Consider the following 54,291-nt stretch of genomic DNA (forward strand, 5'->3'; position numbering starts at 1 on the left):
CTGACGCTGCCGATGTAGGTCGGCGATCCGAAGACGATGGCATCGGCCGAGGCCAGCTGCTCCCAGCCGCCGGCCGGGAGGTTGCCCGCCTCGTCGACCCGCAGGAGCTGTGCTCCGGCCGAGGATGCGATCGCCTCGGCGACCTTCTGGGTGTGGCCGAAGCCGCTGTAGTAAACGACGACGATATTCTTCGACATGCTGATTCCTTGCTGGGTTGGTGGGTGTTGAAGGGACGGAGAGATAGGGAGCGTCAGCGCGCCGGGCTGGCCGATGACTCGGCCGAGGCGACGTTGACGAAGGTCTTGCTGGCGATCAGCCACTGGCCGTCGCGGCGCACCAGCGTGAGGTAGTCGCGGTAGTCGAAGCCGAGCATCAGCTGGCGCGTGCGAACCAATGCGATGGCCCCGAGCACCTCCACGCCGATGGCCTGCATCCGGAACGGCTCGCCCAGGCCGCGAGGCGATTTGCGGTTCGCAACGCCCTGCACGTACTCGTCGACCGATTTTTCGTAGCGGCTTCCGTCGACGTCCGCGAAGAGCCGGCATTTCGGATCGAAAGTCGATCGAAGCGCCTCGGCATTGCCTGTGTAGATGCTTTGAAAGTACACGTCGACCAGCGCGAAGACGCCTTCGTAGGCATCGCGGCTGCAGGCCATGTCGGATGTTTGCTGTTCCATGTTCGGTTCTCCAAGAAGTGGGACAAGTCTTGGAGATCGCGCCGCTGCCGAAAACCCGAATCCGGCACTGAAGGGCCTAGGTCTTCGGACCGATCCTTCGCTAGCGCCATGGCGTGATGGAGACGCTGCAGACGACACCTACGCTCGATCGAATCGCAGAACACATCCCGTGCTGCGAATCAACCGAAAGGATCAGTCAAATGGAAGACGACAACACGCTCGTGCAATCGAGCTTTTCAGCCATCATCAACGCGCCGATCGAGAAGGTGGACATCACCGACTGGTGCTTCTCGCTCCCCGAGTTCGAGTATCAGAAGGCCTCGCCAGCGCACAACGCCTGCGGCACGACCACGACCGAGGACGGCCGCCGGATGTCGATCAATGTCGAGATCCTGGGGGGCAGCGTGATGGTGCAGCACTACGTCGAGGAGATCGGGCGGCCCGACCACCTTCGGCTCGTGTCGAACTCGGACATCTTCACGCCCACGGGCCGCACCAAGGTGGGCGTGATCTGGGACCTGAGCGTCAAGAAGATCGATGCCAGGACCTGCGAATTCACCAACACGGTCCACAGTTCGTTCACCCCCGAGCTGCTGACCATGATCGCGCAGCAGGGGATTCCACGCGATGTCTTCAAGGCCAATCGCCGGCCCATCTCGGAAGCGCACAACCGCCAGGAAACGCCTTGCTTCGCCGCGAGCATCGAGCGTCACGCGCTCAGCCGCGCGACCTGAGCAATACCGGAAAGAAGCAAGCGACCATGGAAACGCTCACCTACGAAAAGGAGATCACGGGCTTGCTCATGATCGATCCTTACAACGACTTCATCTCCGAAGGCGGCAAGATCTGGGACCGCGTCAAGGGCGTTGCGGAGGCCAACGGCTGCATCCCGCACATGCTGCAGGTGCTGGAGGCGGCCCGAAAGGCGCAGCTTCGCGTCTTCTACGCGATGCACCATCGGTACCGCCCCGGCGACTACGAGACCTGGAAGTACGTCGCGCCGATCCAGCGTGCCGCCTGGCGGCGCAGGAGCTTCGAATTCGGCACATGGGGCGGCGAGATCCGCAACGAGTTCGCGCCGCTGCCCGGCGAAATCGTGGCGCAGGAGCATTGGTGCTCGAGCGGCTTCGCCAACACCGACCTGGAGTTGCAGCTGAACAAGCACGGCATCCACAAGCTCATCGTCGTCGGCATGGTGGCCCACACCTGCGTGGAGGCGACGGTGCGCTACGCCGCGGAGAACGGCTACGAGGTGACGGTGGTGAGGGACGCGACCGCCAGCTACACCGACGAGCAGATGCACGCCGCGCTCGAGGTCAACATGCCCAACTACGCGAGCGCCATCGTGACCACCGAGCAGATCGTCGCGTCGATCTCTTCGCTGCAGTCGGCCTAGGCGGCCAGGCGCGCCCGTCGCTCACGGGCGCGCCTGACGCCTACCCAGGCCAGCCTCACGCGCCTTTCTGTTGGGCCGTGAGATGGCGCAGGATGAACCAGCTCTGCAGTTCGTTGCCCCGCACGACCTGGCCGACGATCAGGTCGTTGGTGCCTTCGTCGCCGGCCGCCGCGGCCTCGCGCGACAGCGGACGGGCTTCGAGCAGGATGAATTCATGCGCATCGACCAGCCGGCGCAACTGGTCGACGGTGCCCTCGATGCCGCTCGGCGCCCGCGCCAGGCGGGTCTCCTCGACGACGTCGTGCGCGAGCGCACGCGCCACGCCGCCCAGCGCCTGGATCCGTTCGGCAATGGCATCCATCGTCGCCTCCTGCTCGGCGCTGTGCTTGTCGTAGAGCAGGTGCAGTTCATAGAAGCTCGGGCCGGACGCCTGCCAATGCGCCTTCTTGTACAGGTCGCGCAGGGCGGTGGTGTGGGCGAGCAGGCGGTTCAGGGCGGCGACGCTGCGATGGCGCACCTCGTCGGCCAGTCCCAGGCGCACCGGGACGAGGGTTCCGAAGGCTTGCAGGGTCGGCGCGCGTTCGGGCTGGGACTGTGGGTTGTTTTGCATGGTGCGGCAGTGAGTGGAGGTAAAGGAAAGAGGGGGAAATCCATTGTTCGCAGCCGCAGCGAGCACGGCATCCGGCGTTCGGTGGAGGAGCCCCTGTCGCTTTCGGCGGATGTGTCGCGGGCTGGGCCGCCGGATGCTGGCGGCATGCACCGCAACCACCGTCCCGACCCATGCGCAGGCACGCCGTGAACTCCGACAACGTGGCACATGCCATCCAGCTGGCCCTCGCGCCGGTCTTTCTGCTGACCGGCATCGGCGCGATCCTCAACGTCATGGCGGCGCGCCTGGCCCGCATCATCGACCGGGGACGGCAGCTCACCGAAGGCCCGATTGCGCACCAGCCTCAATACGGCGACGCGGTGCATGCCGAGCTTCTGAGCCTGGAGTGCCGGCGGCACCTGGCCAGCTCGGCCATCACCGCCATCACGCTGGCCGCATTGCTCGTGTGCACGGTGATCGCGGCGCTGTTCCTCGAGGTGCTGCTGCAGATCGCGCTCAGCTGGGTGCTGAGCATCGTCTTCATGTCCGCCACGATGGCGCTGGTGGTAGGCCTTGCGCTCTTTCTTCGCGAGGTGCATCTGGCGACCCGCACGGTGCGCATCCCGGTCCCGCAGCGCGGGATGTAGGCGTTCGATGCCCGGGAGCGCTTCGTGCGGCGGCACGCCATCTTTCAAGCAGGTGCAGGTACGCGTGCACCGTGGAGCGCTTCCGCCCGAGGGCCGGAGCGATGTTGCAAATGCCGCCGCAGCCGGCGGCTCAAGGAGGCCATGAAGATGACCCGAGAATTCGATGTGGTGTGCCTGGGCGCCGGTGTCGCCGGCGAGGCGATCGCGGCCGGCCTTCGCGGCAGCGGCCTGACGCTCGCGGTGGTCGAGCGGGAGCTGGTCGGGGGCGAATGCCCGTATTGGGGATGCATTCCTTCCAAGACCTTTCTTCGTTCGGGCGAAACCCTGAGCGAGGCCGACCGGGCGCGCCGCCTCGCGGCCTCTCGCGTCGACTGGACCGTCGATGCGCACAAGGTCCGCGAGCGCGTGCTCTGGATGGCGCGCAATCTCGACGACACCCGGCCTGCCGCGGCGCTCGAGGCGACCGGTGCGACATTGCTGCGAGGGGAGGGGCGGCTCGCGGACCTGCGCACGGTAACGATCGGCGCGGAGCGCCTGGTCGCCAGGCGCGCGGTGGTCGTTGCCAACGGTGGCACCGCGGCCATCCCGTCGATACCAGGCCTGGACACGGTCGAATACTGGACCCATCGCCAGGCCGCGCTCTTGAACGAGCTGCCCGATTCGCTGGCCATCCTCGGCGGCGGACCCATCGGCATCGAGCTCGCCCAGGCCTACGCGCGCCTGGGCTGCAAGGTGACGGTGATCGAGGCCGGCGCCGCGTTCCTCGGCCACGAGGAACCGGAAGCCGGCCAGGCGCTGCGGCCGCACCTGGAGGCCGACGGAATACAGGTGATGGTCGGCGACCCCTGCGTGGCGGTCGAGGCGCAGTCGCGCGCGGCGTTCGGCCGGCCTCCCGGGCATGTCGCGGCTGCAGTCGTGCACCTGAAGTCGGGCGCGTCGGTGCTGGCCGATCGCCTGCTGGTGGCCACGGGACGAAGGGCCAACTCCGAGGCGTGGCGGCACGCGGGCCTGGCGCAGACGCAGCGAGGATGGCTGCAGGTGGACCCCGCGACGCTGGAGGCCCGGCCCGGTGTGTTCGGCGCGGGCGATGTCACGGGACTCGGCGGCTTCACCCATCTGGCCCACTACCACGGACAGATCGTGGCGCGCCGGCTGCTGGGCGTGGACGCCAGGGCGGACCACTCGGCAGTTCCCCGCGTGACGTTCACCGATCCCGAGGTCGCGTCGATCGGGCTTTCGGAAGCCGCGGCGCGTGCGCAGGGCATCGATGTGGTGACCGCGCACGCCGACCCGGGCGAGACCGCGCGAGGCTACATCCATGACTTTCGCGGCGGCATGCTCAAGCTGGTCGGCGATCGCTCGCGCGGCGTGCTCGTCGGCGCGACGTGGGTCAGCCCGCGTGCCGGCGAAGGCATCGGCGAACTGGTGCTCGCGATCAAGCTGGGCATTCCGCTGAAGGCGCTCGCCGACGTGATCCATCCCTTTCCGGCCTTCAACCGGGTGCTGGGCGAAAGCCTCGGCGAACTCGCCTCCAAGGTGATCTGAATGCCGCAGAACGCCCACATCGACCTGTCCGCCCACGCCGCCTTCGCCCGGTGCTTTGCGCCCGCGGCACTGACGGTCGGACTGATCCTTCCGCTGGAGACGCATCCCTTTCGCGCCGCACCGACGATGAAGGACCATCTGGCGATGGCGCAGACCGCGGAGGCCCTGGGCTTCGCGTCGCTATGGATGCGCGACATCCCGTTCTACGACCCGGACTACGGCGACGTCGGCCAGATCTTCGAGCCGCTCACGTACATCGCCTGGCTGGCAGCGCACACGACGTCGATCGCCCTCGGAACGGCCGGCATCGTGCTCCCGCTGCGAGAGCCGCTCTTGCTGGCCAAGCAGGTCACCACCATCGACCAGTTGAGCCGTGGCCGCATGCTGCTGGGCCTGTCGTCCGGGGACCGCCCCTCGGACTATCCGCTGTTCGGCATCGACATGAAGACGCGGGGAGAGCGATTGCGCGACGCCTTCTCGGTGTATCGCGCGGTCAGCGAGCAATGCTTTCCGGTGTTCGACTCGGCGCGCTTCGGCCATGCCGAGGGCGGACTGGACCTGGTGCCCAAGCCGCCCGCGGGCCGCACACCCGCCATCGCGGTCGGCAAGGCCCAGCAGAGCGTCGCGTGGATCGCGGCGAACATGGATGGCTTCATCTCGACGATTCCGCTGCGGCCGGACCTTCGGGCCGTGGTGGACGAATGGCATGCGCAGACAGCGGCCGCCGGGCAGGCCGCGTTCAAGCCCTTGGGCATCGGCGGTTTCGTGGACCTGGTGGAAGACCGCGCCCATCCGCTGGTGCGCATCCAGGGCGGCATTCGCGTGGGCAGCGGCGCACTGTCTGACTACCTGCAGGCGGCGAAAGAGGCGGGTATCTCGCACCTGGCCATGAACCCCAAGGTCAGCCGCAGGCCCTACATCGAGCTGATGCAGGAGCTGGCGTCGGAAGTGCTCCCCTTGTTTCCGACGCCGGGCGCGAGCGTTGCGGCAGACGTGCTGGCGGTGGCCGGCGATTGAGCCCGCCGGCCACTTCGCCTCACGCCAGGAGCTTGCGCAGCGCGTGTGCCGTCGGCGTCGAGGAGGCGGGGTTCTGTCCGGTGATCAGGTGGCCGTCGGTGATGGCGAACGGCTGCCAGTTGTCCAGCTTCTCGTAGCGCCCGCCCAGCCGCTTGAGCTCGTCCTCGACGAGAAAGGGCACCACCTTGGTGAGCTGCACTTCTTCTTCCTCGGTGTTGGTGAACCCCGTGACGCGCTTGCCCTTGACGAGCGGCTCGCCCTTGTACTTGACGTGGCGCAGCACGCCCGGTGCGTGGCACACGGCCGCCACCGGCTTGCCGGCGTTGTAGAAGGATTCGATGAGTGCGATCGACACCGGGTCTTCCGCCAGGTCCCACATCGGCCCGTGACCGCCCGAATAGAAGATGGCGTCGAAATCCTCGGCCTTCATGTCCGAGAGCTTGACCGTGGAGGCCAGCACGGCCTGGGTGGCCGCGTCGCCCTTGAAGCGCGTCATGGTGTCCGTCTGGCTCGCCGGCTCGTCGCTCTTGGGGTCAATCGGCGGCTGTCCGCCCTTCGGGGACGCCACGGTGATCGTCTCGCCCGCGTCGTGAAAGATGTAGTAGGGCGCCGTGAACTCCTCGAGCCAGAAGCCGGTCGGGCGCCCGGTGCTGCCAAGGATGTTGTGAGATGTCAGAACCAACAGAATCTTGCTCATGTGAATGGCCTCGGTAAGTGGCTGCAGGTGGAAGATGCCGGCGGTAGAAAAAGGCCGCGCAGATTGCGCCCGGCCGACCGCTCATCGAAGTCTATTTTTCGGGGGTGCGCGATGAATCAGGTTGAAGTCGCAGCCGGGCATCGGTCCGATGGCACAGCCTCGCGTCCTCACGCCCGGCGATGACACGCTTGCGATTTGCCCGAAGATCCCAATATCTTCGACTCACGCCGACCCAAGCGGTCCTTCACAGGAGAAAGCTGCATGCCCGACTACCGAAAGACACCCGAAGCCGTTGCCGCATTGACGAGAGAGCAATTCCTCGTGACGCAGCAAAGCGCAACCGAACGCCCCGGAACCGGCGAATACCTGGAGAACAAGGAGCCGGGCATCTACGTCGACATCGTCTCCGGCGAGCCGTTGTTCGCATCGTCCGACAAGTACGAGTCGGGCTGCGGATGGCCCAGCTTCACCAAGCCCATCGAGCCGGCCCACGTGAACGAACTGCGCGACACCACGCATGGCATGGTGCGCACCGAAGTGCGCTCCACGCATGGCGACAGCCACCTGGGCCACGTGTTTCCCGACGGCCCCGCGGACCGCGGGGGCCTGCGCTACTGCATCAACTCCGCCTCCTTGCGCTTCATCCATCGCGACGACATGGCCGCCGAGGGCTATGGCGCGTATCTTGACCAGGTGGAGGACGTTCGATGAATCACGAAAAAGCCATTCTTGCCGGCGGTTGCTTCTGGGGCATGCAAGACCTGATCCGTCGATTCGACGGCGTGGTTTCCACGCGCGTGGGTTACTCGGGCGGTGACGTCGCCAATGCCACCTACCGGCGGCACGGCACGCACGCCGAAGCCATCGAGATCGTGTTCGACCCCGAGCAGATCAGCTACCGCAAACTGCTGGAGTTCTTCTTCCAGATCCACGACCCCACGACGGCAAACCGCCAGGGCAACGACGTGGGGCTCAGCTACCGCTCGGCCATCTTCTACACGAGCGAGGCGCAAAAGCGCGTGGCCGAAGACACGATCGCCGACGTGAACGCTTCGGGCCTGTGGCCGGGCAAGGTCGTCACCGAGGTCGCTGCGGCAGGTCCCTTCTGGGAAGCCGAGCCCGAGCACCAGGACTACCTGGAGCGCATTCCGAACGGCTACACCTGCCACTTCGTGCGACCCGACTGGAAGCTCCCCGTGCGCGCGGGCTCGGCGCAATCGACGTAGAAGCCCGGGGGAGCGTCCGGCCGATCAGGCGAACTGGCGCCCCGCCTCGATCGCGCGCGGCCGCGACGCAAACGTCGCCATGTGAGCGGGCCTGAACTCGTCCACCAGGCCGCGGCTCAATGCAATACCGGCTGCCTGTGTGCGCGAGGTCGCACCGAGCTTGGTCATGATCGCGCGCATGTGCGACTTGACCGTCCCCAGCTCGATGGTGAGTTGCCTGGCGATGACCTTGTTGGACTGACCCGTGATGACCAACTGCAGGACCTCATGCTCGCGCGTCGTCAGCGCGTCGCCGGCAAGGCTTTCGGCAATGCGCTCGGCCACCACCGGGCACAGGCACCTGGCGCCGCGGCCCACCTTGCGCACGCCGTCGACGAACTCGTCCAGCGTGCCGCCCAGCAGGAGGTAGCCGTGGATGCCGGCCTGGATGGCGCGCCGGATGTCCGCCTCGCGATCGTTGGCGGTCACGGCCAGGATCCGCGCGTCGGCGAGGCCGCCCTGTGCCTTGCGCGTGCCGGGGTCGGACAGTTGCATCGCGTTGTCGTAGTCCGTGACCACCACGTCGATGGTCGGCTCGCCGTTCGGCGACCGGTCGCTCGCTTCGTGCACTGAAATATCCTGGCTCGCATTCGCGCGCAGCGCGGCCAGCAAGCCGGCACGCACGATGGGATCGGGATGCCTGACCAGAACGTTCAGACGAGGGGGCGGGCAGTGGTTCATGGACTTCTCCGGTTGTGGGTGTGTGGAGCGCCGGCCGGGCGGCGGGCATCGAGGAAGCGCCGCATGCGGACGGCAACCTCGTCGGCCGCCTCGTCCAGGACGAAGTGGCCGGCATCGAGCAGGTGGATTTCCGCGTCGGGCAACTGGCGGGCATAGGCCGTCGCGCCGTCCACGGCGAACGAGGGATCGAAGCGCCCCCAGAGGACCAGCGTCGGCGGCCGGTGTTCGCTCAGCCATGCCTGCCAGGTCGGATACGACGCGACGTTGGTGCGGTAGTCGTAGAACAGGTCGGACTGGATGCGTTCCTGGCCCGGGCGAGACAGCATGGCGAACTCGTCGAGCCAAGTGTCGGGGTTGTAGCGCTCGGGGTTGGGGCTGGAGCCCACATGGCGAAGCCTTGCACCCTCCAGCGAAGTGAATGCGGCCAGCACGGTGGCCTCGTGCGCCTGCCGATCGCGCCAGAAGGCTCGACGCGCCACCCACATCGGGCCCAGTCCCTCTTCATGCGCGACCGCGTTCTGGATGATCAGCCCGCGTATGCGCTCGGGCCGGCGCAGGGCATGGCGAAATCCGATCGGTCCGCCGTAGTCCTGCAGGCAGAGAAAGTAGCCGGTCAGCCCCAGGGCGTCGGTGAACCGGTCGACGATGTGGGCCAGATGGTCGAAGGTGTAGTCGAAGTCCGAGGCGGGCGGAGCGTCGCTCTGGCCGAAGCCCGGGTAGTCCGGCGCAACCAGGTGGTAGTCGCTCGCCAGCAGCGGAATCAACGCGTCGAACATTCGCGACGACGAAGGAAACCCGTGCAGCAGCAGGAGTGTGGGCGCATCCGCGGCGCCGGCCTCCCGATAGAAGATCTTCAGGCCCTCCACCTCCACGGTGCGATAGCGGGTGGTGGCATGGGTCGCGATGTTCGGGCCCCATGCCCGCGGTGATTCGGCGCTCATCGAGAAATCCTTTTCTCTGGACAGGAAAGGATCACACCAGACGCCCGGGCCCGGGTCGATTGGACGATGGTGTCGACTCCCATCCGCCGCAGGCGGCGTCCATACCATCGTGCAATGGCTGGGAGCCGAGCCCTCTGGTCTAGTCCTTCGCGAGCCTCGCATTTCGCATTTCGCATTTCGCAGTTCACGGACAGCGCCCCGGCATCGGGGAAGGAGACGGGACCTTGACCCAACCGACACAGCCCCGCGACATGCGCGGCGCATTGCCAGCCGCCGTTTTCTTGCTCTGCCTTGCAACCAGCGGCGCGCATGCCGACGAGACAGCGCCCAGCCCCTACTTGCTGGGTGACTGGGGCGGCCTTCGAACGCGGCTGGAAGAGCGCGGCCTGGCGTTCAACTTCGGCTACGGCAGCCAGGTGGCGCACAACTTCAGCGGCGGCACGGACAGGCTCACGCGCTACGCCGACCAGTGGCTGTTCCAGGCCACTGCCGACGCCCAGAAGCTCTGGGGGTGGAAGGGCGCAACCCTGCAAGCCACGGTCACCGACCGCAACGGCCGCAACCTCGGCGCCGACGCACGAATCGGCAACAGCATGCTGCTGCAGGAGATCTACGGTCGCGGCCAGACCTGGCACCTCACGCAGTTGTGGCTGAACCAGCAACTGCTCGACGGGCGCCTGCAGATCAAGCTCGGCCGGCTGACGGTGGGGGAGGACTTCGCCACCTTTTCGTGCGAGTTCCAGAACCTGAGCTTCTGCGGCTCGCAGCCAGGCAACCTGGTCGGCAGCTACTGGGTCAACTGGCCCACCAGCCAGTGGGCCGCGCGTGTGAAGTACCAGGCGACGCGGGAGGCCTATGTGCAGCTGGGCGTCTACCAGGTCAACCCGCGATACATCGACGACGCCTATGCGCGCCGCAGCGGCTGGAAGCTCGATAACCCGAGCGGCACCACCGGTGCGCTGGTGCCGGTGGAGTTCGGATGGCAGCCTGTGCTCGGCGGACGCCCCGGTTCCTACAAGGTGGGCGGGTGGTACGACAGCTCCAGGGGCGCGGACCTGTATGAGGACACCCATCGCAGGCCGCGCGGCATGACGGGCGGCGAGCCGCTGATGCACAGCGGCAGGTACGGGGCCTACCTGAGCTTTCAGCAGCAGGTCACGGGCACATCCGAGGGGCGTGGCGCCACGGTGTTCTTCAATGCCGCGATGGCCGATCGCAGGACATCGGCGCTCGACCGCCAGTTCACGCTCGGCGTGATCTACAAGGGGCCTTTCGGCCGCTCCGCCGATGCGATCGGCTTCGCCGTCGGCGCCACGCACAGCAACCGCCGGCGAGCAGATTTCGTGCGCGAGAACAACGCGCGCACGGGCCACAAGGAGATCGCGGGCGGCGGCAACGAATACGCGGCCGAGCTCTACTACAACTGGGCGCCGGTGCCGGGGCTGCAGGTTCGTCCCAACCTGCAATACGTCATGCATCCCGGCGGCACCTCCGCGAACAGGAATGCGTGGGTGGCCGGGCTGAAGACGACGATCGCGTTTTGAAGGGCGGGGCCGTGCCGGCCCCGCGGGCTCCAGAGGTCAGGGCCTCAGAGCCGGACCGAATCCATCACCGCCGTCGCGAAGGCTTCGGGTGCTTCCTGCGGCAGGTTGTGCCCGATGCCGCCCTTGAGCGTCCGGTGTGCGTAGGGCCCCGTGAACTTCCTGGCATAGGCGCTCGGCTCGGGGTGGGGCGCGCCATTGGCATCGCCTTCCAGCGTGATGGTGGGCACCGAGATGGCCGGTGCCCGCGCGAGCTGGGCCTCGAGCTCTGCGTACTTCGCTTCGCCCTCGGCCAGGCCGAGCCGCCAGCGGTAGTTGTGCACCACGATGCTCACGTGGTCGGGGTTGTCGAACGCCAGTGCGCTGCGCTCGAACGTCGGCGTGTCGAAAGCCCACTTGGGCGAAGCCAGCTCCCAGATCAGCCTGGCGAAGGCATTGCGGTTCTTGTCGTAGCCCGCGCGGCCGCGCTCCGTGGCGAAGTAGTACTGGTACCACCACTGGAGCTCGGCCTGCGGCGGCAGCGGGATCTTGCCGGACTCCTGGCTGCCGATGAGGTAGCCGCTGACCGACACCAGCGCGCTCACCCGCGCAGGCCAAAGCGCGGCCATGATGCAGGCCGTTCGCGCGCCCCAGTCGCATCCGCCGACGATGGCCTTGTCGATCTTGAGCGCGTCCATCAGGGCGACGATGTCCACGGCGATGGCCGCCTGCTGGCCGTTGCGCACGGCATCAGCGGAAAGGAATCGCGTGGTTCCGTAGCCGCGCAGGTGCGGAACGATCACGCGGTAGCCCGCCGCGCCCAGCAGCGGCGCCACGTCGGCGTACGTGTGAATGTCGTAGGGCCATCCGTGCAGCAGGATCACCGGTGTGCCCTGGGCGGGACCGGTCTCGAAGTAGCCGACGTTGAGCACGCCGGCGTCGATGCTCTTGAGCGGCTCCAGGCGCTTGGGGGATGCGGTACGGCGCGCGCTGGCCGCCTGGGCGAAGGCGGGCGTGGCCATGCCCAGTTGCGCGGCGGCCAGGCCGACCGCCGCGGTTTCGATGAACGATCGGCGAGGCAGGTTGAAGGGGACAGACATCGGGTGCTCCTTGAGATCAGGGGGTGGGTGTGGGGTTGGGTGGGGTGCGCTCGGCCGGCGCCACGTAGCCGGCCACGTGGTGCCCGAGCCGAAGTTCGGTGTCGGACATCGTCTGCAGGCCCTTGGCGGCCAGTGCGAGCGACCTGGCGCGGGTCTCGGGCCGCGCGACCGAGGCGTAGAAAGCCAGCAGCGCGGGGGGAAAGACATCGTCGGGCGGCAGGCTCGCCTGGTCGACGAAGGCCTTGGTCTCGGTGATCGCGGCCTTCTCGAAGCCCGCGAGCCGCCGCGCGAACGCATCCACGAAGGGCAGCAAATCGCCGTCCGGCAGGGCCCTGTTCACGTAGCCGTAGCGCTCGGCGAGTTCGCCCCCGAAATCGTCGGCACCCAGCAGGACCTCCAGCGCCCGGCCGCGGCCCATCAGCTGCGGCAGGCGGGCCATGGGGCCGCCGCCGGGAACTGCGCCGACGCCGACTTCGAACTGGCCGAGCACTGCCTTCTCGCGGCTCGCGAAGCGCATGTCGCAGGCCAGTGCAAATTCGCTTCCCGCACCGCGTGCGCGGCCCCGGATGCAGGCGATCGTGGCGACCGGGACGCGCGTCAGCCGGGTGAGCACGTCCAGCCAGGGGTGCATGCCGGAGCGGCCGGGCGTCATGGCGCTGGTGATCGCCTTGTCGACGAACATGTCGTAGTGCGCAATGAAGAACTCGGGGTTCGCGCTGTCGAAGACCACCACGCGGACGGAGGCATCGGTCTCCAATTGCGAGATCAGCGCGTCGAGCTCCAGGATGGTGGGCGGCCCGATCACATTGACGGGCGGATGGTCGAAGGTGGCCGTCCAGTACGCAGGCGTATGGCGGGTGACCCTGATCTGTGCAGCTTGTGTCATTGAAGAACCTCTTTCATGTGAAGCGCCGCGGCGCTCTTCGCTTCGTCCACCGTGCGCCCGTCTTGCCGGGCGGCGATGAAGGCGGCATACCAGTCGGACCAGTGATGGGCGGGTGCGGTCGCTTCGTAGAAGCCGTGGTGGTGCTCGGCCTCCTTGAGCAGTTGCGTGAGCGTCGCGACGTTCATGGCAGGAGCTCCCGATCGCGCTGCGGACGTCACACCCGACCCGGAAGCCGCGTCGTGATTTCCTGCAGCATCCAGCCGTTGCCGTCGGGGTCGCTGAACGAGGCCCACGAGCAGTAGGAGCGCCCCTGCGGGTCGCGGCCCGGCACGCGGCCGGCCGTTCCGGCGTGGTGGAAGACGCCGCCCGCGTCGTGGAACACCTCGCCGACGGCAGCGCCCCGGTCGATGAGCTGCGCGCGTGCCACCTCGATGTCGTGCACGACGAGCATCAGGTCGCGGACCGATCCGGGCACGGCCGAGGTGACGTTCTTGCCGAATATCACCGAGCACGGCGAGCCCGGCGGCGTGAACTGCACCACGCGCAGGTCGTCGCCGTTGGCGAAGTCGGCATCGAGGCGCCATCCGAGGTCTTCGTAGAAACGCCGGGCGCGATCGACATCGGTCACCGGCAGCACGACGACCTCGAGCTTCATCTCGACCATGCCGTTGTCCGCGGTGCGGATCGCTTGTGGACTGCTCTGGGCTCTGCTCATCTTGAACTCCGTGAAGTGGGGTTGAACGACGCGGCGGCTCTTGCGCCTGGCACGCCGCGCGTGGCGCTTGACGCCTTTGGCGCCGACGGGCAATGACAACAGAGCCGCCGGTGCGCAGCCATTGGACGAAGGTATGGGCAACACCAACGTATGGACGACACCAACGTGCAATGGAAGCGCCGTGGGCCTTCTGGTTTGATCGCTTCGCGCTGCCGGCCCCGCGTTGGCCGCCGAGCGCAAACCCGACCGAACACCCCCTCAAGGAAGGACAACGATCATGTCTTCAGCATCCGCGCGCCCGACCCGGCGCCACTTCGTCGCGGCCTCCGCCGCTGCTGCCGCCGCAGGCGTCGCCGGCCTCGGCGCGCTCTCCGGAACCGTGTTCGCGCAGGAGGCCGTCCCCGGGCCGGCACCGACAGGCAACGCCGCGATCCGGCCGTTCCGTATCGCCGTTCCCGAGGCAGTGCTGGTCGACCTGCGCCGCCGGGTGCAAGCCACGCGATGGCCCGAGCGCGAGACGGTGGACGATCTCTCGCAGGGCGTGCGGCTGGAAAAGATCAAGCCGCTCGTGCAGTACTGGGGCACCCGGTACGACTGGCGCACGGTGGAGAAGAAGCTCAATGCGCTGCCGCAGTTCATCACCGAGATCGACGGCCTGGACATCCAGTTCGTGCACGTGCGCTCGCGCCACGCCAATGCGTTGCCGCTGGTCATGACGCACGGCTGGCCCGGCTCGGTGATGGAGATGCTCAAGGTCATCGGCCCGCTCACCGACCCCACGGCTCATGGCGGGAGCGCCGAAGATGCCTTTCATCTCGTGGTGCCCTCGATGCCTGGCTACGGCTTTTCGGGCAAGCCCAGGAGCCCGGGCTGGGGACCGGAGCGCATCGGGCGCGCGTGGGACGTGCTGATGAAGCGGCTGGGCTACAAGCGCTACGTGTCGCAGGGCGGCGATTGGGGTTCGGTCGTGGCCGACAAGATGGCTCGGCAGGCGCCCGAGGGCCTGCTGGGCATCCACGTCAACATGCCTGCGACCGTGCCGCCCGACGTGGCCAAGGCCCTCAACAACGGAGATCCCGCGCCGCCCGGCCTCTCGGCCAAGGAGAAGGCCGCGTTCGACGCGATGGACCACCTGTACAAGAAGGGCGCCGGCTATGCGGCCATGATGGTGACGCGGCCGCAGACGCTGGGCTACGCCCTGGAGGATTCGCCCGCGGGCCTGGCGGCTTTCTTCTACGACAAGTTCGGCGAATGGAGCTATAGCGGCGGCGATGCCGACAAGGCCTTCACCCGCGACGAGATGCTCGACGACATCACGCTCTACTGGGTCACCAGGACCGCGACCTCGGCCGCCCAGCTCTATTGGGAAAACAACGCCAACAACTTCAACGCAGTGAGCATCTCGCTGCCGGCCGCGGTGACCGTGTTTCCGGGCGAGATCTATCGCGCGCCGCGCAGCTGGGTCGAGCGCAGCTATCACAACCTCATCTACTTCAACGAAGTCGACAAGGGCGGGCACTTCGCGGCATGGGAGCAGCCGGCGCTCTTCAGCGCGGAGATCCGCGCGGCGTTCAGGTCGCTGCGCTGACCGGTTGCCGCAGCGCGCACGCATCGGCGCGCTGCGGCAACTTGGTTGACTCAGCCGGCACCCACGACCCGGTCGCGATAGCCGAAGCTGATCTCAAGCTCGATGCTGAGGTTCTTGGGCAGTCGCTGCGCAGCGAAGGCCGCGCGCGTATGGACGCCTCGCTCGCCCAGGGCGAAGGTGAAGAGCTCCGATGCCCCGTCGAGCACTTCGGCCTGGTCCCAGAAGCCGTCGCTCGATGCGACGTGCCCCGAGACATGGAGCAGGCCTTCGAGTCGATCGAAGCCGCCGAGCGCCTCATGCAGCCGGCCCAGCGCGTTGAGCGCGGCCATGACCGCCGCCGTGCGCCCCTGGTCGAAGCTCAGCTCCTGGCCCACGCGCCCGGGCAGCGAACCCGGGCCGTAGCCGGGGACCTGGCCTGCGAGGAACCCCAGGCCGTCCCGAAGACGGAACGGCACGTAGTGCCCCAGCGGCATCGGCAGGTCGGTGGGCAATCGATGGCCGCGTTGCGCGAGCCGCGCAACGACTTCTTGAGTGAATGACATCCAAGTATCTCCAGTGATGCTCGACGTGAGCGGGCGCGTTCCAGGTGGAGCCGCAGTGGCCATCACATCGGAAAAACCAGATGCCAGCCATTGGACCAAGGTGTAGCCGCCGCGCTCGCGGTCGACACCATCGTCCAATGGATTTGCAGCCGGGCCGCTGCTTGAATCCTTGCGAGGCCGGCAGGTGCGCATCGCGTCGAGAGAACTCTTCGAATGCGCACGCGATGGCCCGAGGAGTTCATCTTGAAAAACCTGGATCTGTCTTTCGCACTGCTGCTGGCTGGCGTGGTCTGCACGTCGATGATTGCCGTTGCGGGTGGAAGCGCGGCGCCGCCGGCGATGACGCCGACGATGGTGTCGTTCGCTTCAGGCCTCCTCGCCCCCAGCCCCTTGCGGTCGCTGGAAGAAGCGAACGGATGGATCAACTCGCCGCCGCTCACGATGGAGAGCCTGCGCGGCAAGGTCGTCCTCATCGACTTCTGGACCTACTCGTGCATCAACTGGCGGCGCGAGCTTCCGTATGTGCGCGCCTGGTCCCGCAAGTACAAGGACAAGGGGCTGGTCGTCGTCGGCGTGCATTCGCCGGAGTTCGCGTTCGAGAAGGACGCCGACAACGTTCGCAGGGCCGCGAAGGACATCGGCGTGGACTATCCGATCGCCATCGACAGCGACCACCGCATCTGGAGCGCGTTCGGCAATGCGTACTGGCCGGCGCTGTATTTCATCGATGCAAAGGGGCGGGTGCGAAACCATCGGTTCGGCGAAGGCGGGTACGACGCGTCCGAGCGGTTCATCCAGCAATTGCTGGCCGAGGCCGGAGCGTCCGGTGCAGGCACCGATCTCGTCTCGGTCGACGCCCGGGGTGCCGAGGCCGACGCGGACTGGGCCAACCTGAAGTCGCCGGAGAACTACGTGGGCTACGGACGCACGCAGCGTTTCGAGTCTCCCGGCGGGCTCGCACCGGGCCGGCGCCAGGTCTATGGCACGCCGTCGCGCCTGGCCGCGAATCACTGGGCACTCGCCGGCGACTGGACGGTGAATCCGGAGTCCGCCGTCGCCCACACCGCCAAGGGCCGCATCGTCTACCGATTCCATGCGCGCGATCTGCACCTGGTCATGGGGCCGGCCGTTCGCGGAACCGCCATTCGGTTCCGCGTTCTCGTCGACGGCATGCCGCCGGGCGATGCGCACGGCGTCGATACCGACGCCGAGGGCTACGGAACCATCGACTACCAACGCATGTACCAGCTGGTCCGCCAGTCCGGCCCCGTCGGCGAGCGGCTGTTCGAGATCGAGTTTCTTGCGCCCGGCGCGGAGGCGTTTTCCTTCTCGTTCGGCTAGCCATCGATGCGGCACCGTTTCGTGCACCGCCGCATGTGGCGCGAGCCTGATCCCTCGCCGTGCGGATTCTCATACCCCCTCCAACGAAAGAACGAAATGATTTCACCCGTCACCAGGACCGTGATCGTCACCGGCGCTTCGAGCGGCCTTGGCTTCGCGATTGCACAGGGCTTTCTTCAGCGCGGCGACAACGTCGTGGGCAACGCCCGAACCATCGAACGGCTGCAGGCCGCGGCCGAACAACTGGATTGGCCCGAGAACTTTTTCGCGGTGCCCGGAGACATCGCCGAGCCCGCCACGGCCGAGCGGCTGTTCGCCCAGGCAATTGCGCGATTCGGCAGCGTCGATGTCCTCATCAACAACGCCGGTACCTTCCTGCCGAAACCCTTTACGGCCTATGGCACCGAGGACATCGACGCCCTGATCGCCACCAATCTCAAGGGCTTCCTCTACGTGACGCAGGAAGCGGCGCGCCACATGACGGCGCAGAAGCACGGGCGGATCGTGACCATCACGGCCAGCATCGCGCTGCAGTCGAATGCGGCGGCGCCCGCATTGCTGCCCATCCTGATCAAGGGCGGCCTGAACCAGGCGACCCGCGCACTGGCCCTGGAGCTTGCGCCGCACAACGTGCAGGTCAACGCGGTGGCGCCCGGGGTCATCGACACGCCACTGCACAACAGCGACGCGCACGGCTTTCTCTCGACGCTGCAACCCGCCGGCCGCCTTGGCCAGCCGCAGGACATCGTCGATGCGGTGCTCTACCTGAGCGACGCCGGCTACACCACCGGCGTCGTGCTCCCCGTCGACGGCGGCATGAGCACGGGCAAGTGGTGAAGCGGCGTGCATGGCCCGCAGGTTCCTTTCCTCGTTCGACCGCATCTCTCATTCATTCACAGGAGCGCTTCATGAATTTCAAACAATCGATGTCCCGAATGGTCGCCTTCGCCTTGGCCCTCGCTTCGCTGACGCTGGGCCCGACCGCTTTCGCGCAGGCGGCTCCCAGGTCCGCGGACGACCGGGCCATCGCCGCGCCCGCCGACAAGGCCAGGATCGTGCTGACCCGCAAGACCCCGGCCTACTGGAAGGTGACGCTATCGAATCCGCCGCTCAACATCATCGGTCCGGCGGAGGTTCGCGAACTGGTGAAGATCCTGGAGCAGATCGAGGCCGACCAACAGGTGAAGGTCGTCGTGTTCGACAGCGCGGTGCCTGGCTACTTCTCCGCGCACTACGACCTGCTGACGCCGCTTGAAGAATCGACCGGCATGAAGCCCGGGCCGACCGGCATGCACCCGGTGCCCGACTTCATGGTGCGACTGAGCCGCCTGCCCATCGTCACCATTTCTTCCATCCGCGGGCGCGCCACGGGCATCGGCAGCGAGCTGGTGCTGGCGACCGACATGCGCTTTGCGAGCCGCGAGAAAGCGGTGCTGTCGCAATGGGAAGTGGGTGCCGGACTGGTCGCAGGCGGCGGGCCACAGAGTCGGCTGCCGCGCCTGACCGGTCGCGGCCGTGCCATCGAGATCCTCATCGGCTCGGACGACATCTCGGGCGAGCTGGCGGAGCGCTACGGGTACGTCAACCGCGCCTTGCCGGACGCACAGCTGGATGGCTTCGTCGAAGCGCTGGCCATGCGCATCGCCTCCTTCGAGCGGCAAGCCATCGTCGACACCAAGCGGCTGGTCGATGTGGCGAGCTTGCCGCCCGAGGCCGAGATGCAGCCGATCTGGGATGCGTTCATCGCCTCGGTGGGCCGGCCCGCCACGCAGGCGCGCCTGAAAGCGTTGATCGACAAGGGCCTGCAGACGCCGGGCGATGTCGAGAAGCACCTGGGCCGTGCAACGGCCAACTATGGGAAGTGAGCGGAAGGTGTCAGCCGGCTCGCGGACGCTTTCCCGCAGGCCGCGGCGCGTGGTGGCGCCGCGTCGTCTCGAGAAAGGCGAGGAGGGCGCTCGACACGTAGCTGTCGCGGCGTCGCACGAAGAGGGTCTGGACCTTCGCCTCCGCACGCGGCAGGCCCAGCATCGTCACGCGGCCGGCTTTCGCAGCCGCCTGGACGACGCTCCGGGGCAGCAGCGTCACGCCGATGCCGGCCGCCACGCAGTTGACGATGGCGTCCAGCGAGCCGAACTCCAGGCGCCGCGCCACCACGATGCCGGCATCGGCCAGGAACGACTCGAGGCGCTGGCGGTACGAGCAGCCGAGCTGGAAGGTGATGGTCTTGAGGCCGGCGACTTCCTTGAGCGCCTTGAGCGAACCGATCGCGGGGCTGGTCACCAGCACCATGTCTTCGGTGAACATCGGCTCCTGGTGCAGATCGGGATGGCTGACGGGCCCTGCAACGAAGGCCCCTTCGAGCCGGCTCTCCAGCACCTCGCGCACGAGGTTCGAGGTGGTGCCCGGCGTCACGACCAGCTGCACCTCCGGGTACTTGCCGGAGAACATGGCCAGCAGCGGCGACAGGCGGATGGCCATCGTCGTCTCCAGGCTGCCCAGCGAAAGCGAACCGCTCGGCCGGCCGTCATCCAGCGCGGCCGATTTCACCTCGGCCATCAGCCTGGCGATCCTGCCGACGAAGGGCAGCACGCGCTGGCCCGCGGGAGTGGTGGTGACGCCGCGTGCGTGGCGCTGGAAAAGCGCCATGCCCAGCTCGTCTTCCAGCGCCCGGATGCGGGTGGTGACGTTGGACTGCACGGTGTTCAGCTCGGACGCGGCCTTGTTCATGCTGCCGTGCCGGGCGACGGCTTCGAAGGTCTGGAGATCCGCGACGTTCATGGTGTGCGCTCGCTGGTTGCCGGTTCATTGATATCGCAATTGCAGATAGCCGCTATCGAAAAGTTTCAGTTCTGCAGATTGCCTATTTTGCCTAAGCTTTCGTTCCTTCACCCACTTCCAGGACATTGAGATGAGCAAGCTCGCAGCCTCCAGCGTCCCCACGGGCAGCGCTGCGGTGAACACGTGGCGCGCCATCGCAGCAGGGTTTTGCGCGAGTCTCGTGGGTATCGGGCTGGCGCGTTTCGCCTACACGCCGCTGCTGCCCGCCATCGTGAGCGCGCACTGGTTCGACCCGTCGAACGCCGCATACCTGGGCGCGGCGAACCTTGCGGGCTATCTGGCCGGTGCGCTGGCGGCGCGCCCGGTGGCAGCAAGCATTCCTGCTGCGACCAAGCTCCGGGCGATGATGCTGCTGGCCACCGCGGCCTTCTTCGCCTGTGCCTGCCCGGTCTCGTTCGCCTGGTTCTTCGCGTGGCGATTTCTCTCGGGTCTTGCCGGCGGCGCGCTGATGGTGCTGGCGGCGCCGGCCGTGCTGCCGCATGTGCCGCCGTCGCGCCGGGGGCTGGCGGGCGGCGTCATCTTCATGGGCATCGGTGTCGGCATTGCGGCATCGGGAACGCTGGTTCCCTTGCTCTTGCAACTGGGCTTGCGCGAGGTGTGGATGGGGCTGGGCGTGCTCTCGCTGCTGCTGACGGCCATCGCGTGGGCCGGTTGGCCGCGCGAGGCCGCCCCCGCGAAGGCGCCGGTGTCCCACCGCGATGCGCCGCCCACGGGCACCCTGCGCGCGCTGTATGCCGAGTACGCGCTGAATGCAGCCGGCTGGGTGCCGCACATGATTTTCCTCGTGGACTACGTGGCGCGCGGGCAGGGCAGGGGGCTGGCGGTCGGCGGGCAGTACTGGGTGCTGTTCGGCATCGGCGCCACTGTCGGCCCCATCGTTGCCGGCGCGCTCGCGGACCGCGTGGGCAGCGCGCGGGCGCTTCGCATCGCGCTGGCGATCGAGACCATCGGCGTGGCGATTCCCGCGTTCGACCTCGGCCCCGTGTGGCTGGCCGCATCGAGCGTGATCGTCGGCGCGTTCGTCACCGGAACGGTGCCGCTGGTGCTGGGTCGCCTGCACGAGATCCTGGCGCATCACCCCGCGCAGCAGAGCGCGGCCTGGACCAAGGCGACGGTCGGCTTCGCGTTGTGCCAGGCGGTAGCGGCCTATGCGCTGTCTTTCATCTTCGATGTCAGCGGGCATGCCTACGCGCTGCTGTTCGCCATCGGCACCGTCGCGATCCTGGCCGCTCTGGCCGTCGATCTGGCGGCGAGCCGCCGGCGCAAGACGGCCATCGCGCCGTGACCCGGGCGCAAGCGCTGCACAGGTTGAAACGATGAGCGACTGCGCGCAGCGGTACACGATTCGGTGGCCGCGATGTGCTGCCTTGGCCCGCTGGGCAGAGAGCCGCCATGCCGAACAACATCACAACCTTCAAACGCCATGAACACAGAAAATCACTTCACCACCTTGCTCGGCCTTGCCAACCCGATCGTCCAGGCGCCGATGGCGGGCGTCTCGACGCCGCGGCTCGCTGCCGAAGTGTCGAACGCGGGAGGCCTCGGTTCCATCGGCATCGGTGCCAGCACACCCGCGCAGGCCCGCGCCGCCATTCAGGAAACACGGGCGCTCACGGCGCGCCCGTTCAACGTCAACGTGTTCTGCCATGCGCCCGCCGTGCGCGATGTCGCGCGCGAGCAGGCGTGGCTGCGTCACCTGGCGCCGTTGTTCGCAGAGACCGGTGGCGAGCCGCCTGCGGTGCTCGAGGAAATCTACAGGTCGTTCCTGGCGGACGACGAGATGCTCGCGGTGCTGGTTGCCGAGCGCCCGGCCGTGGTGAGCTTTCATTTCGGCCTGCCGACCGCCGCGCAACTGGACGCCCTGCGAGGGGCGGGCATTCTCACCATGGCCACGGCCACCAGCTTGCAGGAAGCCGTGGCGGTCGAGTCGGCAGGAGTGGACGTGATCGTGGCGCAAGGCGTCGAGGCGGGAGGGCATCGCGGCATGTTCGACCCGTCGGCGGCGGATGCGGGACTCAGCATGTCGGTGCTGGTGCGGCTCATCTCGCGCGAGTCTCGTCGGCCCGTCGTGGCGGCGGGCGGCATCATGGACGGCCAGGGCATCCAGGCCGCGATGGACGTGGGTGCCGCCGGCGTGCAGTTGGGCACGGCTTTCATCCTTTGCCCCGAGTCGGCCGCCAACGCGGCCTATCGTGCCAACCTCAAGAGCGAGCGGGCCGCGGTCACCGCGCTCACGGCCGTGCTTTCGGGACGACCCGCACGCGGGATCGTCAATCGTCTCTTCGAACACGGGGGAGCCCTCGGCAGTCCGTTACCGGCCGACTACCCCGTGGCATACGACGCGACCAAGCAGTTGAACGCATGGGCTTCGAAGCGCGGGATCGACGACTTCGCGGTGCACTGGGCCGGCCAGGCCGCGCCCCTCGCGCGAGAAATGCCTGCCGCACGCCTGATGCAGGCCCTGCTGGCGGAATGGCAGCAAGCCCGCGCCGCGCAAGGAACCCGAGCGACCTGATCGCTGCGGGCGGGGTCGCCTCTGATGCCTCGGAAGCCCCGGTCGCTACGGGGGCCGCCCAGCCCGCCAGCCTCCTCTGGCGCACAAGGGCATCCGATATGCCTCAGACAGGCGGCGAACCGCCGCCACCGGGTCCGGGCGTGCTGTCCGAGCCCGAGCCGTTCTGGATTTCCAGACGTTTCCATCCGAAAAGCCGCGCATCCGCCGACCACGCGCCGGGGCCGAGCAACACGAGCGCGATGCACAGCATGCCCAGGAGCGCATCGGCGCGCACATCCAGGGGGAGGGCGATGCCGTGCCACCCCGCCGCAATGGCCGCCAGCACGCCCGCCACGGGCGTCCACAGCCCGGCGAGCAGAAGCAAGGCCGCCGCGAGCGAGAGCAGGGCGAAACCCGTGGACGCGGTGGTTGCGTCCGAGAAAAGGGCTCCGGTGGCATAGAGGGTCAGGCACGTACTGGCTGTCACCCGCATCAGCAGCAGGCCTGCCCCGGGGGCGCCGTGGGCGAACGAGGAAAAGAGTCTTTGCACGCCCCGAATCTACGCAACCGGTGGCGACATCGCACCCCCTCGAATGAGCCGTTCGCATACCCCTTTTGAGGCGGCGACGAGACTGCCCCGGCGCCTGCGGCCCCTTTTCACGGATCGATGATTCCGCGCCTGAATCCGATCATTGCTGCGTGGGTGCGGTCCTTGGCGCCGAGCTTGGACAGGATGCTGCGCACCTGCTTCTTGACCGTTTCTTCCGAGAGCCGGAGCTGGTCCGCGATTTCCTTGTTGGCGTTGCCGGCCGAGATGAGGCGCAGCACGCGGATTTCCGCCGGCGTGATCGCGTCGTCGGTCGCATGCTCCGCCAGTTCGAACGAGATGTCGGGCGAAACCGCCTTCCTGCCGGTGTGGACTGCGCGGATGGCCTCCAGCAGTTCCTTGTGCAGCGCGTTCTTGAGCAGGTAGCCGCGCGCCCCGGCCTTGATGGCGCGCAGTGCCTGCACATCGCCCGCATACGTGGTCAGGACGATGATGCGGGCGTCCGGGAACTCGCCCCGAATGGCACCGATCGCGTCGAGCCCGCCCATCTCGGGCATCTGCAGGTCCATGAGCGTGATGTCCGGCAGGTGCTGGCGGAACTGCTCGATGGCTTCCCGCCCGTTGACCGCTTCGGCGACCACCTCCATGTCCGACTGCACGCTGACGAGGCCGGAGATGCCTTGGAGCACCACGGGATGGTCGTCCACGCAGAGGACGCGGATAAGCGAAGGTTCGTTGCTCATGAATGACTCGTTGTGTCTGCAGGGTGGTCGTTCGCTGTGCCGCCTTGTTCGGACCGCGCGCCGCCGGACTCGGTGGCATAGGCCCGCGCGGCAGGCACGGTCAGTTCGACCGCCGTGCCCGCGTCCAGCCGGGACCAGAAGGTCAGCGCGCCGCCGATCAGCTTGGCGCGCTCGCGCATGCCGTGCAGGCCGAAGTGGCCTTCGCGTCCGCGGCGCACCACGCGCGGGTCCATGCCCTTGCCGTCGTCCCGCACACGCACGCTCAGTTGGCGGTCGTCGTAGCGTATCTCTACCTCCACCCTTGTCGGGGCCGCGTGCCTGAAGGCATTGCGCAGGGCCTCGCCGACGATGCGGAAGGCATCGTCGCGCACGATGGGGTGGAGGCTTCGCGCGCGGCCATGCACTTCGACCCCTAGCCTGGCCGAGGGAGTGGCCGGATCGGCAGCGAGCACCTGGCCCAGGGCGCGCACGGCGTCCGCAAGATCGCTGGTTTCGGTGGCGGTCGCGCGCAGGCCCTGAACGGCGTCGCGGCCTTCGGTAATTGCGTCGGCGGCCTGGTCGATGCCTTCTTCGAGGATGCGGCGGCCCTCGCTCTCGGGCATCAACTGGTGCGCGGTCTGCAGGCGGAGCACCAGGCCCTGGAAGGTTTGCAGCAGGGTGTCGTGCAGCTCGCGCGCGATGCGAAGGCGCTCGTTCACGCGGGCTTCGAGCGACATGCTGAAGCGCCGCGAGAGCTGGGCGAGGCGAAGCCTGTGCAAGCCGTACAGGATCATCAAAACGGCCAGGACAAAGGTGGCACGAAACACGTTCGTCTGCCACCAGGCCGGTGCGATCGAGAAGTCGAGGGTGTCCCCCTTCTGGTTCCAGAGGCCGCTCTCATTCGCCGCCATCACTCGGAACCTGTAGTGGCCGGGAGGAAGGTCCGTGTAGAAGGCCTGCCGGCGCTGGCCAGGGTCGTGCCAGTCCGTATCTCGGCCTTCCAGCTTGTAGCGAAAGCGCACCTTTTCCGGCACCGCGAAGCTGAGTGCGGTGTAGTCGATCGCGAGGTTGTGCTGCAGCGCAGGCAATTGCAGGCCGGCACGCGGTTCGTACACCTTGTCGTCGCTGACCAGCTGCTCCACGCGCACAGGCGGCGGCACATCGTTGAGCGGAAGCCGCGCCGGATCGATACGCACGATGTCGTCGCCGGTGACGGCCCAGACAAGACCATCCGACGATCGGGCGAGCTTGGGTGTGAAGTTGTAGTTGATGAGGAACTGGCTGAGCGTGCTCAGCGACACCGCCTGGCGCACGCCGTCCCATTGGTCCAGGAGCTGGACTTTCACCTTGGCTTGAGCGCCGCGATCGGCCGCGGCCGACCAGGCATCCAATTCCTCGCGGCGGATTCGCATCAGTCCGCACGGCGCGGACAGCCAGAGCCCATGCGGGTCGACAAGCGTCCAGAACACGCGGTCGCAGGGCAGGCCCCCAGCTTCGTCCAGACGCGCAGCGCGCCCGTTCTTGATTCGCGTCAATCCGGTCATGTTGGTGACCCACAACGAGCCGTCGGGCTCGGGGCGAAGCTGGTTGATGCGCGTCCATTGGGTGGCGTTCTGGAGCGGCGCAAGGTTGCGCACCCGTCCCTCGCGCAGATTCACCATGTCACCCGACCACAGGCCCAGCCACAGCGAGTCGTCCGCGGAATCCACGGCCATCGTGGAGACGCGCGCGGAGACGCCGATGCTCGTCCACGGTGTCGGCTCGGGCTCGCGGCCAGGCGACAGGCGAAAGAGCCCCGCAGTCTGGTGGGCAACCCACAGGTTCCCCTTCGCATCCTCGGCCATGGCGTCCACAGGTCCTGCCGGGATACCGGCGGCAGCGACGTAACGCCCACCCTCGAAATGGCCGAGCCCGGCATTCGATGCCATCCAGATGGCGCCGCGGCGATCTTCCAGCAGGCTGGCCGGCGCTGAGTGGCGGGCCTCCCAATACTGGGGACGGGTCATCTGATATACGCCGCCCGTAGTCGTTGCCCACAGGCTTCCATCGCGTGCAGCCAGGATCGAGCGCGCGCGGCCTTTCAGTCCCTGTGCACGCGTCTGTGCCGCCGCGGCCATCGGCCGGAACTGGTCAAGCCCTTTCGATGTGGAAACCCAGAGGCTGCCTTCGCGGTCCTCGAATGTGGCAAGGACCTGTTCGCCGGACAACCCCTGCGCGGGGGTGTACGTGTCGACACGCCCCTTGTACAGGCGAAGCAAGCCATGGTCCGCCGCGCCGAGCCACAACGCACCGTCTCGATCGAGTCGGACCCGGTTGACCGACAGATCCTTGCCCCACTCGGGCAAGGGCAGCGTCTCGACCATTCCGTTGGCCAGTCTCAAAAGTCCGCCTCGCGTGCCGACGACGAGCGCCCCGTCCGGCGTCCCCGTCATGGACTCGAGCGTATAGAGAGGAACTGGCAATGCGTACGAAACCTCTGGCTGGCCTCCCCATTTCCAGATCCGATCCGTCCCCGCTACCCACAACGCGTTCGAAGTGTCCTGGTACAGACCCAGAACGGATCGACCCAGGCTGCCGTCGTCGCCATGGCACTCGCTGGCGCCTTCGCGTACCGCGCAGAGCACCCCCTTGTCGCCGCCCAGAACCGCGCCGGCGACCCAGATGGTTCCATCGGACGCTTCCACGATTGCATTGACTGCCTTTCCGGCCAACGCCGGAAACACGGTCAGCGCGCCGTTCTTGAGCCGGGCCAGCCCGCGCAGGGTGCCGATCCACAAGGCACCGTCGCGCGTGCCGAGAAGTGCGCGCGCGTTGGTGTCGGGCAAGGACGCGCCGGCCGGTGCGCGCCAGGGAACGCTGCGCACGCCGTCGAAGCGCAGCACGCCGTTGGGCGTGGCGAGCCACATGTAGCCGTCCGTGGTTTGCGCGATGGCAACCACTGTTCCAAGGCCGAATCCGTCGAGATCGCGCCAGGCCCTGTGGCCATGTTGAGATATATCGAGCGCCGGATTGAGCGCCCAGGCAACGCAAGCTCCAGTGAAGACCCAGATGGCCGTCACGAAAAGTGCGATACGTCGTGCAGTCCGTGCTCTGGCCACAAAGCTCCCTGCAGTCGGCGTCCGCCGATTCAATGATGTACTCCCCAGCTTGAAGGGCGCCATCGTAAAACCATCCGGCGACGGCGTCGAATAGTCCTTTGGTATTGGGTTCTCGCCTCCGCGCACATTGCCCGCTACCGTGGTCCTGTCGACGCGGCGGCATCGAGACGGCACCAAAAGGGGTATGCGAAGAGCCCGGGCGAGGGTGTCCGGGAGAGGCCGAATCTGCTCAGATCCAGCGTATGCAAAAAGCGTTCTTTTTCCGTCGCGCGGCTCCCCGCCGCGGCGCTGTTCCCGCTGAGATCGGCGGATGACAGGCGCCTGGTTCGAACCTCGCTCCACGCCGCTGAACCACGGCGAGGAGCGGACGTTCGCCTGGCAGACCCTCCACCAGGACATTCAGCAGCTTCGGCGCGCCGAGGCGTTGCTGGCTGGCGAGAAGCTGATTTTGGAGAAAGTGGCGCGGCGCGTTCCTCTTGCGCAGGTGCTCGATGCGATGTCGCTGCTCATTGAGGATCTGCTGCCTGGCTGCCGATGCGCCGTCCTGTTGGCCGCAGACAGCGGCATGAAGCTCCGGAAAGCTGCAGGGCCGAACTTGCCGGCAGGTTAAGAAGACTGTTTCGGCGGCGAGGGCCTCGCTCCTGCAGCCGATCCCTGTTCGCTCGCGGCGAGCATCAAGGCGCCGGTGCTCTCGGCCGATGTCCCGAACGACGCCCGGTGGCGCGGGTCGGCCTGGCATGCCTGCATGGCCGGGTGCGGGTTTGCGTCGTGCTGGGCGGTGCCGATCGTGCCGGGCGCCGGCGAGGTCTCCGGCGTGCTGGCCATCCACCGGCGCAGTGCCGGGGAACCGACGCCCTACGAGCAGGAACTGCTCGACCGTTCCGCCAGGATTGCCGGCATCGCGATCGAACGCGCCGAGGCGGATGCGGCCTTGATGGCACGCCAGGACGAACTGCGCCAGGCGCTCGCCCACCTCCAGCAGGCGCAACGGCTCAGCCAGACCGGGAGCTTCACGACCGATGTGGAGGCGGATGACCACGTCTGGTCCGACGAGCTTTACCGCGTGCTGGAGTTCGAGCCGGGCTCGAAGGTCAAATTCCAGTCGTTTCGCAGCCTTATTCATCCGGATGACCTGCCGGGCTTCGACGCCGGCTTTCGGCGTGCGCTCGCGGAAGGCACCGACTTCGACCAGATCTTCCGGATCGTCACGCCCAAGGGCATCGCCAAGCATCTGCATGCCGTCTCGCATTTCAGCAGGTCGGCGGGCGGTCACCGGATCGTGGCCGGGTCGATCCAGGACGTCACCGCCGCCCGCAATGCCGAGGCGGCGCTCAGGGCAGGGGAGTCGGAGTTGAAGCGCGCCCTGGCGCAGCTGGCCGAGGGACAGCGGCTGAGCGCCACGGGCAGCTTCACGTCCGACATCCAGATGGACCAGCACAGCTGGTCGGCGGAGTTCTATCGCATCTTCGAAATCGATCCGGGCATGCAACCCAATGTCCAGGCGATTCGCGACCGGGTGCATCCGGACGATCTCACGCTCTTCGACTCGGAGATCCGGCGCGGCATGGCGGGTTGCGAGGCCGACTTCACCTTCCGCATCGTGACCTCGCAAGGCAGCCTGAAGCATCTTCGGGGCGTCGCACACGTCATGGAGCACGTGGCCGGCCGCCCGATCTTCATGGGGACCGTCCAGGACGTCTCGGGCCGCAAAGCCGCCGAGGATGCACGCGACCGGGCAAGAAGCGAACTTGCGCACGTGGCGCGGGCCACTGCGCTGAGCACCCTGACTGCGTCGATCGCCCACGAGGTCAATCAGCCGCTTGCTGGAATCATCACCAATGCCAGTACCTGCCTGCGCATGCTTGCGGCCGACCCGTCCGATATCGAGGGCGCGAAGGCCACCGCCCAGCGCACGATCAGGGACGCCAAGCGAGCGGCCGACGTGGTGGGACGCCTGCGTGCGCTTTTTGCCGGGAAACCGATGGGCAGGGAATCGGTGGACCTCAACAGCGCCGTGCGCGAGGTGCTCGCGCTGACATCGATCGACCTGCAGAACAGACGCGTGGTTTCGCAGACCGAGCTTGCCGCGGATCTGCCGGCCATCGTGGGCGACCGCGTGCAGTTGCAGCAGGTCATCCTGAACCTGGTTCTCAATGCTGCGGAGGCGATGAGCTCAATCGATTCCCGGGCGCGAGAGCTGTTTGTCTCGACGGCGCTGCGTGACGATGGGCACGTCGTGCTCGCGGTGCGCGACACGGGCGTGGGTGCCGCGCCCGAGCATCTCGAGCAGATGTTCAACGCCTTCTACACGACCAAGCCCGAAGGCATGGGGGTAGGGCTCTCGATCAGCCGCTCCATCATCGAGGCGCACGGCGGGTGCCTGTTGGCGAGCACGAACGACGGGCCCGGTATGACCCTGAGCGTCTTCCTCCCCTTTGGCAACTGAGCATCGTCCACCAAACCACAGGTGCGATGAACAATGGGCACCGGGCTCACGGACGATCGAGCACCCAGCCTGCCAGCGCCTTCAGATCTGCATCGGGAACCTGGCTTTGGGGCGGCATGGGCAAGCTGCCCCAGAGACCGGAGCCGCCCGACTTGATGCGCGCGGCCAGTTGGTCGGCGTTCTTGCTGCCATCGCGATACTTGTCCGCGATGCTCTTCCAGGAAGGACCGACGGTCTTGGCCTCGGCCTGATGGCAGGCGACGCAGGCGTATTTTTGCGACAGCGCCTGGCTGGCCGGAGCCGGCAAAGGGCAGGCCAGCAGGCCGATGAGCGGGAGGGCGCTCCAGGCAATATTTTTCATCGTGTGCTTTCAGGTGAGCTTGAGAAGATCGGTATCGATCGGCAGCTTGCGCAGCCGGACCCCGGTCGCCGCGTGGATGGCATTGACGAGGGCAGGCGCGACCAGCGTGGTGCCGATCTCGCCCATGCCGCCGGGCTTCTCGTGGTTGGTGATGAGGCTGATGTCCATGGGCGAGACCTCGTTCATGCGCACCATCTGGTAGTCGTGGAAATTGCTTTGCACCACGCGGCCGTCCTTGAAGGTGATGTTTCCGTAGAGCGCCGCGGTCAGGCCGAACACGGTCGCGCCCTGCACCTGCGCCGTTACGCCGTCGGGGTTGATCATCTGGCCGCAATCGAGCGCGGACGTGATGCGCTTGATGGTCAGGAGGCCGTCGTTGCCCACCTGCACTTCGACCACCTGCGCCAGGATGCTTTCCCAGCTTTCCTTGGCCAGCAACGCCACGCCGCGGCCGCAACGCGCCGGCAGGGGAGTGCCCCAGCCCGAACGCTGGGCGACCTGGTCGAGCACTGCCATGACGCGGGGCTGCCTGGCGAGCAGGGCGCGGCGAAAGGCCATCGGGTCCTGCTTGGCCGCATTGGCCAGTTCGTCGATGAAGCCCTCGACCACGAATGCGTTGTGCGTGGGGCCGACACCGCGCCAGAACCCGGTGGTGAGAGGCGGCGGCGGTTCGTGGCGGACGTACTCCACGTCGATGTTCTCGAACTCGTAGGGGCTCTGCGCCGCGTCGACCGCATCCGGGTCGAGTCCGTCTTTCATCCACGCGGGAATCCAGCGCGCCACGACCGACGAGCCGATGACGCGGTGACGGAATGCCGTTGGCTTGCCGCTTGCGTCGAGGGCGGCGCTCAGCTGGTCGTACCAGAACGGGCGGTAGACATCGTGCTGCATGTCTTCCTCGCGGCTCCAGATCACTTTCACGGGGCCCTCGACCTGGCGTGCGATGAGGGCGGCCTGTTCGACGTAATCGACATCCAGGCGACGGCCGAAGCCGCCTCCGATCAGGTGGTTGTGCACGATGACCTTGTCCACCGGAAGACCGGTCACGCGAGAGACGCCTTCCTGCGCCCGGGCCAACGCTTGCGTGCCCAGCCACACCTCGCATTCGGTCTTTCGCCAGTGCACCGTGCAGTTCATGGGTTCGAGCGTCGCGTGCGCAAGGTTGGGCGCCCAATACTCGGCCTGGACCTTGACCGCGGCAGCCGCCAGGGCGGCGTCGACATTGCCGATCTTCGCGGCGCTGACACCCCGGCCCTTCGAGGCCTCTTTCAATTGCCCGGCCCAGACCTCGGTCGAGAATTTCGCGTTGGCGCCTTCGTCCCATTGGATCTGCAGGGCCGCCAGGCCCTTGCGCGCCGCGCCGTTGTGGTCGGCGATCACCGCCACGGCATCGTCGAGCTTCACGATCTGGCGCACACCGGCCACGGCCCTTGCCTTCGTGTCGTCCACGCTGGCCAGCTTGCCGCCGAACACGGGGCATGCGGCCACCGCGGCGATCTTCATTCCGGGCAGACGCACGTCGATGCCGAACACAGCGCTGCCATTGACCTTGCCCGACAGGTCCAGCCGCTTGGCGGGCGTGCCGATCAACCGGTACTGCGACGGGGCCTTCAACTCGACCTGCTCGGGCACGGCCTCCTTCGCCGCCCGCTGGGCGAGGGCTCCGTAGCCCAGCACCCGGCCCGTCGGGGTGTGGACCACCGTGGCGCGCGTTGCGCGGCAACTGGCGGGCGGCACGTTCCAGGTGCGCGCGGCGGCCGCGACGAGCATCGTCCGCGCACTCGCGCCGGCCTTGCGCATCGGCTCCCATGCGGCCCGCACGGCCGTCGATCCGCCGGTCGCCTGCACACCCAGCAGCGGGTTGGTGAACAGCTTCGGATTCGATGGTGCATGCACGATGCGAACCTGCGACAGCGGTACCTCGAGCTCCTCGGCGATGAGCATGGGAATCGAGGTGTAGGTTCCCTGGCCCATCTCGACAAGCGGGAGCGTGAACGACACGAGGCCGTCGCTTCCGATCGTGACGGATGCATCGGGTTGAAATGCCGTTGCGGCGGGGGTGGCCGCAGCGACATGCCCCAGTGGGCCGGTCGCGAGCGATACGACAAGGCCGCCGCCGATGGCCGCGCTGGCGGTGAGGAAGTAGCGCCGGTCCATGCCGGCGCCGGCGTGCTTGAGCGAGTTCATGCGGCAGCCCTCGCGGCCGGAAGAGGGGCCCCGCTGGCAGCCAGCTTGATGGCCGCCTTGATTCGCACATAGGTGCCGCAGCGACAGATGTTGCCGGCCATCGCTTCGTCGATCTCCTTGTCCGTGGGGTTGGGCTTGGTCGCCAGAAGTGCGCTGGCCGCCATGATCTGCCCCGACTGGCAGTAGCCGCATTGCGGCACCTGCTGTTCGAGCCAGGCCAGTTGTATGCGCTTGCCCACAGCGCTCTGGCCGATCGCTTCGATGGTGGTGATCGCTGCTTGCCCGACGGATTCGATGGGCGTGACGCAGGAGCGTATCGGCTGGCCCTCGCGATGCACCGTGCAGGCGCCGCACAGCGCCAGCCCGCAGCCGAACTTGGTTCCGCTCATGTTCAATACGTCCCGCAGCACCCACAGCAGTGGCGTGTCGCCGTCGACGTCGACAGTCCGGCTCGCGCCGTTCAACTTGATCTTGTATTCCATGGTGGGTCTTTCGTGGTTTGCGGGCGGCAGGGAAGGGCCGACCGCACTTCAATGTCGTTTCGATGCCCAGTCGATGCAGCCCTCGTTCGGTGAGTGCGGCCGTGTGCCTGCGGTCCGTGCAGGGGGTCTATCGAAAGACTGATGCGGAGCAACCCGCGACGGCAAATGATGGGCAATTGCCGCGGCCTGATGGCCTCAAGGCGCAACCCCGCGGGCCGGGCCCGCAAACCTTCCATCGTTCAGGACTCGCCATGAAAACCAGACGCATCGTGACCGGCTATTCGCCAGAGGGAAAAGCGGTGGTGCTGTCCGACGGACTCTCGCCCTGGGCCGTCGACGCGGCGCACGTGCCAGGTCTGCGCACGGAGTTGCTGTGGCAGACGAACGATCCGCCTGTGCTCGCATCGCGCACGGAGAGCACGCCCGATCCGGCCATCGCGGCGAAGACCTTTCTCGCCAGAGCGGGAACGACCAGCATCCAGATCGTGACCCTGCCGCCCGATGCCGCGGTCGCGGCGCTCACCGCCGAACCAGCCGACATCGGCCGCGACTTCGCCATGGCTTTCCTCGGCTTGGCAGAACGCTTCGAATCCGAAAATCCCGGGATGCACACGACCGACACGCTCGACTGCTGCATCGTCCTGGAAGGCGAGGTCGTCATGGAACTGGACGACGGCGCGCTCACCACGGTGCGCCAGAACGACGTCGTGGTGCAGAACGGCACGCGGCATGGGTGGCGCAACCGGACCGACCAGCCCGCGACGATCGTCTTCTTCATGATCGGCGCGACGCGGCCTGCGCGCTGAACGATCAGCGCGCCCGGTGCATCAGGGCCGCGGGCCTTGGCGAGGATCGTCGCGCGCGTCCAGGTATTCGAGTCCGAGCGGTCCGATCGCGGTGACCTGGGTCACGTACTCGCCCGACTGCGCGCAGTGGAAGTGGAAGGTGTTGCCAGGCAAGACGATCACGCTTCCTGGTGGATACGCCTTCAGGCTCGCTTCGTCGAAGCTTTCGCCCAAGCCGATGTAGAAGACGCCCGACATCACCGTGTAGATCCGGTCTTCGGGATGCCAGTGCGGCATGAGGCGGACACCAGAGGGCACCTTGACGCGGATCACATACGGTCCCGGCTCAGCCGGATGCCCGACGATGATGGCCAGCCGCACGGTGGGCGGAAATGCATCGAACGGTTGCCAGACGATGTCCTCGGGCAATACCCATCTGAAGGTGGACTGGCCGGGTTGGTGAGCCGAAGCCTTCTCGGCTGGCTCTTCATCGATAGTTGCAGAGGGGCGCTGGGCTGAGCGGTGCTGGGCATCGCTCGTGTCGGTGTGGCTCATGGAGTAGCTCCTGGAAGTGAGGGCACGAGAACGGCTGTTCGCGTTCTCGAGCTTGGTCCAGTGCCGATGGCTGCTCAATTGGACGATGGTGTGGGCCTCAGACGTTGCCCTGAACTGACCTCAGGCGACGCGGCGATCACCTATCTTATTTAACATAATGCACATTGTGTTATTTGTATGGACACGATGTTGCCGTCCATTCCCCAGGCCATGCAAGCAAATGCCCTCAAGACCCCTGCGGACTGACAGATGCAAGCGACGGATCGAAATCCGCCTCCACGCGCCCGATGTCAGGCACGCGTGGATAGCGCAACACCCGGTACCCGGCCTCGATCAACATCGCATCGCGATCCGGATCGCGTCTGGCCTTGTCTTTCTGGTTCTTGTCGCCGAGTTCGACCACCGCCACGACCTTGAACGAGCGATCGCACACGACGAAATCGGCGATCCTGCGGCTGAAGGTGCTGCGCGCCGCGCGCGTGCGGGCTGTGAGCAACGCGCCAAAGCTGACCTGCGGGAGCACCACCAGGTCCGGCAGCGTCTGCACGAGGCGGTTGTACATCGCCTGTTCGCGCGCGGTAAGCGGCGGCCGTGCCTTGGGCTTGTCGACAAAGCCGCTGGTGCTCTGTTCGGACCGCTTCTTGGCCACCACCAGGTACACCAGCACCCCGACGGCCAACAAAACGACCATGAATAGGAACGTATTCATCTCTGCTTCTCCTTCTCCACAGAGTCTCGCACGAGTGTGCAGGCGCCCTTTTTTCGGTGTTCTGCCGGGCCTGCAACGCGATGGATTCCGCCTTCAGCGCCTGCTCAGCGCTTGGTCGAACCGCCGGATCCTCTGCCTTCGTAGTTCACTCCCTTGGTCTGCTTGATCTCGATCTTCTTCGCATCCGTACAAGGCTCGTTCGAGTACGTGATCTTGCCGCCCACTACACATTTGTAGATCGAGTGCTGGGCCGCCGCGTCGAGCGCGAAATTCGCCAAGCCCAGTGCGACGACGACGCCGCCGAGCCCTTTCACCATTTACCGTCCTTCGGTGGCGCCTTCGGGCCTGGCTTCGCATTCATGGCCGCCTTGATCAGCTCGGCGGCTTCCGCCCGGTTCGCCTTGTTCGCGAAGTCGACCGCAGTCATACCCAACTGATTTTTCATCGCCGTGTCAGCGCCTTCGGCCAGCAGCAATTTCACGGCTTCGCCCGAGCCGTACATCGCTGCCATCATCAGCGGCGTGGTGCCGTTGGGCGACTGCGCATCGATGAAGGCGTAGTTGTCCAGCAGCACCTTCATGATCGTCAACTGGCCGCTGGTGGCGGCGTAATGCAGCGGCGTCCAGCCGGTCTTGTTGACCGCGGCGTCGCGCTTGAGCAGTTGGTTGACCAAGTCCTGCTGGCCCTTGATGGCCGCCAGCATCAGCGGGGTTTCATCCTTGGCGTTGGCGATGTCCACATTCAGCTGCGGCGATTCGAGCAGCACCTGGATCACCTTCGGCGACGGTTCGCGCAGGGCGATGAGCAGGCCGGTCTGGCCTTTCTCGTCGCGCGTGTTGGGGTCGAATCCGCGCTGCAGCAGGGTGCGCACGCCGCTCGCGTTGTCGCCGCGCACGGCTCGGAAAAAGTCTTCGAACGATCCAGCCTGCGCCGCAAAAGAAGCAAATATGACAAGGACATAAAGCGATTTCTTGAAGTAATTTCTCATGATTTGACGTCCCTGAACAGCGTTTCGAAGTTGTCGCTTGTCGCCCGGGCGATGGCCTCTACGGGCACGTTTCGCAGTTCGGCGATCTGTTGCGCCACATAAGGCACATACGACGGATTGTTGGTCTTGCCGCGGTACGGCACGGGCGCCAGATACGGGCTGTCGGTCTCGATCAGCATGCGGTCGAGCGGCACGAAGGCGGCCACGTCGCGCAGGTCCTGCGCCTTCTTGAACGTCAGGATGCCCGAGAACGAAATGTAGAACCCCAGGTCGAGCGCTGCGCGGGCCACCTCGGCGGTTTCGGTGAAGCAATGGAACACGCCGCCTGCCGCACCCGAGGAGCCGTCTTCGCCCTCCTCCTTCAGGATCGCAATCGTGTCGGCCGAAGCCTCGCGGGTATGGATGATGAGCGGCTTGCGGGTCTGCTGCGCGGCGCGGATGTGCACGCGGAAGCGGTCGCGCTGCCACTCCATGTCGGCGATGCTGCGGCCGCCCTTGCGCTCTTCCATCTGGTAGTAGTCCAGGCCCGTTTCACCGATGGCCACCACGCGGGGCCGGGCGGAAAGCCGCACCAGGTCTTCGACGCTGGGCTCGGCGATATCCTCGTTGTCGGGGTGCACGCCCACGCTGGCCCAGAAGTTGTCGTAGCTGGCGGCCAGTGCCTGCACGTCGTCGAACTCCTCGAGCTTGGTGCAGATGCAGAGGGCCCGATCGACCTTGGCCGCGGCCATGGCGGCGCGGATCTGCGGCATCTGGTCCGCGAACTCAGGGAAGGTCAGGTGGCAATGGGAGTCTGTGAACATGACGCTGATTGTCGGGCTCGTGCCAGAAATACGGCGGAACCGGCTCGGCCGGGCAGCTGGTGTCGCCCCCGGCAGAGAGTTGGCGCAGCGACACGGAGTGCGCGCAGCCCGGGGGAGCCCTAGATTGTTTGTGTGGGGCGGTCGGACGCCATCGAGCCGCCCAGGGCTGCCTCGATCCGCGCCTTCAGCTGCCGCGACTTGTCGTCTGACGGAAAGCGGATGCCCACGCCGGGCGCCCGGTTGCCTGCGGCGCGTGCCGGGGTGATCCACGCGACCTTGCCGGCCACCGGATAGCGCTGCGGGTCTTCAGGCAGCGTCAACAGGACATAAACGTCATCGCCCAGCCGGTACTCGCGCGTGGTGGGAATGAAGATGCCGCCCTCGGCAAAAAGCGGGATATACGCCGCGTAGAGCGCCCCCTTCTCCTTGATGGCGAGCTGGATGACGCTCGGCCTTGCGGGCGTGGAGGCTGCGGGGGCAGCGGCGGCGGGGGCGACAGGTTGGTTCATGGGCGGCGAGCGGCTGAGTTTAGGGTGCTTCGCGCTTCGCTCACAAGCGCTTCGAGCATGAGACCTGCATTGAACGGATGTTCGGCGGTTCTCGCGGCGTTCGCGAGCGACTTCGACCAGCGCGCCAAGGCCTGCCGCGACGGCGCCGCCGGCAGGTCGCCCGCCTCGAAGAAACGTGGCTCGGCACCGTTGCCGACAGCCATCAGGTCGTGGCAGAGCTTCTGCAGCGCGCCAACCGCTTGGGCCGGCGCATGGTCCGACAGCGCACCCACGTCACCGCGTGAGATGGCCTTGGGGAACAGCGACCACGCCTTGGGCGACTGGCCGGAACGCGCGAGCCGCAAGGCATCGCTGGGGCGTCCGCCGGCGGCGCGCAACAGGGCGGCCGCATCGGCGGCCGGCACGTCCTGCGCGACGAGCCAGGCTTCGGCCTCGGCTGTTCCGGGCCACGGCAGCGTGAAGCCCAGGCAGCGGCTGCGAATGGTGGGCAGCAGTTGCCAGGCAGCCTCGCTCGCGAGCACGAAACGCACGTCACCGACCGGCTCCTCGAGCGTCTTGAGCAGCGCGTTCGCGGTGATGGTGTTCATGCGCTCGGCCGGATACACCAGCACGACCTTGCCGCGCCCACGCGCGCTCGTGCGCTGGGCGAAGCCGACCGCATCGCGCATCGCCTCGACGCGGATTTCGCGGCTCGCCTTGCGCTTCTTGTCGTCGATGTCGGCCTGCGCCTTCTCTTCGAGCGGCCAGCCCAGCTCCTGCATGGCGACCTCGGGCATCAGCACGCACAGGTCGGCATGGGTGCGGACCTCGATGGCGTGGCAACTGGCGCAGTGGCCGCAGGCGGCACCGCCCTCCTCCGCCGGCTGCTCGCACAGCCAGGCGGCGGCGAGAGCCAATGCGAGTTCGTATTGGCCGATGCCCGACGGGCCTTGCAGCAGCCAGGCATGGCCGCGCTGGCGCAGCAACTCAGCGAGCGGCTGGCGCAGCCAGGGCGTGAGGGCCGGCACGCTCATCGCGCGACACCTGCGCTGTGCGATGCCAGCACACCGCGCGCCACCAGCGCGGCTTCGATCTGCTGCCAGACCTGGTCGCGCGCCTGGCTGGCGTCGATGCGAACGAAGCGCTGCGCATCGGCGGCAGCGCGGTCTGCGTAGCCCTGGGCCACGCGGCGGAAGAACTCGACCGGCTGCGCCTCGAACTTGTCGGGCAAGCGGGCGCCAGCCAGGCGCTGTGCCGCGATCTCGGGCGCGAGGTCGAACCACAGCGTGACGTCGGGCTGCAGCAGCCCTTCCGCCCTGCCCCCTTGCGCCCACTGCTCCAGCGTCGAGAGGACGCCGGCATCGAAACCTCGCCCTGCGCCCTGGTAGGCGAAAGTGGCATCGGTGAAACGGTCGCACAGCACCAGGTCACCGCGCGCGAGCGCCGGTTCGATGACCTGCACGATGTGATCGCGCCGGGCCGCGAACACGAGCAGCGATTCGGTCAGCGGGTCCATCGGCTGTTCGAGGATCAGCCCGCGCAGCGTTTCCGCCAGCGGCGTGCCGCCGGGCTCGCGCGTGCGCACCACCGTGCGGCCTTGCGCGTTGAAGAGCGCCTCCATCGCATCGAGATGGCTCGACTTGCCCGCGCCATCGATGCCTTCCAGCGTCAGAAAGAGGCCTTTGCTCATTGCGTCGCCTTGGGTTTGGAGTCGCCACCGCCACGCTGGTAGCGATTGACCGCACGGTTGTGGTCGTCGAGCGAGCTGCTGAACTGGCTCGTGCCGTCGCCGCGCGAAACGAAATACAGCGATTTGCTTTGCGCCGGTTGCACCGCCGCCAACAGCGCGGCCTTGCCTGGCATCGCGATCGGCGTGGGTGGCAGGCCGCCGCGGGTGTAGGTGTTCCAGGGGCTGTCGGTCTGCAGGTCTTTCTTGCGCAGGTTGCCGTCGAAGGCGGCGCCCAGGCCGTAGATCACCGTCGGATCGGTCTGCAGCGGCATGCCGATGCGCAGGCGGTTGGTGAAGACGGCTGCAATTTCGGCGCGGTCGTTGGCCTTTCCTGTCTCCTTCTCGACAATGCTGGCCAGAATAAGCGCCTCATCGGCCGATTTGAGGGGCAAATCAGCTGCCCTAGCCGACCAGGCGGCTTCGAGCTTCTTGTCCATGGCGCGCATGGCGCGTTGCAGCAGGGCGACGTCGGTCGAGCCCTTCGAGTAGGTGTAGGTGTCCGGGAAGAAGCGGCCTTCGGGATGCAGGCCGGGTTTGCCGAGCTTGGCCATCAGCGCCTCGTCGGTCAGGCCCACGCTCTCGGGCTTGAGTTGCTCGGCCTTGCCGAGCGCGGCGCGCACCTGGCGCATATTCCAGCCCTCGACCAGCACCAGGCTTCGCGTGGCCTCTTCGCCGCGCACCAGGATGTTGAGCAGGAGCTTGGGCGTGACGCCGCGCTCCAGTTCGTAGCTGCCGGCGCGGATCTGGCGGTCTTGCCCCGAGACGCGGAACCACAAATAGAGCAACTGCGGCTGCACGTCGACGCCGGCATCGGCCACCGCCTGGGCGATGCCGCGCGGCGTGGTGCCGGGCTCGACGGAAAGATCGGCGCTCGGCGCCGACATCTTGAGCGGCTGGTGCACCCACCAGAGTCCGCCGGCGCCAAGCGCGAGCGCGATCAGGGCGGCCAGCAGGAAGAGCGTAAGAAAGAAGCTGCGCACGGATCCGATGGAGAGCGTTGGGTCGGTTCGATCGACCGGGGAAAAAGGAGGGAGTCCCTGCCGCACCGAGGGAACAGGCCGACCATGATAATTCAGCGATGACCACAGTCGTTCTCAACGGGACCGCCACGCTGTCCCAACTCGGCGTGATCCGCGCCGAAGGCCCCGATGCAGCCAGCTTCCTGCACGGACAACTGACCCAGGATTTCTCCCTGCTCGGCGCCACCGAAGCCCGGCTCGCCGCGCTCTGCACCGCCAAGGGCCGCGTCATTGCCAGCTTCATCGGCATCCGGCCGCAGCCCGAGCTGATCCTCCTGGTGTGCAGCCGCGACATCCTCGCCGCCACGCTCAAGCGCCTCTCGATGTACGTGCTGCGTGCCAAGGTCAAGCTGACCGACGCCACCGACCAGTTCGCGCTGTACGGCCTGGCCGGCACCGCGCTCACCGCCAACGGCCTCGACGCGGCCACGCCGCCCGGCAAGCGCACTGCAATCGGCGATGGCATCAGCGCCGTCTCGCTGTACCCGGCCGACGGCGTGCCGCGTGCCTTGTGGATCGCGCCCGCCGACCACGCCGCGCCGGCGGGCTCCCAGCTCGACGCCGACCTCTGGCAATGGAGCGAAGTCCGCAGCGGCATCGTGACCGTGACCACGCCGATCATCGAAGCCTTCGTGCCGCAGATGATCAATTACGAATCGGTGGGCGGCGTGAACTTCAAGAAGGGCTGCTACCCCGGCCAGGAAATCGTGGCGCGCAGCCAGTTCCGCGGCACGCTCAAGCGGCGCACCTATCTCATGCAGGCCGACGCGCCCGTGGCGGTCGGGCAGGAAGTGTTCGCGGCTGGCGATGGCGGGCAGCCCGTCGGCACCGTCGCCCAGGCGGCAGCGGCGCCGGGCGGCGGCTGGTCGGCGCTGGTCTCGATGCAGATCTCGGCGCTCGAAGCCGGCAATCTGCATGCCGGCGCGGCCGACGGCCCCGGCCTGGCGGTCGAGCCGCTTCCCTACGCCTTGCTCGAAGACATCTGATTTTTCCTTCCCCCAACGCCCCAACGCCCTGGCGCGAAGGGGCGCATGGCGCCATCGAAAAGATGGCGCCATTTTTTTGTGCCTCGCTTAACCCCGCCGTCGATGCTGCGCCGTAGAAGCCTGCATCGATCCACTCCTGGCAAGGAAGAGCACCATGAAGCGCAGACTTTTTTCCACCGTCCTGGCCCTGACCGCCCTCACCAGCGGCCTGTCGGCCTGCGCCGACAGTTCGGCCCGCCCGTTCGCGCCGCCGTCCACCTCGAGCCGCATCGGCTCGCTGATGCAGATCGCCATCGTCGATCGCACGACCGGCGCCGAGCTCCCGATCTACCGCCACCGCGGCGAATACTGGGTGGCCGGCCGCCCCGGTGCGCGCTACGCCATTCGGGCGCGCAATGCGATGGGCGAACGCATCATGGCCGTGATGTCGGTGGACGGCGTCAATGTCGTCACCGGCGAGACCGCGGGCATCGGGCAGACCGGCTACGTGTTCGGCGCGCGCGAAAACAGCGACATCACGGGCTGGCGCAAAAGCGACTCGCAGATCGCGGCCTTCGAGTTCGCCTCGGCCGGCAACTCCTATGCGAGCCGCACCGGCCGCCCCGACGACGTGGGCGTGATCGGCGTTGCGCTATTCCGCGAGAACGTGCCGGTGCCGCCCCCGCCGCCGATCGCGCCCTACCCGAGCCGCGACGAGTACAGCCCCCGCGACCGCGAACTGAGGAGCGAATCGTCTTCGATGGGCGATGCGCGAGCCAAGTCGGCACCCGCCGAGTCCGCATCCGCCGAGGCACCCGCGGGCAACATGGCGCGCCGCCAGGCCCCGGCCCCGAGCCTGGGCACGGCCCACGGCCGCCGCGAGACCTCGTATGTCGGCAAGACGAACTTCGAGCGCGCCCAATCCACTCCCGACGAAGTGGTCCGCATCCGCTACGACAGCCGCGAAAACCTCGTTGCCGCGGGCGTGATCCCGGTGCCGCCCCCGCCGCGCTGGCCGCGTCCGGCCGGCCCGTCGCCGTTCCCCGGCTCGGACCCCGGCTACGTGCCCGATCCGCCCGCTCGCTACTGAGCGAAGGGGTTCAGCGCAGCGACCGCCGCATCTCGACGTGCGGGATGCCGGCTTCCTCGAACGGCTCGCCGTGCACCGCATACCCCAGCCGCGCATAGAACCGCTCGGCGCTGCGCTGTGCATTGAGCGCCACCTCGCGGTCGCCGCGCGTGCGGGCCGCCTCTTCGAGTGCCTGCATCACGGCCGCGCCGTGCCCCCCGCTGCGCAGCGTGCGGTGCACCGCCATGCGGCCGATGTGGGAGACGCCGTCTTCCGCGTCCAGCAGCCGCCCGGTCGCGATGACCTGGCCGATGCGGTTGCGCGCCACCGCGTGCAGCACGGCCTCGTCGTGCGCGTCCCACTCCAGTTCCTTCGGAATGTTCTGCTCCTCGATGAACACCGCGCGCCGCAGGGCGCCCGCGCCTTCGCCCAGCGTGTCCCATCGGCCCGTCTCCACGGTGCGCATCGGCTCGCCGGCCTCGAAACCCTGCAGCACCTCGCGCAATGCGGCGGGCACAGGCCTGGACGTCTGCGTGGCCGGATCGGCAAACACATAGACCAGCTCGCAGCCGACGAGGTATTGGTCCTGCCGGAACAGCGCGCCCTCGAACACGATCGACGAATTGCCGATGCGCGCGCACTTCATGCCCACGTCGATCACGTCGTCCATGCGTGCCGAGGCGCGGAAATCGATCGTCGCCTTGCGCACGTACAGGTCGCCGCCCAGCGCATGCATCGCCTCCTCGTACGGCAGTGCCATCGCGCGCCAGTAGTCGGCAATGGCCGTGTCGAAGTACATCAGGTAGTGCGCGTTGAAGACGATCTTCTGCATGTCCACTTCGGCCCATCTCACGCGCAGGCGGTGGAAAAAGCGGAAGTCCTCGCGTCGATTCGCTGTCTCGGTCATGGTGTCAATGCTTCCTTGAGTGCGCGGGCCGCGTCGCTCTGCGCCTGCAGCGCCTCGGGCAATGCGCGGCCCATCTTGATGAATTCGTGGATCACGCCGCGGTAGATCTCCAGGTCGACCTGCACGCCCGCGGCGCGCAGCTTGTCGGCGTAGGCGATGCCTTCGTCCACCACCGGATCGCATTCCGCAAGGCCGATCCACGCGGGCGCCACGCCGTCCACGTCGTCGGCCAGGAGCGGCGCAAAGCGCCAGTCGTCGCGATCGGCCGGCGTGCGGACGTACTGGGCGAAGAAGAAATCGATCATCGCCTTCGTCAGCAGCGGGCCGTGCTCGAAGCGCTGGTGCGAGGCCGTGTCCTGGTGGGCCGTCATGCCGGGGTAGATCAGCAGTTGCAGCGCGAGCGGCAGGCCCGCATCGCGCGCGAGGATGGCGCACACCGCCGCCAGCGTGCCGCCCGCGCTGTCACCGCCCACCGCCAGGCGCGATATGTCGATGCCGATGCGCCCGCCCTCGTGCGCGAGGAACGCGAAGGCGTCCCACGCATCGTTGGAGGCGGTCGGGAACTTGAACGCGGGCGCGAGGCGGTAGTCCACCGACACCACGGCGCACCCGCTCTGGTGGCTCAGCACGCGGCACAGCGTGTCGTGCGTTCGGATGTTGCCTACCGTGAAGCCGCCGCCGTGAAAGTACATCAGCGCCGGCAGCACGGCCGTCGAGGGCGCATACAGCCGCGCGGGAATCGCGTAGCCGTCGCGCGCGGGAATGGTGAAGTCCTCGATGCGCGCCAGCTCGGGCTTGGGCACTTCGAGCACGCCGGCGCCCTTTTCATAGGAGGCCTTGGCCTCGGCGGGCGAAAGCTGGTCGAGCGTCGGGTGGCCGGCACGCGCCATGCGCTCGACCACGCTGGCCATCTTCGCCGTCAAGGGATGCTGGGGGGATGCTGTCGGAGGGTTGCTTGTCATGCGCTTACTTGAATATCGCCGTCAGGTCGCCATCACGGTCCGGCCTGTCCGCCGTGTACCGGGCGCGACAGCGGCAAGGGTTTTGTTCATGGGCAAGATGGCCCCCTGTTGTTAGATTCGGATGGTCGGCAATCGTACTTCCCCCAGCGAACACGCCCCATGGCACTCATCCAATACCTCACCCAGATCCAGTTCGAATTCGGCGCCATCAAGCTCCTGTCCAGCGAGTGCGCGCGCATCGGCATCAACCGCCCGCTGATCGTGACCGACGCGGGCGTCCGCGCGGCCGGCGTGCTGCAGAAGGCGCTCGACGCCATCGCAGACCTGGAGGTCTCGGTGTTCGACCAGACCCCCTCCAACCCCACCGAAGCGGCCGTGCGCGCGGCCGTCGAGCTCTACCGCAGCGGCCGCTGCGACGGCCTCATCGCCGTGGGCGGCGGCTCGGCCATCGACTGCGCGAAGGGCGTGGCCATCGCCGCCACCCACGAAGGCCCGCTCAAGACCTACGCCACCATCGAAGGCGGCTCGCCGAAGATCACCGAGCGCGTGGTGCCGCTGATCGCGGTGCCCACCACCAGCGGCACCGGCAGCGAAGTGGCGCGCGGCGCGATCGTCATCGTCGACGATCACCGCAAGCTCGGCTTCCACAGCTGGTTCCTGATGCCCAAGGCCGCGATCTGCGACCCCGAGCTCACGCTGGGCCTGCCGCCCAAGCTCACGGCCGCCACAGGCATGGACGCGATCGCGCACTGCATGGAGACGTTCATGTCGGCCGCGTTCAATCCGCCGGCCGACGGCATCGGCCTCGACGGCCTGGAGCGCGCATGGCTGCACATCGAGCGCGCAACGAAGGACGGCAGCGACCGCGAGGCGCGCCTGAACCTCATGAGCGCATCGATGCAGGGCGCCATGGCGTTCCAGAAGGGCCTGGGCTGCGTGCATTCGCTCAGCCACAGCCTGGGCGGCGTCGATCCGCGCCTGCACCACGGCACGCTCAACGCCCTCTTCCTGCCCGCGGTGATCCACTTCAACGCGGGCGCCGAGTCGGTGCAGAAAGACCGGCGCCTGCAGCGCATGGCGCAGGCCATGCACCTGGATTCGGCCGGCGATCTCGGCGATGCGATCCGCGACATGAGCGCGCGCCTGGGCTTGCCCAAGGGCCTGGCCGAAGTCGGCGTCACGTCGGCGCTGTTCGAGAAGATCATCGACGGCGCCATGGCCGACCACTGCCACAAGACCAATCCGCGCCTGGCCACGCGCGACGACTACAAGGCGATGCTCGAAGCCTCGATGTAAGGCGCAGGTGGTTAGGTGGCTGTAGGTGGCTGTAGATGGGGCCCTGAAAGCCCCGCGCCACAGAGGGCGACGGCCTCGCACGTCATGCATGTGACATAAGGAATTTCTAGACTGTCCTTCGAAGGCTTCGCATCCGCAGAAGCCCCAAGGGACAGGGAAATTCCGAATGCCACGTACCGTGCAGGTTCACACCGTGCTCAGCGCCGAGCAGCTGAAGTTCCGCGCGATGCGGGGACGGGAAGGCCTCTCGCAGCTGTTCGAGTTCGAGGTCGACATGGTCAGCCCGAGCTTCAGCCTGGACCTCAAGACGCTGCTGGGCACCTCGCTCACGATCGAGCTGCAGGACGGCGGCGCGCCGCGCTTTCTCAACGGCACCGTGGTGCGCTTCGAGCTCGTGGGCCGCGCCAACGAAACCGGCCGCCACTACATCTACCGCGCGCTGGTGCAGCCCTGGCTCTGGTACCTCACGCGCACCACCGACAGCCGCATCTTCCAGAACAAGAGCGTGCCCGAGGTGCTCGACGACGTGCTGGGCAAATACGGCTTCCAGTTCGAGAAGCGCCTCACCGGCAGCTACCGCGCCTGGGAATACTGCGTGCAGTACCAGGAGAGCGACTTCGCTTTCGTGAGCCGCCTCATGGAGCACGAAGGCATCGCCTACCACTTCGAGCACAGCAACGGCTCGCACCTCCTGGTGCTGGCCGACGACACCGGCGGCTACGGCACCCTGCCGGGCTACGCGAGCATTCCCTACCGGCCGCGCGACCGCGTGGTCAACGCGATGGAGCCGTGCATCGACCGCTGGCGCATCGCCGAGCAGATCACCTCGGGCCGCGTGATGCTGGACGACTTCGATTTCAGGAAGTCGCGCGCCTCGCTGCAGAGCGTGCAGCAAGACCCCAAGCCGCACGAGCACTCGACCTACGAAGTCTATGAATGGCTCGGCGGCTACAGCGAGCACAGCCAGGGCGATGCCTATGCCAAGGTCCGCCTGCAGGAGCTGCAGTGCGCGCACGAGCTGGCCGCGGGCCACACCAACGTGGTGGGCATGGCGCCGGGCTACCTGTTCCAGATGACGCACTGCCCGCGCGAGGCCGACAACCGCGAGTATCTGGTCACCGAAACGCGCTACGACCTGCAGGAGCCCGAGTACTCCACCGGCGGCAGCGCCGAGTCGGTGTGCGAGTTCGACTTCACCGTGCTGCCCTCCACCGTGGCCTACCGCCCCGCGCGCAACACGCCCAAGCCGCGCACCAACGGCCCGCAGACCGCCACCGTCGTCGGGCCCGAGGAGATCTGGACCGACCGCTTCGGCCGCGTGAAGCTGCAGTTCCGCTGGGACCGCTACGGCCAGTCCGACGAGAACAGCTCCTGCTGGGTGCGCGTGTCCAGCAGCTGGGCCGGCGCCAACTACGGCACCATGCACATGCCGCGCGTGGGCCAGGAAGTGATCGTCGATTTCATCGGCGGCGAGCCCGACCGCCCCATCATCACCGGCCGCGTCTACAACAACGACCAGATGCCGCCTTGGGAGCTGCCCGCCAACGCCACGGCCAGCGGCATCCTCACGCGCTCTAGCACCGGCGGCGCGGCCAACCAGGCCAACATGCTGCGCTTCGAGGACCGAACCGGCGCCGAGCAGATCCTGCTGCATGCCGAGCGCAACCTCGACGTGGAGGTCGAGGCCGACGAGACCCACACCACCGACGGCACCCGCACCACCCTCGTCAAGGGCCACGAGTCGGCCACCTACCAGAGCGGCGAGACGCGCGACATCACCGCCGGCGCCAAGGAAACCATCACCGGCGGCGACACCCGCAGCGTGACCGGCGGCTTCGGCGAAACCATCACCGGCGGCGTGACGCAGACGATCTCGGGCGGCAAGACGCGCACCCTGAGCGGCGGGCTGAACGACACCATCACCGGCGGCGTGAGGCTGTCGATCACAGGCGGCTTCAACGGGACCATCAACGGCCAGGAAATCCGCTTCGTGAGCGCGGGCCGGCAGGACACGATCAACACCTCCAACACGGTGCAGGTCAACGGCCCGTCCACCACCAACGTCACCGGTCCCACGGTCCACACCTCGCCGGACGTGACCTTCAACACCACGAACCACATCCACAACACGACACAGCACGTCATCAACACGACGGTCTACAACACCACGTCGAACACCTACAACAACCTGACGAACAACTACACCAACAACTCCACCACCTATACGAACAACTACGCCAAGAGCAGCGACTGGCGGCTGGCGCGTTCGGGCGGCGTGGGGTTCCGTTTCGGTGCCGTGGGCGCATCGCTCGACTTCTGGGGCGTGCGCCAGCAGTTCTACGGCATCAATTCGCAGTACGCGATCCTCAAGGTGGACTTCCTGAGCTTCAAGATCGCGAACAAGGGCGTGGACATCACGACCCAGGCGGTCGAGGCCGGCAGGGCCGCGCTGCGCTTCCTCGCGGATGGCCTGGCCGCCTACGGGCGCGCCATGACCATCTACATGTGAAGGACGCGATGCCTGGCTGGGAAACGGCGCTCTGGGTGGTCTTCGCGGTCGTGATGACGGCGGTTGTGGCCTTCTCGATCGGCGCGGTGGGCTACATGCGCCGCGAGAACCGGCTCTACGGCGCCGAGCAGAAACTGTGGGACACGCTCGCGCGCACGGGCCAGCCGGCCGACGGCGTGCTGCGCGGCCTGCGCATGCACCCGGGCAACATGACGCGCGGCGGCTCGCGCGGGCAGACCGTGTGCGCCGTGGTGCTCGAGGTGGACTATGCCGACGCCGCGGGCACCTCGCGCAGCGCGTCGATCCCGACCTTCATCGAGGAGGCGCTGCTGCCCCGGTTCCAGGAGCCGCACAAGATCGTCCACCTGCGCTACGACCCGCGCAACGCCGCGTCGGTCGCGATCGACCGCGAGCGCACGCCGCTGGAGCTGGCACGTGCGTCCTGAACGCCTTGAGGCGCCCCGAAGCCCGCGCCCATGAAGACCGTCAAACCGCTGCGGCTGAGCGTTCTTACCCGGCCGTTCCTGCGCGGGGGCGCGCAACGCCTGGCCGTGACCACGCTGTGCATGGTGTCGATGGACGACACGCCCGTCCTCACGCCCGAACCCGATTTCTGGAAGCTGCTGTCCGAAGAGCTCGGCCCGGCCACCGCCATCGACATGGGCCTGCCGAAAGCCCGCGCCGAAATGCTGGCCACGGGCTTCGCCCACACCGCGCACCAGGCCGAGAAATCGATGTGCGGCGTGCGCCTGCAGTTGGGCGGCCTGTCCAAGGACCTCGCGGTCTTCGGCGACCGGTACTGGGTCGGCGGCCGCGCGACCGCGCCCCACCCCTTCGAGGCCCTGCGCGTGGACTGGACGCGCGCCTACGGCGGCCCGGGCTTCGCCGACAACCCGCTGGGCCGCGGGCATGGCTTCGAGCAGGTCAACGGCCACGAAGTGCAGCGCCTGCCGAACGTCGAGGACCCGGCGCGCCGCGTGCGCCGCCCCGAAGACCAGCCCGAGCCCGCCGGCTTCGGTCCGCTGGACATCGCCTGGCCGCGGCGCATGCGCCTGATCGGCACGCAGTACGACGAGCACTGGCGCAATCACCTCTTTCCCGGTTTCGCCCGGGACATGGACTGGCAGCTTTTCAACGCCGCACCGCCCGACCAGCGCTTCGCCGACGCGGCCGAGATCGCGCCAGGCACGCCCTATGCGGTGTGGAACATGCACCCTGGCGTCGCGATCCAGCGGGGCCGCCTGCCCGACTGGCGCGCCCTCGCCTTCGTCGTGCGGCGCGGCGCGCCCGAGCCGCTGGAGGAAGTCGCCCAGCGCCTGACCACCGCGTGGTTCTTCCCGCACCTCGAACGCATCGCGCTGGTCTTTCACGGCGAGACCGCCATCGCGCAGGACGACGCGAGCGACGTCACCCACGTGATGCCCGCGATCGAGCAAGCCGGCGCACCGCGCGGCATCGCGCACTACGCGACCGTGCTGCGCCAGCGCTGCGACCCGGACACGGGCGCGCTCTACATGTTTCGCGACGACGAGCTCGTGCCCGCCGCGGCCATCGGCCCCTGGCTCGACCAGCCCGAGGCCGTCGAATCGGCACTCACGCGCAACATGCGCGAGCGCGGCAACCAGGCGCGCGAGGAACTCAAGCAACTGGCGCTGGACGCCGGCCACAAGGCGCGCCATTTCCGCGAGCGCCCCCTGCCCGCGCCGTTCCGGCGCATGCCCACGCTGCACGAGCTGCCCGAGTTCGTCGCCCAGGCCGACGCCTACGCCCGCGCGCAACGCGAGAAGGGCGCCGTCGAGCGCGAGCGCCTGCAGCGCGAGGCCGATGCCAACGCCAAGGAGTCGATGAAGGTCGGCTTCGACACCGGCAAGCTGGTGCGCGAATACGACCGCACCGAGGTCAAGGGCCCGCCGCGCGTGGACGGCGCAGCGGTGATGCGCGGCTTCACCGGCATCGCCGCCGCCACCGGCACCGCGCCCCTGCCGCCCGCCCAGGTCGAGACCATGCGCAAGACCATGGAAGCCGGCGAGCGCGGCCTGGTCGCGCTGTATCGCGGCACGGCGCAGCATCAGTCGCCGATCGATCCGCTGCCCGAGGAGCGCCTGCGCGCGCTGCGCGACCGTGCGAGCGCGGTGCTCGCCGGCAACCGCGATTTCACCGGCATGGACCTGACCGGCGCCGACCTGCGCGGCCTGGACCTGCGCGGCGCCTGCTTTCGGCGTGCGCTGCTCGAGAGCGCCGACCTGCGCGGCGTGGTTTGCGACGGCGCGGACTTCAGCGAGGCCGTGCTGGTGCGCGCCCAGCTCACGGGCGCGCGCCTGCACCGCGCGGTGCTGCGCGAGACCAACCTGGGCGCCATCGCCTGCGAGCGGGTCGATTTCTCGCAGGCCGACCTGGAGGGCCTGAAGCTCGAGAAGGCGCGGCTTTCGGGCTGCAGCTTCGAAGGTGCGCGCCTGGATCACCTGCAGGCGCTCGACTCGCACCTGCGCCACTGCAACTTCGACGACGCCGCCTTCGGCTACGCCGGCTTCCTGTCGGATGCGCGCATCGAGGACTGCAGCTTCCGTCGCGCGCGCCTCTACAAGACCGCCTTCCTCACCTGCCGCGTCGCGCGGCTGGACTTCACGGGCGCGAGCTTCGAGGCCTGCGCCTGGACCCACGTCGTCTGCGACGACGGCATGGTGTTCGCGGCCGCGCTGCTGCGCACCACCTGCTTCGCCGGGAACACCAGCCTGCGCAACGCGAACTTCGAGGGCGCGACGCTCGTGCAGTGCAGCCTGCGCGAGGTTCCCATGGAAGGCGCGCGCCTGGCCCGCGCCACGCTGGACACCTGCGATTTCTCGGCTTGCAACCTGAGCGCGGCCGACCTCACCGACGTGCAGGCGCCCGAGAGCCTTTTCATCCGCGCCGACCTGAGCCGCGCCTCGCTGCGGGGCGCCAACCTGATGACCGCCAATTTCAACAAGGCCCTGCTGCCGTCGGCCGACCTGCGCGAGGCCAACCTGTTTCGCGCCGACATGTCGCAGATCCGCATCGACCATGTCACCCACACCCAGGGCGCCTACATCGAACAGACCAAGACCGTGCCCGCGCCACGCCCTGCGCCATGAGCACCGCAGCCGAACGCGCAGGCAAAGCCCGATGACCCCGCAGGAGCTGGTGACCCGCATCCGCAGCGGCGTTCGCATGGAGGGCGAGGACTTCAGCGGCATGGCGCTGGACGGCCTGGACCTGTCGGGGGGCCTGTTCAGCGAATGCCGGTTCGCCCAGGCCTCGCTCGCCGGCAGCCGGCTGGACGACTCGGTGTTCGAGCGCTGCGATTTCCAGGGCGCGACGCTGGCGTCGGCGCGGCTGGACGGCGTGTCCCTCCTTCGCTGCGGCCTGCGAGGGATCGACGCCACCGCCAGCCACTGGCCCCGCACGGTCGTGAGCCACTGCGACCTGCGCGAGATGCGCTGCGCCGACGCGCAACTGACGGAAGCGGTCTTGTACGACTGCGAGCTGCACGGCGCCAGGTTCGAGCGCGCCATCTTCCTCAAGTCGATCTTCAACGACAGCCGGATGGGCGACGCGGACATGCGCGATGCCTCGCTGACGAGCACGGTGTTCTATCGCTGCGACCTGCGCGAGGTGGTCTTCCAGGGCGCGCGCTTCCACAACGCCGTGCTGTCCGAGGCCGACCTGCGCGGCCAGTCGTTCGCGGGCCAGAGCTTCGCGCTGTGCCAGTTCACCGATGCGCGCATGTCGGGCTGCAACTTCGAGGACGCGCAGTTGGCCCAATGCAACTTCAAGGGCGCGGCGCTCGACGGCGCCCGCATGGCGCGCGCAGCGGCGCCGCAGACGCTGTTCGTCGAGGCGGACCTGCGCGGCGCGGACCTGCGCGACGCGGTGCTCGACCAGTCGCTGTGGGCCGATGCCCGGCTCGCGGGCGCCGACCTCTCGGGCGCCAGCCTCGCGCAGGCCGTGTTCCACCGCGCGCGCTGCGAGAACGCGAGCTTCGCGCGCACGCGCCTGGCCTACGCCGACTTCTCCTATGCCGACCTGCGCGGCGCCAATTTCGAGAAGGCCACCTTCCTGCGTACGCAGATGCACCGCGCCGAGCTTGCGGACTCGCGATGGAGCGACCGCATCGGCGTGCTCGACAACGACCCCGAACTCCACGAGGCCGAACGCGTGGCGCGCCAGCGGCCGACCCGCGCGATGCGGCTGGACCGCGACATTCACGGCCGCCTGCATCCGGTGGACCGCTTCCCCTCCGACGCGAAGGACGACGCATGACGATGACCGCAAGAACCACCAGCGCCTGGCCCTCCACCCGCGCCAGCATGGACGCAAAGGACGCGCTGGCGCCGCTGCTGCACAAGGCGCCGGCCGCCCGCGCGCAAGCCTCGTCGCCGGGCATCCGCATGGCGCAGGTCGTGGCCAGCCATTCGGACGACCGCCACGACGTGCTCCCCGCCGGCGAGCGGCGCCCCCTGCCCTGCCGGCGCGCCGCGAGCTGCCTGCTCGTGCCCGCGCCCGGTGACACGGTTCTGGTCGCCGGGCCCGACGACGACACGCTCTGCCTGATCGCCGTCATCACGCAGGCCGACAGCCGCCAGGCCACGCTCGCAGTGGATGGCGAACTCACGCTGGCCTCGCGCCGCGGCGGCGTCGCGCTGCGCGGCGCGGGCGCGCTCGAGCTGCAGTCGGACGCCGCCATCGGCATCCGCGCGCCCGAATGGAACCTGAGCGCCGAGCGCGCCCAGTGCAAGGTCTCGCAACTGGACTACCAGGGCGCCGAGGTGCGTTTCAGCGTGCTGGTCTCGCGCTTCGTGGGACGCGCCTGCGAAGCGGTGCTCGACCGGCTGCAGCTGCTCACGCGCTCGAGCTTTCGCGTGGTCGAGGAGACCGAGCAGGTGCGCGCGGGCCACATCGACATGCAGTCTGCGACCACCCTGCGCCTGCATGCGAAGAACACGCTCGTGACCAGCACGGAAATCGTCAAGGTCGACGCTGAGCAGATCCACATGGGCTGATCCCCACCGCGCCACACAAAGGAACCTCCGCCATGTTCGCCAATGCACAGATGATGGGCGTGGACCTCGCCTTCCCCGACGTCTGCAAGACGCCGCCGGCGCTGCCCATCCCCTACCCCAACTTCGCGCTCGGGCCCACGGCCATTCCCAACGCCTGGAACATCCTCTACGGCGGCACGCCCGCGCACAACCTGGCGACCACCACGCCGATCACCAACGGCGACAACGCCGGCGTGCTGATGGGCGTGGTGTCGCAGACGGTGATGGGGCCCTCGCGGCACATCACCGGCGCGTTCACGGTGCTGCTCAAGGGCACGCCCGCCACGCGGATGACCAGCCTGTCGGTGCAGAACCGCTGCAACATCGTCGGCATGCGAATCGTGCCGAGCCAGTTCAAGGTGTTGATGCTGGCGCCTTGAGCTTCGGCGCTGCGGCTCAGTTGCCGACCTCGAACCTCGCAATCGCTGCCGTGGTGCCGGTCGCGGTTCGCACGCCGTCCACCTCGTAGGTCTGTTCGCGGTCTGGCTCGGAGGGCTTGCGCACCCAGAACGCCGCGCCGAGGCCGCCTTTCGAGGAATAGGCGCCGAACCAGTCCACCACCCGCCCGATGCGGCACTCCCGGCCGAGCCACACCGGCACGTCGCCCACGACCTCGAAGGTGTAATGGCCCGTGCCGTAGCGGGTGTAGTTGCCGCGGTCGTCTTCGCTGGTGCCCTCGGGGACCGGGCACAGCGGCACGTCCGCGGGGCCGAAGTCGCGCGCTTGCCGCGTGTCGACCTTGCCGAGCGCCTGGCTCAGGGCCGCATGCAGCGCACCGTCCAGCGTGGTCGCGGTCCCCTTCTCGTCGCTCTGCACCTTGGGGATCGAGAGCCGGTAGCGATAGCGAACGGTGAGTTTGGGCACTTCGCCGACGATCGTCAGCGGGCGCAGCAGGTAGACGTCGTCCACGCCGTACAGGCTGTTCCGGTAGGCCGCGTACACGCGCCCGCGCAGGCGAATCCACTGGCCCGACTGGTTCGCGCCGCGCCCGCCGGTCGTGTAGAGGGCGGATGCGCCGCTCTCGTCGTTGGGTATGGCCGGCCCCTCGAACCTGCCGCCCTTGCGGCGAAGGACGGAGGTTTCGCCGAACAGGCCGGTGCCGCCAAGATAGGTGTCGATCACGAGGTCGCGCTGGCCGTCGCCATCGACGTCCATCAAGGTGTACGCCCCCGCGCCGTTTTCGCCACCGCCTTCGATGCCCGATTCGCGAAGCGCCCGCCACTCGTCGGCCGTCACGCCCTCGGGCCGGATGGTGGGGAACTGCGCCACCGAGCCGGTCGCGTTGGCGTCGTACGCATTGGCGAACGAAGTGATTCCGGACTTGATGCGCAAGGCGTCGATGACCTTCTCGAGCGGAAACTCCGAATCGGTCTTGCGCGCCGTCTCGACGGCCTGGCGCAGTTCTTCGAGTGCTGCCCGGTCCACGTCGTCGGGCCGGTAGGCGTTGACGTCGCGCAGCTGAATCCGGAGCGTCGCCAACCGTTCGTCATACCGCGCGGCGATGCAGCTTGTATCGGCGGCACACCGGTCGCGAGCTGTCAGCCAGTCGACCTGCTCACGCCGCAGCGCGGCGCGCTTCGAGCCTTGGGCGGCAGCCAGCTTGCCGTAGACCGCCGACAACTGGAAGTCCAGCTTGCGCAGGTTTTCACTGGCGCAGTTCGCCGTTTCGGCGCCGGTGGCAGCGCGGCTGCAATCGAGGCCCGCCGAAAAAGCCGGCGCGGCGGCGGCGCCGAGGACCGAGAGGATTGCGAGGGGCAGGTGGGACTTCATGCAGCGCTGGAGTTTGCCACCGCGGCCCGGTCTCAATCGGCTGCCAGGCACCTCCAGGCGCCTAGCGCCGAAGCCGTCGGAATTTCGCCCGAGGCATTCCTGACCAACGATGGCGTGGCGGCGATGGCGTTGTCATCGTGGACCCATTTGTCCAGGTCCGACACCGGGTTCCAATTCAATTGCATGGCGCTCAATCCGATTCTCTTGAGCAGCGAATTGGTGTTGTAGAAGCCGTGGCTGTAGTCTTCTATGAAATAGGTGCGGACGGAATTCTTGATATTGCCAGCCGTTTCTCTTCTGGCCAATTCCTTGACGAACTCGCCCGCTTGGGTGCAGGGCACCAGAAAATCGGACGTTCC

At 67.6% G+C, this 54,291-nt stretch carries 57 protein-coding genes and 1 pseudogene (1 of these 58 only partly in view); 27 read left to right on the forward strand and 31 right to left on the reverse strand.

The window, feature by feature from the left end:
* Both RT97_RS15040 and RT97_RS15045 read right to left on the reverse strand, forming a co-directional pair.
* Positions 1–197: flavodoxin family protein (locus tag RT97_RS15040; protein ID WP_042579602.1), on the reverse strand; the 197-nt coding region annotated here is incomplete at its 3' end.
* A 53-nt stretch (positions 198–250) separates the two neighbouring features.
* Positions 251–676: a nuclear transport factor 2 family protein gene (locus RT97_RS15045; RefSeq protein ID WP_080898303.1), complete on the reverse strand. Its 426-nt coding sequence runs from the start codon at positions 674–676 to the stop codon at positions 251–253.
* Positions 677–876: 200 nt separating this feature from the next.
* Here RT97_RS15045 and RT97_RS15050 point away from each other — a divergent pair, with 200 nt between their 5' ends.
* Both RT97_RS15050 and RT97_RS15055 read left to right on the forward strand, forming a co-directional pair.
* Positions 877–1,410 (forward strand): hypothetical protein, encoded by a 534-nt coding sequence (locus RT97_RS15050; protein WP_042579604.1) that lies wholly within the window; start codon positions 877–879, stop codon positions 1,408–1,410.
* A 26-nt stretch (positions 1,411–1,436) separates the two neighbouring features.
* The gene (locus RT97_RS15055; protein ID WP_042579605.1) at positions 1,437–2,072 is read left to right on the forward strand and encodes a cysteine hydrolase family protein; all 636 of its coding nucleotides are present in this window, start codon (positions 1,437–1,439) and stop codon (positions 2,070–2,072) included.
* Positions 2,073–2,127: 55 nt separating this feature from the next.
* Here the strand turns inward: RT97_RS15055 and RT97_RS15060 are convergent, their stop codons facing one another.
* Positions 2,128–2,682, reverse strand: coding sequence for a Dps family protein (locus tag RT97_RS15060; protein WP_042579606.1), 555 nt, complete (start codon positions 2,680–2,682; stop codon positions 2,128–2,130).
* A gap of 170 nt (positions 2,683–2,852) precedes the next feature.
* Between RT97_RS15060 and RT97_RS15065 the strand changes: the two genes are divergently transcribed.
* The 3 genes from RT97_RS15065 (at position 2,853) to RT97_RS15075 (ending at position 5,870) form a co-directional block, all read left to right on the forward strand.
* Positions 2,853–3,308, forward strand: a complete 456-nt coding sequence (locus RT97_RS15065) for a DUF2721 domain-containing protein (protein ID WP_042579607.1) — start codon at positions 2,853–2,855, stop codon at positions 3,306–3,308.
* Between the two features lie 147 nt (positions 3,309–3,455).
* A complete protein-coding gene (locus RT97_RS15070; RefSeq protein ID WP_042579659.1) occupies positions 3,456–4,853 on the forward strand; it encodes a dihydrolipoyl dehydrogenase family protein in 1,398 nt (465 codons plus the stop codon).
* The gene (locus RT97_RS15075; RefSeq protein ID WP_042579608.1) at positions 4,854–5,870 is read left to right on the forward strand and encodes a TIGR03571 family LLM class oxidoreductase; all 1,017 of its coding nucleotides are present in this window, start codon (positions 4,854–4,856) and stop codon (positions 5,868–5,870) included.
* A gap of 19 nt (positions 5,871–5,889) precedes the next feature.
* On the opposite strand, the gene RT97_RS15080 is transcribed toward RT97_RS15075, so the two are convergent.
* Entirely contained in the window at positions 5,890–6,567 is a 678-nt protein-coding gene (locus tag RT97_RS15080; protein ID WP_042579609.1) for a type 1 glutamine amidotransferase domain-containing protein, read from the reverse strand.
* A 261-nt stretch (positions 6,568–6,828) separates the two neighbouring features.
* On the opposite strand from RT97_RS15080, the gene msrB reads away from it, so the two are divergent.
* Positions 6,829–7,278, forward strand: coding sequence for a peptide-methionine (R)-S-oxide reductase MsrB (msrB, locus tag RT97_RS15085; RefSeq protein ID WP_042579610.1), 450 nt, complete (start codon positions 6,829–6,831; stop codon positions 7,276–7,278).
* Positions 7,275–7,793 (forward strand): peptide-methionine (S)-S-oxide reductase MsrA, encoded by a 519-nt coding sequence (gene msrA / locus RT97_RS15090; RefSeq protein WP_042579611.1) that lies wholly within the window; start codon positions 7,275–7,277, stop codon positions 7,791–7,793. Before msrB ends, msrA begins: the two co-directional genes overlap by 4 nt.
* 24 nt (positions 7,794–7,817) lie before the next feature.
* On the opposite strand, the gene RT97_RS15095 is transcribed toward msrA, so the two are convergent.
* Complete coding sequence (locus tag RT97_RS15095; RefSeq protein WP_042579612.1) at positions 7,818–8,513, reverse strand: response regulator transcription factor; 696 nt, start codon at positions 8,511–8,513, stop codon at positions 7,818–7,820.
* On the reverse strand, positions 8,510–9,454 hold the full coding sequence (locus RT97_RS15100; protein WP_042579613.1) for an alpha/beta fold hydrolase: 945 nt from the start codon (positions 9,452–9,454) through the stop codon (positions 8,510–8,512). The genes RT97_RS15095 and RT97_RS15100 overlap by 4 nt, the downstream gene beginning before the upstream one ends.
* 251 nt (positions 9,455–9,705) lie before the next feature.
* On the opposite strand from RT97_RS15100, the gene RT97_RS15105 reads away from it, so the two are divergent.
* Positions 9,706–10,998, forward strand: a complete 1,293-nt coding sequence (locus RT97_RS15105) for a carbohydrate porin (protein WP_080898310.1) — start codon at positions 9,706–9,708, stop codon at positions 10,996–10,998.
* Between the two features lie 44 nt (positions 10,999–11,042).
* On the opposite strand, the gene RT97_RS15110 is transcribed toward RT97_RS15105, so the two are convergent.
* The 4 genes from RT97_RS15110 to RT97_RS15125 are packed head-to-tail and all read right to left on the reverse strand — an operon-like array spanning position 11,043 to position 13,675.
* Positions 11,043–12,074, reverse strand: coding sequence for an alpha/beta fold hydrolase (locus tag RT97_RS15110; RefSeq protein ID WP_042579615.1), 1,032 nt, complete (start codon positions 12,072–12,074; stop codon positions 11,043–11,045).
* A gap of 16 nt (positions 12,075–12,090) precedes the next feature.
* Positions 12,091–12,960, reverse strand: a complete 870-nt coding sequence (locus RT97_RS15115; protein WP_042579616.1) for an enoyl-CoA hydratase/isomerase family protein — start codon at positions 12,958–12,960, stop codon at positions 12,091–12,093.
* Positions 12,957–13,145 carry a hypothetical protein gene (locus tag RT97_RS15120; RefSeq protein WP_042579617.1) on the reverse strand — a complete coding sequence of 63 codons (189 nt, stop codon included), beginning with the start codon at positions 13,143–13,145 and terminating at the stop codon, positions 12,957–12,959. The genes RT97_RS15115 and RT97_RS15120 overlap by 4 nt, the downstream gene beginning before the upstream one ends.
* A gap of 29 nt (positions 13,146–13,174) precedes the next feature.
* Complete coding sequence (locus RT97_RS15125) at positions 13,175–13,675, reverse strand: VOC family protein (RefSeq protein ID WP_042579660.1); 501 nt, start codon at positions 13,673–13,675, stop codon at positions 13,175–13,177.
* Between the two features lie 277 nt (positions 13,676–13,952).
* Here RT97_RS15125 and RT97_RS15130 point away from each other — a divergent pair, with 277 nt between their 5' ends.
* Positions 13,953–15,263, forward strand: coding sequence for an epoxide hydrolase family protein (locus RT97_RS15130; RefSeq protein WP_042579618.1), 1,311 nt, complete (start codon positions 13,953–13,955; stop codon positions 15,261–15,263).
* Positions 15,264–15,313: 50 nt separating this feature from the next.
* Here RT97_RS15130 and RT97_RS32520 read toward each other — a convergent pair whose 3' ends face one another.
* Positions 15,314–15,805 carry a RidA family protein gene (locus tag RT97_RS32520; protein ID WP_172672208.1) on the reverse strand — a complete coding sequence of 164 codons (492 nt, stop codon included), beginning with the start codon at positions 15,803–15,805 and terminating at the stop codon, positions 15,314–15,316.
* Positions 15,806–16,048: 243 nt separating this feature from the next.
* Between RT97_RS32520 and RT97_RS15140 the strand changes: the two genes are divergently transcribed.
* The 3 genes from RT97_RS15140 (at position 16,049) to RT97_RS15150 (ending at position 19,011) form a co-directional block, all read left to right on the forward strand.
* Complete coding sequence (locus RT97_RS15140; RefSeq protein ID WP_253278236.1) at positions 16,049–17,146, forward strand: thioredoxin family protein; 1,098 nt, start codon at positions 16,049–16,051, stop codon at positions 17,144–17,146.
* Positions 17,147–17,245: 99 nt separating this feature from the next.
* Positions 17,246–17,983 (forward strand): SDR family NAD(P)-dependent oxidoreductase, encoded by a 738-nt coding sequence (locus RT97_RS15145; protein WP_216595176.1) that lies wholly within the window; start codon positions 17,246–17,248, stop codon positions 17,981–17,983.
* Between the two features lie 71 nt (positions 17,984–18,054).
* Positions 18,055–19,011, forward strand: coding sequence for an enoyl-CoA hydratase/isomerase family protein (locus RT97_RS15150; protein WP_080898305.1), 957 nt, complete (start codon positions 18,055–18,057; stop codon positions 19,009–19,011).
* Positions 19,012–19,021: 10 nt separating this feature from the next.
* Here RT97_RS15150 and RT97_RS15155 read toward each other — a convergent pair whose 3' ends face one another.
* A complete protein-coding gene (locus RT97_RS15155) occupies positions 19,022–19,924 on the reverse strand; it encodes a LysR family transcriptional regulator (RefSeq protein ID WP_042579620.1) in 903 nt (300 codons plus the stop codon).
* A gap of 130 nt (positions 19,925–20,054) precedes the next feature.
* Here RT97_RS15155 and RT97_RS15160 point away from each other — a divergent pair, with 130 nt between their 5' ends.
* On the forward strand, positions 20,055–21,269 hold the full coding sequence (locus RT97_RS15160) for a YbfB/YjiJ family MFS transporter (RefSeq protein ID WP_042579621.1): 1,215 nt from the start codon (positions 20,055–20,057) through the stop codon (positions 21,267–21,269).
* Positions 21,270–21,407: 138 nt separating this feature from the next.
* On the forward strand, positions 21,408–22,499 hold the full coding sequence (locus RT97_RS15165; protein WP_042579622.1) for an NAD(P)H-dependent flavin oxidoreductase: 1,092 nt from the start codon (positions 21,408–21,410) through the stop codon (positions 22,497–22,499).
* A 103-nt stretch (positions 22,500–22,602) separates the two neighbouring features.
* Here RT97_RS15165 and RT97_RS15170 read toward each other — a convergent pair whose 3' ends face one another.
* From RT97_RS15170 to RT97_RS15180, 3 genes are all read right to left on the reverse strand, one after another.
* Positions 22,603–23,028: a hypothetical protein gene (locus RT97_RS15170; protein ID WP_216595173.1), complete on the reverse strand. Its 426-nt coding sequence runs from the start codon at positions 23,026–23,028 to the stop codon at positions 22,603–22,605.
* A gap of 107 nt (positions 23,029–23,135) precedes the next feature.
* Positions 23,136–23,768, reverse strand: coding sequence for a response regulator (locus tag RT97_RS15175; RefSeq protein ID WP_042579623.1), 633 nt, complete (start codon positions 23,766–23,768; stop codon positions 23,136–23,138).
* Positions 23,765–26,806 (reverse strand): sensor histidine kinase, encoded by a 3,042-nt coding sequence (locus RT97_RS15180; RefSeq protein ID WP_172672209.1) that lies wholly within the window; start codon positions 26,804–26,806, stop codon positions 23,765–23,767. The genes RT97_RS15175 and RT97_RS15180 overlap by 4 nt, the downstream gene beginning before the upstream one ends.
* A 349-nt stretch (positions 26,807–27,155) precedes the next feature.
* Between RT97_RS15180 and RT97_RS33450 the strand changes: the two genes are divergently transcribed.
* The 3 genes and pseudogenes from RT97_RS33450 to RT97_RS34130 all read left to right on the forward strand — a co-directional run bounded on the left by RT97_RS33450 (position 27,156) and on the right by RT97_RS34130 (position 29,291).
* The gene (locus tag RT97_RS33450) at positions 27,156–27,455 is read left to right on the forward strand and encodes a hypothetical protein (protein ID WP_042579625.1); all 300 of its coding nucleotides are present in this window, start codon (positions 27,156–27,158) and stop codon (positions 27,453–27,455) included.
* 48 nt (positions 27,456–27,503) lie between these two features.
* Positions 27,504–27,743, forward strand: a pseudogene (locus RT97_RS34125) (GAF domain-containing protein); the annotation flags it as partial.
* A gap of 36 nt (positions 27,744–27,779) precedes the next feature.
* Entirely contained in the window at positions 27,780–29,291 is a 1,512-nt protein-coding gene (locus RT97_RS34130; protein ID WP_367379265.1) for a PAS domain-containing sensor histidine kinase, read from the forward strand.
* 46 nt (positions 29,292–29,337) lie between these two features.
* Here RT97_RS34130 and RT97_RS15195 read toward each other — a convergent pair whose 3' ends face one another.
* Genes RT97_RS15195 through RT97_RS15205 form a run of 3 tightly spaced genes read right to left on the reverse strand, consistent with a single transcriptional unit; the run spans position 29,338 to position 32,321 of the window.
* Entirely contained in the window at positions 29,338–29,652 is a 315-nt protein-coding gene (locus RT97_RS15195; RefSeq protein WP_042579626.1) for a c-type cytochrome, read from the reverse strand.
* A gap of 9 nt (positions 29,653–29,661) precedes the next feature.
* Positions 29,662–31,839, reverse strand: coding sequence for a xanthine dehydrogenase family protein molybdopterin-binding subunit (locus RT97_RS15200; protein ID WP_042579627.1), 2,178 nt, complete (start codon positions 31,837–31,839; stop codon positions 29,662–29,664).
* On the reverse strand, positions 31,836–32,321 hold the full coding sequence (locus RT97_RS15205) for a (2Fe-2S)-binding protein (RefSeq protein ID WP_042579628.1): 486 nt from the start codon (positions 32,319–32,321) through the stop codon (positions 31,836–31,838). Before RT97_RS15205 ends, RT97_RS15200 begins: the two co-directional genes overlap by 4 nt.
* Before the next feature lie 251 nt (positions 32,322–32,572).
* On the opposite strand from RT97_RS15205, the gene RT97_RS15210 reads away from it, so the two are divergent.
* Positions 32,573–33,127, forward strand: a complete 555-nt coding sequence (locus RT97_RS15210) for a cupin domain-containing protein (protein ID WP_042579629.1) — start codon at positions 32,573–32,575, stop codon at positions 33,125–33,127.
* 21 nt (positions 33,128–33,148) lie between these two features.
* On the opposite strand, the gene RT97_RS15215 is transcribed toward RT97_RS15210, so the two are convergent.
* The 9 genes from RT97_RS15215 to mltG all read right to left on the reverse strand — a co-directional run bounded on the left by RT97_RS15215 (position 33,149) and on the right by mltG (position 39,358).
* Complete coding sequence (locus RT97_RS15215) at positions 33,149–33,661, reverse strand: cupin domain-containing protein (RefSeq protein ID WP_216595174.1); 513 nt, start codon at positions 33,659–33,661, stop codon at positions 33,149–33,151.
* 226 nt (positions 33,662–33,887) lie between these two features.
* Positions 33,888–34,370: a DUF2726 domain-containing protein gene (locus tag RT97_RS15220; RefSeq protein ID WP_042579631.1), complete on the reverse strand. Its 483-nt coding sequence runs from the start codon at positions 34,368–34,370 to the stop codon at positions 33,888–33,890.
* Positions 34,371–34,474: 104 nt separating this feature from the next.
* Positions 34,475–34,687 carry a DUF4124 domain-containing protein gene (locus tag RT97_RS15225; protein WP_042579632.1) on the reverse strand — a complete coding sequence of 71 codons (213 nt, stop codon included), beginning with the start codon at positions 34,685–34,687 and terminating at the stop codon, positions 34,475–34,477.
* Positions 34,681–35,358 carry an ankyrin repeat domain-containing protein gene (locus RT97_RS15230; RefSeq protein WP_042579633.1) on the reverse strand — a complete coding sequence of 226 codons (678 nt, stop codon included), beginning with the start codon at positions 35,356–35,358 and terminating at the stop codon, positions 34,681–34,683. Before RT97_RS15230 ends, RT97_RS15225 begins: the two co-directional genes overlap by 7 nt.
* Positions 35,355–36,161: a TatD family hydrolase gene (locus RT97_RS15235; RefSeq protein ID WP_042579634.1), complete on the reverse strand. Its 807-nt coding sequence runs from the start codon at positions 36,159–36,161 to the stop codon at positions 35,355–35,357. Before RT97_RS15235 ends, RT97_RS15230 begins: the two co-directional genes overlap by 4 nt.
* Before the next feature lie 119 nt (positions 36,162–36,280).
* On the reverse strand, positions 36,281–36,670 hold the full coding sequence (locus RT97_RS15240) for a PilZ domain-containing protein (RefSeq protein WP_042579635.1): 390 nt from the start codon (positions 36,668–36,670) through the stop codon (positions 36,281–36,283).
* A complete protein-coding gene (locus RT97_RS15245) occupies positions 36,667–37,683 on the reverse strand; it encodes a DNA polymerase (RefSeq protein ID WP_042579636.1) in 1,017 nt (338 codons plus the stop codon). Before RT97_RS15245 ends, RT97_RS15240 begins: the two co-directional genes overlap by 4 nt.
* Positions 37,680–38,339, reverse strand: a complete 660-nt coding sequence (gene tmk / locus RT97_RS15250) for a dTMP kinase (protein WP_042579637.1) — start codon at positions 38,337–38,339, stop codon at positions 37,680–37,682. The genes RT97_RS15245 and tmk overlap by 4 nt, the downstream gene beginning before the upstream one ends.
* Positions 38,336–39,358 (reverse strand): endolytic transglycosylase MltG, encoded by a 1,023-nt coding sequence (gene mltG, locus RT97_RS15255; protein WP_042579638.1) that lies wholly within the window; start codon positions 39,356–39,358, stop codon positions 38,336–38,338. Before mltG ends, tmk begins: the two co-directional genes overlap by 4 nt.
* Positions 39,359–39,456: 98 nt before the next feature.
* On the opposite strand from mltG, the gene ygfZ reads away from it, so the two are divergent.
* Together ygfZ and RT97_RS15265 are read left to right on the forward strand one after the other, a co-directional pair.
* Positions 39,457–40,383: a CAF17-like 4Fe-4S cluster assembly/insertion protein YgfZ gene (ygfZ, locus tag RT97_RS15260; RefSeq protein ID WP_042579639.1), complete on the forward strand. Its 927-nt coding sequence runs from the start codon at positions 39,457–39,459 to the stop codon at positions 40,381–40,383.
* Positions 40,384–40,537: 154 nt separating this feature from the next.
* Positions 40,538–41,452: a hypothetical protein gene (locus RT97_RS15265; protein ID WP_042579640.1), complete on the forward strand. Its 915-nt coding sequence runs from the start codon at positions 40,538–40,540 to the stop codon at positions 41,450–41,452.
* Positions 41,453–41,462: 10 nt separating this feature from the next.
* Here the strand turns inward: RT97_RS15265 and RT97_RS15270 are convergent, their stop codons facing one another.
* A complete protein-coding gene (locus tag RT97_RS15270; RefSeq protein ID WP_042579641.1) occupies positions 41,463–42,338 on the reverse strand; it encodes a YbgC/FadM family acyl-CoA thioesterase in 876 nt (291 codons plus the stop codon).
* On the reverse strand, positions 42,335–43,300 hold the full coding sequence (locus RT97_RS15275) for an alpha/beta hydrolase (protein ID WP_042579642.1): 966 nt from the start codon (positions 43,298–43,300) through the stop codon (positions 42,335–42,337). The genes RT97_RS15270 and RT97_RS15275 overlap by 4 nt, the downstream gene beginning before the upstream one ends.
* Positions 43,301–43,459: 159 nt before the next feature.
* Between RT97_RS15275 and RT97_RS15280 the strand changes: the two genes are divergently transcribed.
* From RT97_RS15280 to RT97_RS15310, 7 genes are all read left to right on the forward strand, one after another.
* Positions 43,460–44,596: an iron-containing alcohol dehydrogenase gene (locus RT97_RS15280; protein ID WP_042579643.1), complete on the forward strand. Its 1,137-nt coding sequence runs from the start codon at positions 43,460–43,462 to the stop codon at positions 44,594–44,596.
* 166 nt (positions 44,597–44,762) lie between these two features.
* Entirely contained in the window at positions 44,763–47,105 is a 2,343-nt protein-coding gene (locus RT97_RS15285) for a type VI secretion system Vgr family protein (protein WP_042579644.1), read from the forward strand.
* 8 nt (positions 47,106–47,113) lie between these two features.
* On the forward strand, positions 47,114–47,551 hold the full coding sequence (locus tag RT97_RS15290; RefSeq protein WP_042579666.1) for a hypothetical protein: 438 nt from the start codon (positions 47,114–47,116) through the stop codon (positions 47,549–47,551).
* 30 nt (positions 47,552–47,581) lie between these two features.
* Positions 47,582–50,215, forward strand: coding sequence for a DUF2169 family type VI secretion system accessory protein (locus RT97_RS15295; protein WP_042579645.1), 2,634 nt, complete (start codon positions 47,582–47,584; stop codon positions 50,213–50,215).
* 31 nt (positions 50,216–50,246) lie between these two features.
* Positions 50,247–51,383, forward strand: a complete 1,137-nt coding sequence (locus RT97_RS15300) for a pentapeptide repeat-containing protein (RefSeq protein ID WP_042579646.1) — start codon at positions 50,247–50,249, stop codon at positions 51,381–51,383.
* A 2-nt stretch (positions 51,384–51,385) separates the two neighbouring features.
* Positions 51,386–52,123: a DUF3540 domain-containing protein gene (locus tag RT97_RS15305; protein ID WP_253278237.1), complete on the forward strand. Its 738-nt coding sequence runs from the start codon at positions 51,386–51,388 to the stop codon at positions 52,121–52,123.
* 32 nt (positions 52,124–52,155) lie between these two features.
* Positions 52,156–52,542 (forward strand): DUF4150 domain-containing protein, encoded by a 387-nt coding sequence (locus RT97_RS15310; protein ID WP_042579648.1) that lies wholly within the window; start codon positions 52,156–52,158, stop codon positions 52,540–52,542.
* Positions 52,543–52,558: 16 nt separating this feature from the next.
* Here RT97_RS15310 and RT97_RS15315 read toward each other — a convergent pair whose 3' ends face one another.
* Together RT97_RS15315 and RT97_RS15320 are read right to left on the reverse strand one after the other, a co-directional pair.
* Complete coding sequence (locus tag RT97_RS15315; RefSeq protein WP_042579649.1) at positions 52,559–53,932, reverse strand: lysozyme inhibitor LprI family protein; 1,374 nt, start codon at positions 53,930–53,932, stop codon at positions 52,559–52,561.
* Positions 53,933–53,964: 32 nt separating this feature from the next.
* Positions 53,965–54,291 carry the 3' end of a tannase/feruloyl esterase family alpha/beta hydrolase gene (locus RT97_RS15320; RefSeq protein ID WP_172672210.1) on the reverse strand. Its footprint extends 1,146 nt past the window's final position, so the window shows 327 of its 1,473 coding nt (coding positions 1,147–1,473); its start codon lies beyond the right edge, outside the window; it ends in the stop codon at positions 53,965–53,967.

Source organism: Variovorax paradoxus (assembly GCF_000834655.1).
Taxonomy (GTDB): Bacteria; Pseudomonadota; Gammaproteobacteria; order Burkholderiales; family Burkholderiaceae_C; genus Variovorax; species Variovorax paradoxus_F.

Bases quoted from the DNA above. Each gene is read 5' to 3' on its own strand.
- RT97_RS15300 (WP_042579646.1), top strand. From the start codon at position 50,247: ATGACCCCGCAGGAGCTGGTGACCCGCATCCGCAGCGGCGTTCGCATG.
- RT97_RS15245 (WP_042579636.1), bottom strand. From the start codon at position 37,683: ATGAGCGTGCCGGCCCTCACGCCCTGGCTGCGCCAGCCGCTCGCTGAG.
- RT97_RS15120 (WP_042579617.1), bottom strand. From the start codon at position 13,145: ATGAACGTCGCGACGCTCACGCAACTGCTCAAGGAGGCCGAGCACCAC.
- RT97_RS15205 (WP_042579628.1), bottom strand. From the start codon at position 32,321: ATGGAATACAAGATCAAGTTGAACGGCGCGAGCCGGACTGTCGACGTC.
- tmk (WP_042579637.1), bottom strand. From the start codon at position 38,339: ATGAGCAAAGGCCTCTTTCTGACGCTGGAAGGCATCGATGGCGCGGGC.
- RT97_RS15295 (WP_042579645.1), top strand. From the start codon at position 47,582: ATGAAGACCGTCAAACCGCTGCGGCTGAGCGTTCTTACCCGGCCGTTC.
- RT97_RS15265 (WP_042579640.1), top strand. From the start codon at position 40,538: ATGAAGCGCAGACTTTTTTCCACCGTCCTGGCCCTGACCGCCCTCACC.
- RT97_RS15285 (WP_042579644.1), top strand. From the start codon at position 44,763: ATGCCACGTACCGTGCAGGTTCACACCGTGCTCAGCGCCGAGCAGCTG.
- RT97_RS15305 (WP_253278237.1), top strand. From the start codon at position 51,386: ATGACCGCAAGAACCACCAGCGCCTGGCCCTCCACCCGCGCCAGCATG.
- RT97_RS15095 (WP_042579612.1), bottom strand. From the start codon at position 8,513: ATGAACCACTGCCCGCCCCCTCGTCTGAACGTTCTGGTCAGGCATCCC.
- RT97_RS15280 (WP_042579643.1), top strand. From the start codon at position 43,460: ATGGCACTCATCCAATACCTCACCCAGATCCAGTTCGAATTCGGCGCC.
- RT97_RS15200 (WP_042579627.1), bottom strand. From the start codon at position 31,839: ATGAACTCGCTCAAGCACGCCGGCGCCGGCATGGACCGGCGCTACTTC.
- RT97_RS15240 (WP_042579635.1), bottom strand. From the start codon at position 36,670: ATGAACCAACCTGTCGCCCCCGCCGCCGCTGCCCCCGCAGCCTCCACG.
- RT97_RS15105 (WP_080898310.1), top strand. From the start codon at position 9,706: ATGCGCGGCGCATTGCCAGCCGCCGTTTTCTTGCTCTGCCTTGCAACC.
- RT97_RS15175 (WP_042579623.1), bottom strand. From the start codon at position 23,768: ATGAGCAACGAACCTTCGCTTATCCGCGTCCTCTGCGTGGACGACCAT.
- RT97_RS15065 (WP_042579607.1), top strand. From the start codon at position 2,853: ATGCGCAGGCACGCCGTGAACTCCGACAACGTGGCACATGCCATCCAG.
- RT97_RS15290 (WP_042579666.1), top strand. From the start codon at position 47,114: ATGCCTGGCTGGGAAACGGCGCTCTGGGTGGTCTTCGCGGTCGTGATG.
- RT97_RS15235 (WP_042579634.1), bottom strand. From the start codon at position 36,161: ATGTTCACAGACTCCCATTGCCACCTGACCTTCCCTGAGTTCGCGGAC.
- RT97_RS15045 (WP_080898303.1), bottom strand. From the start codon at position 676: ATGGAACAGCAAACATCCGACATGGCCTGCAGCCGCGATGCCTACGAA.
- RT97_RS15270 (WP_042579641.1), bottom strand. From the start codon at position 42,338: ATGACCGAGACAGCGAATCGACGCGAGGACTTCCGCTTTTTCCACCGC.
- RT97_RS15060 (WP_042579606.1), bottom strand. From the start codon at position 2,682: ATGCAAAACAACCCACAGTCCCAGCCCGAACGCGCGCCGACCCTGCAA.
- RT97_RS15055 (WP_042579605.1), top strand. From the start codon at position 1,437: ATGGAAACGCTCACCTACGAAAAGGAGATCACGGGCTTGCTCATGATC.
- RT97_RS15150 (WP_080898305.1), top strand. From the start codon at position 18,055: ATGAATTTCAAACAATCGATGTCCCGAATGGTCGCCTTCGCCTTGGCC.
- RT97_RS15110 (WP_042579615.1), bottom strand. From the start codon at position 12,074: ATGTCTGTCCCCTTCAACCTGCCTCGCCGATCGTTCATCGAAACCGCG.
- msrA (WP_042579611.1), top strand. From the start codon at position 7,275: ATGAATCACGAAAAAGCCATTCTTGCCGGCGGTTGCTTCTGGGGCATG.
- RT97_RS15075 (WP_042579608.1), top strand. From the start codon at position 4,854: ATGCCGCAGAACGCCCACATCGACCTGTCCGCCCACGCCGCCTTCGCC.
- RT97_RS15230 (WP_042579633.1), bottom strand. From the start codon at position 35,358: ATGAGAAATTACTTCAAGAAATCGCTTTATGTCCTTGTCATATTTGCT.
- RT97_RS15310 (WP_042579648.1), top strand. From the start codon at position 52,156: ATGTTCGCCAATGCACAGATGATGGGCGTGGACCTCGCCTTCCCCGAC.
- RT97_RS15195 (WP_042579626.1), bottom strand. From the start codon at position 29,652: ATGAAAAATATTGCCTGGAGCGCCCTCCCGCTCATCGGCCTGCTGGCC.
- RT97_RS15315 (WP_042579649.1), bottom strand. From the start codon at position 53,932: ATGAAGTCCCACCTGCCCCTCGCAATCCTCTCGGTCCTCGGCGCCGCC.
- RT97_RS15115 (WP_042579616.1), bottom strand. From the start codon at position 12,960: ATGACACAAGCTGCACAGATCAGGGTCACCCGCCATACGCCTGCGTAC.
- RT97_RS15070 (WP_042579659.1), top strand. From the start codon at position 3,456: ATGACCCGAGAATTCGATGTGGTGTGCCTGGGCGCCGGTGTCGCCGGC.
- RT97_RS33450 (WP_042579625.1), top strand. From the start codon at position 27,156: ATGACAGGCGCCTGGTTCGAACCTCGCTCCACGCCGCTGAACCACGGC.
- RT97_RS34130 (WP_367379265.1), top strand. From the start codon at position 27,780: ATGGCACGCCAGGACGAACTGCGCCAGGCGCTCGCCCACCTCCAGCAG.
- RT97_RS15220 (WP_042579631.1), bottom strand. From the start codon at position 34,370: ATGAATACGTTCCTATTCATGGTCGTTTTGTTGGCCGTCGGGGTGCTG.
- msrB (WP_042579610.1), top strand. From the start codon at position 6,829: ATGCCCGACTACCGAAAGACACCCGAAGCCGTTGCCGCATTGACGAGA.
- RT97_RS15160 (WP_042579621.1), top strand. From the start codon at position 20,055: ATGAGCAAGCTCGCAGCCTCCAGCGTCCCCACGGGCAGCGCTGCGGTG.
- RT97_RS15155 (WP_042579620.1), bottom strand. From the start codon at position 19,924: ATGAACGTCGCGGATCTCCAGACCTTCGAAGCCGTCGCCCGGCACGGC.
- RT97_RS15215 (WP_216595174.1), bottom strand. From the start codon at position 33,661: ATGAGCCACACCGACACGAGCGATGCCCAGCACCGCTCAGCCCAGCGC.
- RT97_RS15080 (WP_042579609.1), bottom strand. From the start codon at position 6,567: ATGAGCAAGATTCTGTTGGTTCTGACATCTCACAACATCCTTGGCAGC.
- RT97_RS32520 (WP_172672208.1), bottom strand. From the start codon at position 15,805: ATGTCATTCACTCAAGAAGTCGTTGCGCGGCTCGCGCAACGCGGCCAT.
- RT97_RS15050 (WP_042579604.1), top strand. From the start codon at position 877: ATGGAAGACGACAACACGCTCGTGCAATCGAGCTTTTCAGCCATCATC.
- ygfZ (WP_042579639.1), top strand. From the start codon at position 39,457: ATGACCACAGTCGTTCTCAACGGGACCGCCACGCTGTCCCAACTCGGC.
- RT97_RS15130 (WP_042579618.1), top strand. From the start codon at position 13,953: ATGTCTTCAGCATCCGCGCGCCCGACCCGGCGCCACTTCGTCGCGGCC.
- RT97_RS15225 (WP_042579632.1), bottom strand. From the start codon at position 34,687: ATGGTGAAAGGGCTCGGCGGCGTCGTCGTCGCACTGGGCTTGGCGAAT.
- RT97_RS15275 (WP_042579642.1), bottom strand. From the start codon at position 43,300: ATGACAAGCAACCCTCCGACAGCATCCCCCCAGCATCCCTTGACGGCG.
- RT97_RS15100 (WP_042579613.1), bottom strand. From the start codon at position 9,454: ATGAGCGCCGAATCACCGCGGGCATGGGGCCCGAACATCGCGACCCAT.
- RT97_RS15210 (WP_042579629.1), top strand. From the start codon at position 32,573: ATGAAAACCAGACGCATCGTGACCGGCTATTCGCCAGAGGGAAAAGCG.
- RT97_RS15125 (WP_042579660.1), bottom strand. From the start codon at position 13,675: ATGAGCAGAGCCCAGAGCAGTCCACAAGCGATCCGCACCGCGGACAAC.
- RT97_RS15165 (WP_042579622.1), top strand. From the start codon at position 21,408: ATGAACACAGAAAATCACTTCACCACCTTGCTCGGCCTTGCCAACCCG.